The following is a 54525-nucleotide window of genomic DNA, read 5'->3' on the forward strand; positions in this document are numbered from 1 at the left end:
ACCGCCATGAAGACCCAGCAGGACTCCTACTTCCTGCGCGGCATGCACGGCGACCGCAAGAACAAGACCGGCGGCACCAAGAGTGTCTCCATCGCACTCCCGGCCGGTGAGGGCAGCGCGATCACCGACCATGAGGCCGCGGCCGGCTTCGAATACAGAACCGTCACCTTCGACAAGCCCGGCGGGAAGACCGTCGGCAAGTCGGTCAGCCGCCCCTGGCACCACGAGACGGCGAAGAAGGTCCGGGACTGGGGAACCGTCACCGCCAACCTCACCGGCACCTCCAGCACGAAGAGCTGGGTCTCCCTCGACAACGGCGCGGGCAGCGCATGGCGCACCACGTCGACCGCCCTCAAGCACGACACCGTCGCCGGCCGGGTGATCGAGGCCGATGACTTCGGTGACGACAGCACGTCGGCCGACGACCAGTGCACCCGTACGACGTACCCGGCCAACACCACCGGCATCATCACCCTGCCCTCCCGCGTGGAGACCGTCACCAAGGCCTGCGCCGCCACGGTGGACCGCTCCAAGGACGTCCTGAGCGACACCCGTTCCGCCTTCGACGGCGGTGCTTACGGTGCGGCGCCGACCAAGGGCGACGTCACCGCCACCGCCACCCTGAAGAGCCACGACGGCTCCAAGGCCACCTACCTGGAGTCGAGCGCCACCTACGACACGTACGGCCGGCCGCTGACCACCACCGACCTCACGGCCGACGTCACGGTCACCGGCAGCGCCGCACCCATACGCACCGCACGGACCGACGGCCGCACGAACACCACGGTCCACACCCCGGCCACAGGCTTCGCGACCCAGGTCAAGGTCACGACTCCCCAGGCAAGGACCGGGGACGCCGCCAGTGCCCAGACCGCCACGACGCTCATCGACCCACGCCGTGGTGTGCCGACGAAGCAGACCGACACCAACGGCAACGTCACCGACTTCACGTACGACGCCCTGGGCCGCACCGCGAAGGTGTGGCTGGCGGACCGGCGGACCAGCCAGACGCCGAGCCGGCAGTTCGACTACACCATCGCCGAGAACGCACCGGTGTCGGTGGCCACGAGGACGCTCAACAACTCCGGCGGCCAGATCACGTCGTACGCGTTGTACGACGGGTTCCTCCGCGGTCGTCAGACCCAGAGCCCCGGGCCCGGGGGCGGCACCCTGGTCGACGACGTCTTCTACGACGAACGTGGCCTGGAGGCGAGGACGTTCGCGCCCTACTACGTGACGGGCAAGCCCTCCGCGAAGCTGTTCAAACCCGTTGACGCCCTGTCCGTCGAGACCCAGACCCACACGACGTACGACGGCCTGAACCGGCCGGTCGAAACCCGCCAGATCGCCGGCAACGGTGACGGCGGTACCGTCCTGAACACCACCAGGAACATCTACGGCGGCGACCGCACCACCGTGATCCCGCCCGTGGGCGGCACAACGACCACGACCGTCACCGACGCCCGCGGCCAGATGACCGAACTGCGCCAGCACCACACCCGCGCGCCGGACGCGACGTACGACACCATCTCCTACCGGTACACACCCCGCGGGGAGCTGCTCAAGGTCACGGACCCCGCAGGCAACGACTGGACCTACTCCTACGACCAGCTCGGCCGCCAGACCAGCACCACGGACCCGGACAAGGGCACCACGGACCACACGTACGACGACCGGAACCAGCTGATCTTCAGCAAGGGCTCCCGGACCGACGTACCCGGGCTCGCCTACGTCTACGACGGGCTCGGCCGGCAGACCCAGGTCCGCGAGGGCTCGGCCACCGGAACCCTGCGCACCGAGCAGGTCTACGACACGGTCAGCGGGGCCAAGGGCCAACTCGCCGAGTCCATCCGCTACGTCGGCGGGCACGCGTACACGTCCAAGGTGACCGCTTACGACACGCTCTACCGCCCGCTCAGGACGTCCGTGGTCATCCCGGAGGCCGAGGGCAAGCTCGCGGGCACGTACCAGACCGGTAACTCGTACTTCCCGTCCGGACTGTCCGGCGGGGGCAGCTACTCCGCGGCGGGATCGCTGCCGGGCGGCTCGTTCGTCCAGGCCTACGAGGCCGAGACGCTCCGACCGGTCTCGGTGTACGGGCAGGGCATGACGTCCAGCACCGCCTACAGCTACACCGGCAAGCCCCTCCAGCACACCATGGGCCTGACCGGTGGCGGCAGGAAGACCCAGGTCACCAACGTCTACGAGTGGGGCACGCAGAGACTGGCCACCTCACGGGTGGACCGCGAGGAGCAGCCCGGCGTCGACCGGCACGCCACCTACCGGTACGACGAGGCGGGCAACATCCGCTCCGTCGCCGACGTCTCGCGGACCGGCACGGACAACCAGTGCTTCACCTACGACTTCCTCGGCCGGCTCACCAAGGCGTGGACCCAGCCCACCACGGCCTGCGCATCGGCCCCCGCGGCCGGCGGGGTCGGCGGACCGGCCCCGTACTGGCACTCCTACAGCTACGACAAGACCGGCAACCGCACCTCCGAGACCCGGCACGACGTGACGGGTGACGCGTCCAAGGACGAGAAGCGCGCCTACACCTACCCGGCCCCGGGATCGCCGCAAGCCCACAGCCTCACCTCGCGCACCACGACCGGCCCCACGGGCAGCGTCACCGAGGCCTTCGACTACGACGAGGTCGGGAACACCACCGAACGTCCGGGCCAGGACCTGACCTGGGACGCCGAGGGCCACCTCGCCACGGTCACCGAGGACGGCAGGACCACCAGCTACCTCTACGACACCTCCGGCAACCGGCTCATCGGCCGCACGCCCACGGAGACGACGCTCTACCTCGGCCACACCGAGGTCACCGTCGCGGCCGGAGCCGACAAGGCGAAGGCGACCCGGTACGTCGACCTCGGCGGCGGCCACACCGCCGTCCTCAGCGACGACGGCACCTTCAGCTTCACCATCGCCGACCACCAGGGCACCGGCCAGCTCGCCGTCCAGGCCGACACCCTCGCCATCGCCCAGCGCCGAGCCCTCCCCTTCGGCGGGACACGCGGCACCACACCGACGTCATGGCCCGGCACCAAGGGCTTCGTCGGCGGCACCGACGACACCGAATCCACCGGCCTCACCCACCTCGGCGCCCGTGAATACGATCCGGAACTGGGTCGCTTCATCTCCGTCGACCCGCTCATGGACCTCACGGACTCCCAGCAGATGCACGGCTACTCCTACGGCAACAACAATCCGCTGAGATTCGCCGACCCGAGTGGCGAAGCATTCGAGGAATGCGTCAACGGCATGTACGTGTGCAAGGGCGGAACGAAGCCCGTGAAGCAGGGCAAGGACTACAAGAAGATCGTCGCCCGCAACATGGAGACCCAGCGGCTGCACGGGCAGAACCGGAAGAAGTGGCAGAAGTCGCAACAGGTGGCGCCCCGCGCGACCGCGGCGTACCGCTCCGGGCTTCCCGTGGCGAAACTGAATCCGATGAACCCCGATGCCGCTCAGATCTTCGCTCTCTGGGCCATCGGCGCCAACCCCGTGAAGTGGGACTTCGGCCAGGACGACCGGTTCACCGAGCAGGTGCGCCAGCAGCTCTGGATCTCGAAGGTGAAGAGACTGATCTCGCAGTGCAAGGAGTGCAAGGTGGGTGAGACTTACGGAGGTCTCGGCTACCAGACGCGCTTCGGCGCCCAGGATCTCGGACTGGAGATGAAGGATCTCGCCGTGATCGACGGGGCGAACCTGATGATGTCGATCCTGGGGAGCAAGTCGGCGGACGGAGCCGCCTCGACCGCCGTACTGGGGTCTTATACCCTGGAGGCCTCCATCGCGAGTCATGACGCGGCCAGCGGCAGAGGGGTCGTGAACTTCAAGCTGACCAATGAGATGACGGTCGAATCCTTCACTCGCTCCGCATCTCCGGCCGGTTACGGGAAGGAAGGGAAGTCCGACGCCGGGCTGACCCAGGTCTCCAATGCCATACGCGGCACGTTCCCGCAAGGCCAGCAACCGACATCGATGACCGTTCAGTGGAGCGAGAACATCACCATGATGCATGTCAAGAGGTGAGGCCTTGATTCCCGACCGGCGTCCCCGACGCCTGCCCGGACGCCCTTGGGGTGCCCTGGTTCTCACCTTGGCGGTATTTCTCGGTGGGACTTCGTGTGCGGCGGACCGTCGATACGATCCGGTGCCCGAGTCGGTGCCTGTCCTCGAAAAGGATCTCGTCGGTACCTGGCAGGGTTGGGAAGGAAGCCGGGTGCGGCTGGATGACGGTGGTACGGCGACCGTCATGAACCTTGACGGCCAGGACTGGTCATTCGACGAGAACTGGCGCATGTCGGGGAAGGGCACCTGGAAACTGCTCGGATCGGGCGAATACCGAGGCCCACGCCTGGCGAGTGACGGCCAGACCGTGAGACTCGATGTGAAATCCGGGAAGACTCCCTCCCGGACGAACGATCCGGCAGCGGAGGGACGGGAGGCCACTCCCCCCGCCGAGTCCTACTGGATCATCAGCATCGCCGCAGAGAAGAGTCAGGCCAAGCTCTACTTCTTCACGGGAGATCCGGACGCCCGTTCCACTCTGGAATTCTCGAAAGAATGAAGAATGGTGAATGGTGAATGGTGAATGGTGAATAGAGGATAGCGGGACGGAAGAATAAGGTCTGGCTCGATCGCGGGTCCAGCGGAATCACCGATCCGAAGGAGGCGCACCCGGTCATCCGGGTGCGCCTCCTTGCGTTACCCGCACGTGCGAGGGCTGCCGGTCAGTGAAGTGGAGTCAGGGCGGTGGTGGAGTCAGCGTGTTGGGGACGGTGTCGCCTCATGCGGGTGCGTGTGTGAGGAGGGGGCGAGGGGGGCGAGGGAGGCGAGGCCGAAAGGGGAGGGCAGGGCCGTCGAGCGGACCGTGCGGTGGATGTGGCCGGTGGGGCCCAGGCCGTCCAGGATCCGGGGCACGTCCCGGATGCTGCCGCCGCCGCCTTCCCGTCGGCCGGGGGCGCTCCGGGTGCCCTCCGGACAGCTAGGGAGGCTCCGGCTGTCCTCCTGCTCCGGCGTCGCCGTGTGCAGGACGGTGATCGTCGCGCCGTCGATGTCCTCGGGGCGGAGCCGGTCCAGGCTCGTGACCTCGCGGGTCCGGATGCCGGACCGGGCGGCCCGAGCCAGTGCGGTGCGTACCAGCGGGCTGTCGCCGCCGCCGGTGACCAGGAGCGCGTCGGACTGGCCGAGGACGGAGCCGACTGCCGTGTCCAGGTCGTCCGTCGTGTAGCACCACTCCCAGGGGTGTTGGCCGCGCAGGCGCGGGAAGCGGCGGCGGAGCACCCGCAGGATGCCGGACGACCTGGACACCACGGCACCGGGGGCGATCACGAAGGCGAGGCGTTCCGGGTCCTTGACCGTGAGTGTCTCGGCCTGCGCCTCGGTCGCCGCCCGTTTCACGGTTCCGGCGGGCGCCCGGCTCGGCCAGCCTCCGCCGGTCCCGGCCGCCGGTGCGCCGACGACCACCACCTCGTCCCCCCGGGCCACGGACCGGTGCAGCGAGCGTTCGGCCGAGGCGGCGGCCGGGCACGCGGAGGCGGCGGGGCACCCGCAGGGCAACCAGGCCCCGACCGCGCCGCCCCGCGCCTGGGGCGGGGCGGGGGCGTGCGGTGCGGGGGTGTGCGGTGCGGGAGTGTGCAGGCCTGAGGTGTGCGGTTCCGGGGTGTGCAGGCCTGGGTTGGGCAGGCCTGGGGTGTGCGGTCCGGGGGTGGGCAGCACTGAGGTGGTGGGCGTCGGGTGGGCGGGTGGGGCCGTCTCCTCGTTCACGTACAGCACCCGCCGGGTCCGTAACACCGCCTGCCAGGACGCGATCTGCCGGTGCGCGAAGGCGACCGCCGCGCTGTCCTCGCTGCGGGCCGCGAGCGCGATGCCGCGGTGTCCGCCCTCCGGCCGCTCGTAGGAGACCGCGACGACGGTCGTCCCCGCCGGGCCCCGGTCGTCGCCGTTCACGGCCGCCTCCTCCCACGGGCGGGCGTCGACGGCGAACCCGGCCTGCCGGGCGTGCGCGGTGAGCAGCGGGTGGGCGGGGCAGTCCATCGGGCCGCGCAGGGGGTGCCACCACGCCGTGGCGACCGCGAGCGCGCCGGGCGCGACAGGGAGGGAGGTGGAGAGGAAGACATCGGAGCGCTTGCTGCGGTTCATTCGTACCTGCCGGTGGGTCCCGGCAGAAGAGCCGGGAGAGGTGAGAGGGGAGACGGGAGATCGTCGGGGCAGGCCTTACAACCGGTCGGCAGGTGCGGTTCTTCCGGTAGTGGCCCGCCCTCACTCCTCTGGCCCAACACCTCGGCGGCTCAGGTGCCGGACCTCCGTGACGTGGGCCGCCTCCTCTGCACTTCGCGTACGCGGCCGAGCAGCGCGGCCACCACCGGATTCCCGCTGTGCGGGCGGGCCTTGGCGATCAGCAGGCGCATCCGGTCGTCCGCGCGGGCGCTGTCGACGCTCGGGTAGACGTCGAGGAACGTGTGCCAGGTGCGGCACGCCTGTTCCAGGTGGCCGATGGCCAGTTGGGTCTCCGCGAGTTCCGCGAGGGAGAGGGCGCGGGAGCGGCGCTCGTCGGCGGGGCGGTGGCGCAGGGAGAGGTCCAGCGCCCGGACGGCGGCGTGCCGGTCGCCCCCGCTCGCGGCGACGGCCGCGCCCTGGAGGGCGAGAGAGCCGGCGTGGAAAGCACCCACAGGCGTGTCCCCGCTCGCCGACCGCTCCAGGCAGCGGTCGGCCGCCGCGAGGTGGCGGGCGTGCCGGGCATCGCCCCGGCCGGCCAGAGCAACCGCCAACTGGCCGTGGAAGAAGGCCTGCTGGTGGGGCGGCGCGTGGCGCAGGGCCGTTTCCGCGGCCTGTTCCGCGAGGTGCTGCGCCTCGGCGAAGTGCCGCAGCGCGTGGGCCTGGACGCTCAGCCCGCGCAGGGCGAGCCCGCATCCGATCCGGTCCCCCGCCTCGCGGGCGAGGTCGATGCTCGTGAGGTAGAGGCGCTGGGCCGCGGCGTGCCGGTTCATGTCGAAGTGGGTGAAGGCGCAGAGATAGGTGAGCCGGGAGGCGACCGTGAGCAGTTCGCGCCGGACGGCGGGTTTCATCTCGCGCCGCAGCCAGGGGAGGACCGTGGCGGCCAGGTACTGCCGCAGGGGCTCGTACACCGGTCCGGCGCCGAGAACCGCGTCTCCCCGGGAGAAGAGGGCGAGCAGTTCGTGCGCGGAGGCCACATGGGCCATGCCGACGCGTCCCTCCGGAAAGGGTGGGGCGGGCAGGGCGGCTGGGGCGGGTGAGGCCTGCGGGGCCTGCGAGTTCCCCTTGGACTCCGGTGGGCCGCGCCGTATCGCCGGTGGCCCGTACGGTGCGGCGAGCGACCCGTACGGGATGGCCAGCGCGGCCAGTGAGTAGGCGCCGGCGAGGGCGACCCTGCGCCGGCCGGTGGTACGCAGCACCTCGTCGAGGCTCTCCACCGCACCCCGTTCACCGGCCGGCGCCCCGAGACCGTCGGCCGCGCCGCCGGTGGGCCCCAGCCCGGTGTCCTGTTCCCGCACCGGGCGGCCCAGACGCCGGGAGAGGGCCTCCGCGACCAGGGAGGGCACGGGCCGCCGGGGGCGGCTGCCGGCCAGCCAGTGCGCCACCGCCGTGCGGTCGTAGTGCAGGGCCGTCCCCTGCGCGGCGCCGAGCGCGTTGACCTCACGGGCCAGCCGGGCGCCGCTCCACCCGGCCTCGGCCAGGAGGAGGCGCAGGGCCTGGTTCGGCGTACGACGTGCGCGTCCGCCCCTCACCGGGCCTCCTCCGCGCCTCTTCGTCTGCTCCTTCTGCTGGCTCTGCTGGCTCCGTCTCTTTCGGTTCCTCTTCCTCCTCCGCTTCCTCTGTCTTCTCCGCCTTCTCCGCCTTCTCCGCTTCCTCTGCCCCACCCTGCGTCCCGTTGGTCCACCCTCGCCTCCCCTTCCCCGCCCGTGAGCGGCGGCGTTCAACACTCCTGCGTGTTCAACGTGTCTGGAACCCGCCCACGGCGGTACGGGCCCCTCCTCTCACACAGACTCAGCGTGAAGGTCCTCCCCTGGCCCCACACAGTGCGCATTGCGTAGCGCGTCACCCACATGACCTGCGCCCGTGCGCTCCCCCCACTGTCGTGGTCGCGCCGAAACAAGCCCCCCTCCCGAGCCGACGGAGGAACACCATGCCTACCGGTCCTGCCCCCTTCCCCGACACACCCGCACCCTCCCCCTCAGCCCGCCCAGCCCGCTGGCAGCGGCCCGTCCATCTCTTCCCGGGCCAGGGCGACTTCTCCGTCAGCTCCCTGGTCCACGCGGCCCGCGCCACGCCCGGCCTGCGCACAGCCGTCCGGGAGGTCTTCGAGGAGGTCGACGCCGTGGCGGCCGAACGCGGGCTGTCGCAGCTCGGCCCGTGGCTGCTGGGGCCGAAGCCGCCCAGCGGGCGCGACCTGGCGCTCGCGGCCACGGGGACGGCCCAACTCGCCCTGTTCGGCGCGTCGATGGCCGTGCACCGGGCGCTGAACGAGGCGTACGGGACGCCCACGGCGGCCGTCGGGGTGAGCTTCGGTGAGATCGCCGCACTCACGGCCGCCGGAGTGTTCGGCGTGGGCGACGGCGCACGCGCGGCACACGATCTCGCCGTCGTCCTCGCCTCCTGCCCCGGCGGGCTGACCGCGCTCACCTGCTCCGAACGGTCGGCGCACGACCTGCTGGAGGAGGCAGGAGCGGTGGAAGCCGTGGTGGCCGTGGTCAACGACGAGCGGTCGGTGGTCGTCGCCGGGCCGGTGGCGGCGCTGGGCCTGGTCGAGAAGGCGGCCATGGACCGGCAGGTGGCGACGGTGCGGCTGCGGCTGCCGTTCTCCTCCCACCACCCCGCCCTGGGCCGCGCGGCCGAGGAGTTCGCCGCCGCCGTACGGGCCTACCCGCGCTCCGGCGCCCGGTTCCCGGTCCACTCGGCCGTGGCGGGCCGCCGCTATGGGCCCACCGACGACCTGGCCGCGCGTCTGGCCGACTGCCTGGTGCGGCCGGCCGCCGTGCCACCCGTATTCCGCCAGGTGATGGCGTACCGGCCCGGCGTCCTCTTCGAGGCCGGTACGGGCGGCGCCCTGGCGTCCAGCGCCCGCGGCGTTCTCGCCGCCGCCCTCGATCCGGCGCCTCCGGTACGCGCCCCGCTCACGGAGCCCGGCTTCCCGTGGTGACGCTGCCCGCCTGCCGATTCCCTTTCCGACCACCCTTCCGATTCCCCTCCCCCTCCCCATCTCCATCTCCATCTCCATCCCTCTCCCGATCCCGATTCCCCTCCCGATCCCGGTTCCCCTCCCGATCCCGGTTCCTCTTCCGCTCTCGGTTCCGCTTCCGCTCCCGATTCCGACCGGAGAACACATGACGCTCCTCTCCTCCTCCCTCCCTGAAAGCGCCCACGACGAGATACGCCGCCTCCTCCACGGCCCCTGCGACCCCTCCGCCCTGTCCGCCCTGACCACCCTGCGCAAGGCGCTCGCCGACGACCCCGGACCGGTGTACGGCCCCGGCCGAGGCGCACTCCTGCTGCGCCGGCTGCGTGCGCTGGCCGAGGCGCTGCCGCCCGGGGCCGGGCTTCTCGACGACCCGGCCCGGCTCGCCGCCGTCCACGCCTGTGCCGCCGTCGCCGACCCGTCCCTCTGTCTGGCGGGGCTGGTCCACCACCTGCTCTGTCTGGGCTCCCTCACCGAACTCTCCGACGCCCCCGGGACTTTGGAACCCCGGCTGTCGGCGCTGCGGGAAGGCCGGGCCAAGGGCGTCTACCTGATCACCGAGGCAGGCCAGGCCAACAGCCACCTCGCCACCGGGACCCGCGCCGACTTCGACCCGGCCGACGGCTCGTTCGTGCTGCACACGCCGGAGCCGGGGGCCGCCAAGTTCGGGAGCGCCGGTACGTGGGGGGTGGAGCAGACGGGCGTGGTCCTGGCCCGGCTCTTCGTCCAGGGCGCCGACCGCGGGGTCTTCGCGTTCATGGTCGGCCTCACCGACGAGCAAGGCCCGCTCCCCGGCGTCGAGTTGTCGTCGCCGATCGCCCTGGACGCCCTGCCGCTCGACTACGTGCAGGTACGGTTCCACCGCGTCCGGGTGGAGGCCGCGCACTGGCTCTCCGACGGGGCCCGGATCGGCCGCGACGGTACGGCGTTCCACGATCCCGCCGGGTCCCCGGAGCAGCGCCTCCAGCGCACCCTGCGGGTGGGGCAGGGGCTCTGGGCGGCGATGCCTGCGGTCGCCGCCGCCACCTCCCGCCGCACCGCCGTACAGGCCGTCGACTACGCCCGGCGGCGGCCTACCCAAAGCCGGCTGGCCCCCGGGGCACCGCTGCTCTCGTACCGCAGCCAGCAGACCGTGGTCCTCGGCGCCCTCGCCGACGCGTTCGCCCTGACCTGCGCCGCCGACGGGGCCTTGGCCGTACGGGCCGGGGGCTGGCCGGCCGCCCCGCCCGGACGGGACGGCAAGGAGGCGATGGGCGAGGAGGCGACGGGCAAGGAGGCGACGGGCAGGGAGGCGATGGGGTTCACGCCGTGGGCGGCCGTCAGCCGGCCGCTCGCCGCCTACAAGGCCGTCACCGTCCGGACCGCCGCCCGTCTCACCGCCGAGTGCCAGCACCGGTGCGGCTTCTCCGGCCACCTGAGCGTGAACCGCCTCGCCGCCTATCAGGGCTTCCACCACGCCTTCGACACGGCGGGCGGGGACAGCCAGCTGATCTTCTACGACATAGGCCGCTCCCTCGTCGAGCAGGAGCCGGAGCCCCGCCCGCCGCAGGAGGAGCAACAGGCACCGGATGCCGGCTCACCCCACTGGTGGCCCGCCCTCCTGCGCCGCCATCAGGACGATCTCGTACGGGAGTTGCGGCGGCGCGGCGGGGCGGACGCGTCCCTGGACCCCTTCGAGCGGTGGAACCCGTTGCTGGAGCGGGCCGGGCTGCTGGGCGAGGCGCGGGCGGCCCTGCTGATGGCCGACGACGTCACCCGCGTACTGGGGCGCATCCGCGACCACGACCTCGTACGGGCCCTGACTCCCCTGGCCGCGCTGCACGGTGTCCTCTCCGCCCGCCGCTGGTCCGGTTCGCTGCTCACCCTCGGGACGCTGGACCCGGCGGAGGCGGAGGCGCTGTCCGGGGTCACCGACCGGCTGTGCGACGCGGTGATGGAACAACTGCCGCTGCTGATCGAGGTGTTCGACGACTACGGTGACATCGGCACCGCCCCCGCCCCACCGGCCGCCTCCGATGCCGGCACCGCCCTGGCCGCCACGCTCACCTGGACGCGCGGGGGCACCTCGTGACCGGCGAGCGGGACCGGCGGACGACCGGCACGCGCTCCGTGGGCGTCCTCGGCATGGGCACCCACCTCCCGCCCGGCACCCGCACCAACGAGGAGGTGGCGCGCGACACCGGGGTGACCGCGCAGTGGATCGGGGAGCGTACCGGCGTCCTGACCCGTCATGTCGCCGGACCCGACGAGGCGGCCTCCGACCTGGCGGCCCACGCGGTCCGGTCGGCGATCGAGGCCGCGGGGATCGACCTCGCGGACGTCGGCCTGCTGGTCTGCGCGACCTCCACCCCCGACGAGCTGGGCCCCTCCACCGCGTGCCGCGTCCAGGCCCTCGTGGGCGCCCACCGGGCCGTCGCGCTGGACGTCGGCGCGGCCTGCTCCGGCTGGCTGTTCGCGGCCAAGGTGGCGTACGACTGGCTGCGCGGCGCCGAACAGGACGGGTACGCGGTGGTGGTCGGCGTGGAGGCGTACTCCAAGTTCCTGGACCCCGCCGACCGGGGCACCTCGGTCCTCTTCGCCGACGGGGCGGCGGCCGCGGTGCTGGGGCCGGTGGACGGCCCGTACGGGTTCGCGGACTTCCGGCTCGGCTCCGACGGTACGCAGGCCGGACTCGTCCTGATCCCCGGTGGCGGCAGCCGGCTGCCCGCCGCCCCGGCCACGCTCGCCGCCGGGAGCCACCGCATCCGCATGGACGGGCGGGGGGTGAGCCGGTTCATCGTCGATGTGCTGCCCCGGCTGATCACCGAGGCCCTGGGCCGCGCCGGGCTCGAAGTGAAGGACATCGCGTGCTTCGTCTGCCACCAGCCCAACCCCGTACTGCTGCGGCGGCTCGGCGGCGAGCTGGGCATCCCGCCGGAGCGCCTGGTCGTCGTCGGTGACGAGGTCGGCAACATCGGGGCCGCCAGCGCCGCCTACGCGCTCGCCGCCGCCGCTGCCCGCCACGGGCTGCGCCCCGGGGACCGCGTGCTGCTGACCGTGTTCGGCGCCGGCATGACCTGGGGCAGCGCGCTCCTCACCTGGAGCGGGGGCCGCGCGCTGATGCCCGCACCGCCCGTACCACCCGTCCCGCCCGCACCGCCCGTCCCGAAGTCCGGCCCACCCACGACCGACACGTCAGAAAGGAACCTGCCATGAACGCTCTGGACCTCTTCCGCCTGGACGGTGCCCGCGCCCTGGTGACCGGTGCCTCCCGGGGCATCGGCCGGGCCGTCGCCGAAGGCCTCGCCGACGCCGGGTGCGACCTGGTCGTGACCGCCCGGACCCTGCCCGCGCTCGATGCCACCGTACGGGCGGTGGAGGAGCGGGGCCGTAAGGCCGTGGCGCTCGACGGGGACCTCGCCGAGCCGGGGGTGGCGGCGGCGCTGGTCGACCGGGCCGCCGCCGCGCTCGGCGGGCTCGACGTCGTCGTGCACAACGCGGGCACCCTGCCCACCGCCGAGGACGGCAGTCCGCTGCTGGTACCGCTCCAGCACGCCGAGCAGCGGGACTGGGAGACCGTCATCTCCATCAACCTCAACGCCACGGCCGCCGTCTGCCGGGCCTCCCACCCGTATCTGCTGGAGTCGGAGCGGGCCAGTCTGGTGCTGATGTCGTCGATCGCCGGGATCGTCGGCACCCCGACGATGGAGGCGTACGCGGCCACGAAGGCGGCCCAGTTGTCGCTAGCGCGGAGCCTGGCGGTCGGCTGGGCCCGGCAGGGCATCCGGGTCAACGCGCTCTGTCCGGGGTGGACGCGTACGGACATGACCGCGTTCGCCAGCGAGGCCGACGCCCTCTCGGAGTGGATCACCAGCCATGTGCCGATGGGTCGTTGGGCCACGGTGGACGAGGTGGTCGGGGCGACGCTCTTCCTCGCCTCGCCCGCCGCGTCGTTCGTCACCGGCCACGCGCTGGTCGTCGACGGAGGGCTGGCCGTGCCGGACGGCGGGCTGGCCGGGCACCCCAAACCGCCCTCCCCCTTCGCCGCGGCCTGACCGTGCGGACCGACGACTCCACCGCCGTCATCACCGGCATCGGCTCCTGTCTGCCGCCCCGCGTGGTCGACAACGACGCCGTCATCGCGCGCGGTGCCCTGTCGACCGACGCCGGGTGGATCCGGGACCGTACCGGGATCGAGCGCCGCCGCCACGCCTCCCCCGGTACGAGCACCGGTGACCTGGCGGTCGGGGCGGGCCGGGCGGCGCTCGCCTCCGCCGGGGGCGCCCGCCCGGATCTGGTGCTGCTGGCCACCTCCACCCCCGACCACCCCTGCCCGGCGACCGCCCCGGAGGTCGCCCACCGGCTCGGCCTCGGGACGGTCGCCGCGTTCGACGTGTCGGCGGTGTGCTCGGGGTTCCTGTACGCGCTGGCCGTGGCGACCGGTCTGGTGCGCGGCGGTGCGTGCACCGCGCCCCTGGTGATCGCGGCGGAGACGTACACCTCCATCGTCGACCCCGCCGACCGGGGCACCGCCCCGATCTTCGGCGACGGGGCCGGGGCCGTACTCCTGCGCCCCGGCGTACGGGACGAGCCCGGGGCCGTCGTCGCCACGGACCTCGGCGCGGACGGCGGTGGGCGGGCCGCGATCACGGTCCCGGGCGGCGGGGCCCGCCACCCCCGCCACCTGCCGCCGCCCGCCCCGGACGCGCACTACTTCCACATGGAGGGCCGTGCCGTCTACGCCCACGCCGTACGCCGCATGACCTGGTCCTCCGACGCCGTGCTGCGGCGGGCGGGATGGCCGGCCGACTCCGTACGGGCGTTCATCGGCCACCAGGCCAACCAGCGGATCCTCGACTCCGTCGGCGACCGGCTGGGGATCGCGCCCGCGCACCGGTACGGCAACATCCGCGAGCTGGGCAACACCGCCGCCGCCTCGGTCCCCCTGGTCCTGGCCGACCCGTCCGTGCACCGGGCGGTGGTACCCGGCGAACGCACCCTGCTCACCGCCTTCGGCGGCGGATTCACCTGGGCGTCCACCGCCCTGACCTGGCCGGGCGTCAAACCTCTGGCCGAGCCGCCGGACGCCGCCCCCGCCTCCCGTACGGCCGCCCTCCCCTCCCGCCCCTTCGCCCCCATTCCGCCCCTGTGAGGAGACCTCAGTGGAACGCGTCTACACCCATCTCGTGACCCTGCTCGGCGACAAGTTCGAGGTCGCCCCGGAGCAGATACGCCCGGACGCCACGCTCGGCGAACTGGACCTGGACTCCCTCGCCGTGGTGGAGCTCTACGTCACCCTTCAGGAGGAGTGGAGCGTCCCGCTCGACGACTCCGCGGCCACCGCCGAACTGACGGTGGACGAAGTGGCCCGCTCGGTGGCGGGACTTCTCGACGCGAACGGGACACCTGGAGCTTCCGGGGACGCGTACGGGACACCCAGAGCCTCCGGGGACGCGCACAGACCCCTCAGAGCCTCCGGGGACCCGCACGGACCCCTCCGAGCCTCCGGGGACCCGCACGGACCCCTCCGAGCCTCCGGGGACGCGGCGCCGTGACCGACGACATCGCCGTCACCGGCATCGGCCTGGTGACCTCGGGCGGTACCGGCGCCGAGGCCACCTGGGAGGCGGTGTGCGCCGGGCGGTCGACCGCGCGCACCGACCCCGTCCTGGCGGAGGCGGGCGCGCCGGTGCGCCTGGCCTGCCGGGTGGAGCCGCAGGAATCGCCCCAGCAACCGCAGCAACCTCACGAACAGCAGCCACCCCATCAACCACACCAACCACAGTCACCACACCGACCGCAGCCACCGCACCAACCGCCGAAGCAGGTACGGGTACGGGGGCGGCTCTGGCGGTTCGACCCGGCCACCCGGTTCCTGCTCACCGCCGCCCGCGAGGCCCTCGCGTCGGCCGGGCTGGACCCGGCGCGGTGGGACCCCGGGCGGGTCGCGGTGGTGGTGGGCACGGCGGCGGGCGGGATCGGCACCCTGGAGGCGCAGCACCGCAAGCTGCTCGCCTCCGGTCCCGGCGCGCTCTCCCCGATGACGCTCCCCGCCTTCCTCCCGAACATGGCGGCCGGCCAGCTCGCCCTCGAACTCGGCGCCACCGGGCCCTCGTTGCAGACCTCCACGGCCTGCGCGTCGGGCGCGACGGCGATCATCACGGCCGCTCTGCTGCTGCGGGCGGGGATGTGCGACATCGCGGTGGCCGGCGGTACGGATGCCATGGTCACGCCCCTGTGCGCCTCGGCGTTCGCCAAGCTGGGCGCGCTGTCCCGGCGGGAGGACGACCCCGGCGGCGCCTCGCGTCCGTTCGACCGGGACCGCGACGGGTTCGTACTGGGCGAGGGCTGCGGGGTGCTCGTCCTGGAACGTACGGCCCACGCCGTCGCCCGTACGGCCCGGCCCCTGGCGTTCCTCGCCGGGTTCGGGGCCACCGGCGACGCCCACCACGCCACCGCCCCGCACCCCGGGGGCGCCGGGCTGCGGGCGGCGACCAGGGAGGCGCTGGCCCGAGCGGGCCGCTCCCCGGACGAGGTCGACCACATCAACGCGCACGGCACGAGCACCGCGCTCAACGACGCGGTGGAGGCCACGGCGATCCGGGAGCTGTACGCGGGCGGGACCTCCACCGGGACCGGGCCCGGGGTCGAGACACGGTCCAAGTGCGTGCCCGGGTCCGGGTCCGGGTCCAGGTCCGGCGCCCCCTCCGTCACTTCGGCCAAGGGCGTCCTGGGGCACACCATGGGGGCGGCCGGGGCGATCGAGGCGGCCCTGACCGTGCTGTCCGTCGCCCGCGGGACCGTACCGCCCACGGCCAACTTCACGGCCCCCGACGCCACCACGGCGGGCATCGACATCGTCCACGCGGCGGCCCGGCGGCAGCGGGTCGGCCTCGCCCTCAGCCACTCCCTGGGCTTCGGCGGGCACAACACGGTCCTGGCCTTCACGGCCGTCTGACAGCGGCGGCGCAACCACCCGGGACGGCCCACCCCTTCGCGCGCGTGTCGCTCCCGTTCCGCTCCCGCCCCCTTGACCGAAAGTTACTTTCCCTATATCCGTATCACCTTGGAAGTTTCTTTCACCCCGGGAAGGAGCTCACGTGCCCCACCGCACCTCACGACGCACCCTCCTCACCGCCACCGCCGCCGCCACGGCCGCCGCGGCCACCGGCGCCCTGTCCGTCACCGGCACCGCATCCGCGCACCCCGCGAACGCCTCCACCGACCACCGGCTGCGGCGGATCATCGCCGGGATGAGCCTGGAGGAGAAGGTCGGCCAGCTCTTCGTGATGCGGGTGTACGGGCACTCCGCCACCGACCCCGACCAGGCCGACATCGACGCGAACCTCAAGGAGATCGGGGTCCGCACCGCCGCCGAGCTGGTCTCCTCCTACCACGTCGGCGGGATCATCTACTTCGCCTGGGCCAACAACACCCGCGACCCGCACCAGATCGCCGGTCTCTCCAACGGCATCCAGCGAGCCGCCCTCGCCGCCCGCTCCCGCGTACCGCTGCTCATCTCCACCGACCAGGAACACGGCATCGTCTGCCGGGTCGGCGAACCCGCCACGCTGCTTCCGGGCGCGATGGCGCTCGGCGCGGGCGGCTCGCACTCCGACACCCGGCGGGCGGCCTGGATCGCGGGCGCCGAACTGGCCGCGCTCGGCATCAACCAGAACTACGCGCCCGACGCCGACGTCAACGTCAACCCGGCCAACCCCGTCATCGGCGTCCGCTCCTTCGGCTCCGACCCGGCGTCGGTGGCCGACCTGGTCGCGGCGCAGGTGAAGGGGTACCAGGGCGCCGGGGTCGCGGCGACCGCCAAGCACTTCCCCGGCCACGGTGACACCAGCACCGACAGCCACACCGGGCTGCCCGTCATCGAGCACACCCGCCGGGAGTGGGAGGAGCTGGACGCGCCGCCGTTCCGGGCCGCGATCCGGGCCCGTATCGACTCGGTCATGACCGCGCACATCGTGGTCCCGGCGCTCGACCCGTCCGAGGACCCGGCCACCCTCTCCCGGCCGATCCTCACCGGCATCCTCCGCGAGGAGCTGGGCTACGACGGGGTGGTGGTCACGGACTCGCTCGGCATGGAGGGCGTACGGACGAAGTACGGCGACGACCGCGTGCCGGTCCTCGCGCTGCTGGCGGGCGTGGACCAGTTGCTCAACCCACCGGACCTGTCGGTCGCGTGGAACGCGGTACGGGAGGCGGTCAAGGACGGCGAGATCAGCGAGGCGCGGATTGATGAATCGATCCTGCGCATCCTGCGGCTCAAGACGAAACTGGGTCTGTTCCGCGACCCGTTCGTCAGCGGCCGGGGGGTCGACCGCACGGTCGGCATCCGCGAGCACCGCCTCGACGCCGACCGGATCGCCGAGCGCACGACGACCCTGCTCGCCGACCCCGGCGCCCTGCTCCCGCTCTCCCGCCGCACCCACCGCCGACTGCTGGTGGTAGGTGCCGACCCGGCGTCCCCGTCCGGCACGACGGGCCCGCCGACCACCACCCTGACCGGCGCCTTCAGCGAACTGGGCTTCTCCGCAACGGCGTTGTCGACCGGTACGGCCCCGGACCAGGCAAAGATCGCCGAAGCCGTCGCCGCCGTGCAGGGCCGGGACGCGGTGGTCGTGGCGACGTACAACATCACGGCGGGGAGCACCCAGCGCACCCTCGTCGACGCCCTCGTGGCGACCGGCGTCCCGGTGGTCGCCGTCGCGATCCGCAACCCGTACGACGCCGCCCACCTCACCGGCCGGGGGGTCGCCGCGATCCTGGCGTCCTACTCCTGGACGGACGTCGAACTCCGCGCCGCCGCCCGGGTGATCGCGGGCCGCGCCGGACCGCGGGGCAGGCTCCCGGTCCCGGTCCAGCGGGCGGACGACCCGACGCGGGTGCTGTACCCGGTGGGCCACGGACTGTCGTACTAGCGCGGGCCGCACCAGCAGCGCTCGCTGTGCCCGCCGCCTCCGTGACGTACGGAGACGGCGGGCACAGCCCTTCATGACGGCAGCTACGCCTACAGCTGCGGCGCGGCTACGCCTACAGCTGCGGCGCGCCTACGACTACGGCTACGGCTACGGCTACGGCTACGGCTACGGCCGCAGGATGCCCTCGCCGCGCTCTACCTCACCGTTGAGCTGGTCCAGCCTCGCGTCGAACGTCGCCAGCGGCTTCGCCTTCGCCGGGTCCGCCTGGACGGCCGCCGGTGCGACCCCGGCCCAGCGCTGGATCGCGGCGGTGGCCCTGGCCCGCTGGTCGTCGGTCAGACCCGAGACCCGGGCGCCGTGGTTGCCGCCCGGCACGGTGTAGACGTAACTGTCCTTGGCACCGCGCCCGAGCCGGAAGGGCTCCGCACCCCACGGGTCGTTCTCCCCGTAGACGTACAGCATCTGGCGGGCGTTGTTCCGGACCCAGCTGTCCACGTCCCGCATCGCGCCCCGGTCGAACTTCATGGGGATGGAGCGGGGTACGAAGTTGCGCGGGGGCTGGTAGCCGTAGCGGCTCAGGTTGCCGAGCCAGGGCTGCTTGATGTCCGGCGAGCCGAGCTGGGTGCCCGCCTGGTAGTAGTACGGGGTGTACGTCTCCAGGTCCTGGTCGGAGTAGAAGGAGAAGCCGGAGATCCCGTCGACGGCGTCCCAGATCGTCTCGTCGGTGGCGTTCTCGGCGTCGGCCGGGATCTCGGCGCAGTCCGCGAGCAGGCTGTACTGCCAGAACGCCCAGATGTAGTCCATGACCGCGGCCTCGTAGGCCCGGTCGAGGGAGCCGAGGGTGGTGAAGGTGAGGCCGTTGGCGTCGGCGTACTCCTTGAACTTCTTCTGGAGCGGCGCCCGGCGGATCAGCGCCTCGCGCTGCACCGCCTGGAGCTTGTCGCGGCACTCCTTGGTTCCGACGTTCCGGAAGAACCGGTCGTAGGCGGAGTCCTCGTGGTCGACCACGTCGTTGGGCGCGACGTACGCGACGACGCCGTCCATGTCCTTGGGGTAGAACCGCTCGAAGTACGTGGCGGTCATGCCGCCCTTCGAGCCGCCGGTGGCCAGCCACTTCTTCGCGTAGACCTTCTTGAGCGCCGTGAACACCCGGTGCTGGTCACTGGCCGCCTGCCAGATGTCGAGCTTGGTCCAGTCGGCGGGGGCCGGGCGGGACGGGGTGAAGAACCGGTACTCCAAGGAGACCTGGTTCCCGTCGATGATCTGCGTGGGCTCGCTGCGGCTGGGGTTGGTGGAGACGTTGTAGCCGCTGGTGGCGAAGACCGTGGGACGGTCGGTGCCCTTGTGCAGCACGGTGATGCGCTGCTGGAACGTGCCCTTGGACGGGCGCCGGTGGTCGACCGGCTGGGTGTAGTTGAGGACGAAGTAGCGGTAGCCGGCGTACGGCTTCTCCTCGATCAGGCTCATCCCCGGGATCGCCAGGATGCGGTCCTTGATGTCCTTGTCGCGCGCTTCGCCGCCGCGTACGGCGGCGGCACTGCTCTGCTTCGTGTCCGGTTCCGCGGCGGTGGCCGCACCGGCCGAGGCCCCCGCCGCTCCCACTGTGCCGATGAGCACCGCGAGCGAGAGAACCCCTGTGAGCGCCTTGCGCATGCACCCTCCCCTTGATTCACAACAGTCGCCGTGAACTTAGCGAGGGCAACGCCCTGAGCGCCAGACCCAGTTGGGCGTGTCCCGATTCCTCACGCCGTTGCCCGCACCGCGCCGGCACCGTTGGCCGCACCGCGCCGGCACTGTTGCCCGCACCGCGCCCGGCAACCGGTCAGCACAGGATCCAGCCGGTGGAGGCCGACTTCCCGGCGACCGCTCCGGTGGCGCGGACGCAGCGGTTGAGGGCGTTCACCGTCACCGGACCGGCCAACTTGGTGAACGAACCGCTGTCCTTGACCACATGTCCGCCGCGCGGCTGGAGCGTGACGCTCATCGCCCGCCGCGCGCCTGGCTTCTTCGCGACGGTGACGGCACACGCATGGGCGCGGCTCTTGTAGACGCGCAGCTCGCCCGTCGCGAACGCGACGGTCTTCGCGGGGCGCCCGGAGCAACCGGACGCGGCCTGGGCCTCGGTGGCCGGGGCGCCGAGGAGGAGGACGAGCCCCGCCAGCAGCGGCAGCACGAGGAGCCGCGCCAGCACCCCTTCGGACCGGGACCGCCCCTGTGGTCCCCGGTATCCCGCCGCCCTGTCGAACACTTTCGCCCCCACCTGACATCCGTACGCACCTGTGCGTCCCTGGCTACGACGCAGCAGCCCCCAGGAAGGTTGCGTGGGCGAGGCGAGGTGGAAGGGGCGGGGCGGGCCGGAGCGGAGAGCGCGGGGCCGGGGGCGGGTCAGACGCCTGCCGGCTCGTCCTCCCCTATGAACGTGCGCCACAGCCGGGCGTACAGCCCGTCCCGGGCCAGCAGCTCGTCGTGCGTGCCGTCCTCGGCGACGCGCCCCTGGTCCATCACCACGACCCGGTCGGCGCGGGCGGCGGTGGTCAGGCGGTGCGCGACCACCAGCGTGGTGCGGCGGCCGGTGAGCCGGTCCGTGGCCTGGTTGACCAGGGCCTCGGTGGCGAGGTCCAGGGCGGCGGTGGCCTCGTCGAGGAGCAGGATGTCCGGGTCGACGAGTTCGGCGCGGGCGAGCGCGATGAGCTGGCGCTGCCCGGCGGAGAGGTTACGTCCGCGCTCGGCGACCTCGTGGAGGTAGCCGTCCTCCAGGGTGGCGATCATGTCGTGCGCGCCGACCGCGCGGGCGGCGGCCTCCACCCGGGCGTCGGTGGCGTCGGGCAGCCCGTAGGCGATGGCGTCGCGGACCGTACCGGCGAAGAGGTACGCCTCCTGGGGGACGACGCCCAGGCGGTGGCGGTAGGCGGTCATGTCGAGCCGGCGCAGGTCCGTGCCGTCGGCGGTGACGCGCCCGCTGGTGGGGTCGTAGAACCGGGCGACGAGCTTCACCAGGGTCGACTTGCCCGCGCCCGTCTCGCCGACGAAGGCGACGGTCTGGCCGGCCGGGATGCGCAGGTCGATCCCGGTGAGGGCCTCTTCCTTGGCCCCCTCGCTCCCCGTCCCCTTCGCACCGCCTTCCGCGTCCCCGGCGCCGTACGCGAAGGAGACGCCCTCGAACGCGATCTCGCCGCGCAGCGACAGCACGTCCAGCGGTTCGTCCGGGTCGGCGGTGGAGGTGGGTTCGCGCAGCAGCTCCTGGATGCGGCCGAGGGAGACGGTGGCCTGCTGGTAGCCGTCGAAGACCTGGGAGAGCTGCTGGACGGGGGCGAAGAACAGCTCGATGTAGAGGAGGTAGGCGACCAGGGCGCCGGTGGTCAGGGTGCCGTTGTCGACCCGGCCCGCGCCGACGATGATCACGGCGGCCGCGGCGACGGAGGCCAGCAGCTGGACGAAGGGGAAGTAGATGGAGATCAGCCACTGGCCGCGGACCCGGGCCTGGCGGTAGTGGTCGCTGCGCTCGGCGAAGCGGGCGGCTCCGGAGCGCTCCCGGCCGAAGGCCTGGACGATACGGAGCCCGGCGACGGACTCCTGGAGGTCGGCGTTGACGCCGCTGATGCGCTCACGGGCCAGTTCGTACGCCTTGACGCTGCTGCGGCGGAAGAAGAACGTCCCGATGATCAGCACGGGCAGCGTCGCGAAGACGACCAGGGCGAGCTGGATGTCCAGGACGAGCAGGGCGACCATGATGCCGAAGAAGGTGACGACGGAGACGAACGCGGTGACCAGTCCGGTCTGGAGGAACGAGGAGAGCGCGTCGACGTCCGTGGTCATCCGGGTCATGATCCGGCCGGTCAGCTCGCGCTCGTAGTAGTCGAGGCCGAGGCGCTGGAGCTGGGCGAAGATCTTCAGGCGGAGCGAGTAGAGCACCCGTTCGCCGGTCCGGCCGGTCATCCGGATCTCGCCCGTCTGGGCCACCCACTGGACCAGGACGACGGCCAGGGCGACCGCGGAGGCCGCCCACACCGCGCCGATCGACACCTGGGTGACGCCCTCGTCGATGCCGTACCGGATCAGGACCGGCAGCAGCAGGCCCATGCCGGCGTCGACGGCGACGAGCCCGAGGCTGACGAGCAGGACGGAGCCGAAGCCGCGCAGCAGCCGGCGCAGCCCGTAGGAGTCCTCGGACCGCACGGCACGCGCCTCGTCGACCTGCGGGGTGTCCGTGGCGGGCGGCAGCGCCTCGACCTGGGCGAGCAGCTCGGGGGTGGCGGGCATCCCGTCGACCGTGGTGTCCCGCTCCTCCTCCTTGCGGATCCACAGCTCGGGGGTGACCCCGCGCTCGGCGTCGAACTCGGCGTCCAGCTCCTCCTGGACGGCCCGGTCGCCGTCGGGGTCCGCCTCGCCGCGCGGCGGCCGGTGGCCCGGGGACGTACCGCCGAGCTCGTCGGGGTCGGTGAGCAGGCGGCGGTAGAGCGCGGAGGTGCGCTCCAGCTCCTCGTGGGTGCCGAGGGCGGCGAGCTTCCCGCCGTCCAGGACGGCGATGCGGTCGGCGAGCTGGAGGGTGGAGCGGCGGTGGGCGATGAGGAGCGTCGTACGGCCCTCCATCACCTGCCGCAGCGCCTCGTGGATCTCGTGCTCGACGCGGGCGTCGACGGCGGAGGTCGCGTCGTCCAGGAGGAGGAGGCGGGGGTCGGTGAGGATGGCGCGGGCGAGGGCGACGCGCTGGCGCTGGCCGCCGGAGAGGGTGAGGCCGTGCTCGCCGACGGTGGTGTCGTACCCGTCGGGCAGCTCGGAGACGAACCGGTGGGCCTGGGCGGCGCGGGCGGCCTGCTCGATCTGCTCCTGGGTGGCGTCCGGGACGCCGTAGGCGATGTTGGAGCGGACGGTGTCGGAGAAGAGGAAGCTGTCCTCGGGGACCAGCCCGATGGCGGAGCGCAGGGACGTCTGGGTGAGCTCGCGGACGTCGTGGCCGCCGATCAGGACGGCGCCGTGGGAGACGTCGTAGAAGCGGGGCACCAGGAGCGAGAGCGTGGACTTGCCGCTGCCGGAGGCGCCGACGATCGCGACGGTCTCGCCGGGTTCGACGGTGAGCGAGAAGCCGTCGAGGACCGGGCGGTCTTCGTCGTACCCGAAGCGGACGTCGTCGAACTCGATGCCGGCGGGGGCGCCGGCGGGCAGCTCCTTGGTGCCGTCCTTCATGGAGGGCTCGGTGTCGATCAGCTCCAGGACGCGTTCCACGCCGGCGCGGGCCTGCTGGCCGACGGTGAGGACCATGGCGAGCATCCGGACCGGGCCGACGAGCTGGGCGAGGTAGGTGGAGAAGGCGACGAACGTGCCGAGGGTGATCTCGCCCCGGGTGGCCAGCCAGCCGCCGAGGGCGAGCATGCCGACCTGGCCGAGGGCGGGCACGGCCTGGAGGGCGGGGGTGTAGCGGGAGTTCAGCCGGATGGTGCGCAGCCGCCCGGCGAAGAGCCGGCGGCTGACGTCGCGGAGCTTGCCGGTCTCCTGGTCCTCCTGGCCGAACCCCTTGACGACCCGGACCCCGGAGACGGCCCCGTCGACGACCCCGGCGACGGCGGCGGCCTGGCCCTGGGCGTACCAGGTGGCGGGGAAGAGCCGCTTACGGGAGCGGCGGGCGATGAACCAGAGGGCGGGGGCGACGGCGAGGGCGACGAGGGTGAGCGGCAGGGAGAGCCACGCCATGATCACCAGGGAGAGGAGGAAGAGCAGGATGTTCCCGATGGTCATCGGGAGCATGAACAGCAGCCCCTGGATGAGCTGGAGGTCGCTGGTGGCGCGGCCGACGACCTGCCCGGTGGAGAGTTCGTCCTGCCGCTTGCCGTCGAGCCTGGTGATCGTCGCGTACATGTCCGTACGCAGGTCGTGCTGGACGTCCAGGGCGAGCCGGCCGCCGTAGTAGCGGCGGATGTAGGTGGCGATGTAGACGAGGACGGCGGCGCCGACGAGGAGGCCGGTCCAGACGGCGAGCGAGCGCGTGTGGTCGGTGACGACGTCGTCGATGATCACCTTGGTGATCAGCGGGACGAGGGCCATGACGGCCATCCCGGCGAGCGAGGAGCCGAGCGCGAGCACGACGTTGCGCCGGTACCGCCACGCGTACCCGGTCAGCCGCCGGCCCCACCCCTGTCGCTCTGCGCCCGTCACGCGTTGCCTCCCTCTCACCCCGTGTGTCCGTGTGCCGTGTCCGGTTACCCGGATACGGGCCTGATCTTCCGGAAGGCACCAACACGGCGGGGGGCGGATTTCATCCCTCCGCAACAAAGGGAGGCGAGGGAGGGACGGCCGGAGGCCGGCCGCGGGTCGCCCCGGAGAGCCGGGTCAACGAACCACGCTCCCGTCACTCGTCCGGCGGACTTCCCCACCCGCCTCGCACCGCCATACACTGCTGGATATATACGCTCCTCCATATGAAAGAACCCTTCATCATCGAGATCGAGCCGGAGGTCCGACTGTGGCTGACGAACCTGTCGGCGAGTGACTACGAACGGGCGGCCCACGCGGCGGGCAGGCTGGCACGGAGCGCGACCACACTGGAGCACGAGCCCGCCCACGACACATTCATCCGCGATGTCTAGACGCGACGTCTGGAAAGGAAGAGCCACATGGTGAGTCACGCACAGTGGAAGCTTGCCCGGGACCGGAAGGTCGCCCAGAGCATCTCGGAGGGCGATGACAGCGCCGAGAGCGCGGAGCGTGTGCGGCGGCGCCGGGAGCTCGATCTGGCCTGGGATCTCGGGCAGGCGGTCTACGACCGCCGTACGGCACTGGGGCTGGCCCAGACCGAGCTGGCGCGACGCGCGAACATGACCCAGCCGCAGGTCTCGAAGCTTGAGCTCGGCGGCTCCATGCCCACCGTGCCTCTGCTGGTCCGGCTCGCCCGCGCGATGGACGCGGATTTCAGCCTGCGGCCCGACGCGGAGGACGTGGTCCGGGTCTCCTTCATCCCCCACGACCCCGCCCACGCGGAGATCGGCGCGGAGCCGCCCTCCACGGAACCCGCGTCCGCCGCCGAAGCGGAGGCGGAGGCGGACGCGGGCACGGAGAGGGCGGCGGCCACGGGCTGAGGGATCCGGGTCTGCGGGACCCGGTCTGCGGGACCCCGGTCTGCGGGACCCCGGTCTGCGGGACCCCGGTCTGCGGGGCCCGGGTCTGCGGGACCCGGGATCCGCAGCCGCGCGGCCTACAGGTGCGTCGGCTCGAACATCCGCAGCAGCGCCGGGAGCACCACGACCGAGGGCCCCGGGGCCGCCAGGGCCTTGCCCAGGTCGGCGGCGAGAGACTCCGGGGTCGTACGGACGGCCGGTACGCCGAAGGACTCGGCGAGGGCGACGAAGTCCGGGCGGGACAGCTCGGTGGCCTCGGTGGCCCTGGAGGCGTCCGTGGCCCCGGTGACGTCGAGGGGCCCGCCCGCGCCGGCAGCCCCGGTACCGCCGGTGGCCTCGGCGGCCCCGCTGGCCCCTCTGGCCCCGCTGGCCTCGGTGGCTGAAGCCTCGCCGAAGGTGCCCGTCATGTACTCGCGCAGGATGCCGTAGCCCCCGTCGTCGACGATCAGCCACGTCAGCGGCAGATCGTACTGACGCGCGGTGGCCAGCTCCGCGATGGAGTACATCGCCCCGCCGTCGCCGGAGACCGCCAGCACCGGGGTCGTCGGGTCGGCGACGGCAGCCCCGACGGCCGCCGGGAAGGCGTAGCCGAGGCCACCCGCGCCCTGGGCGGAGTGCATGGTGTTGGGGCGCCGCGCGTCGAACGCGGACCAGGCCCAGTAGGCCAGGATCGTCATGTCCCAGAAGCTGGGCGAGGCGTCGGGCAGCGCCTGGCGGACGGCGGCGAGGACCTGCTGCTCCAGGGTGAGTTCCTGGGCGTCGATCCGGACCCGTACCTTCTCCAGCACCGTACGCACCCGCTCGGCCGCACCCGCGTCCTCGCGCCGCTCCACGGCCTCCAGCAGGTCGGCCAGCGCCTCGCGGGCGTCGGAGTGGATGCCGAGGGCGGGGTGGTTGGACTCCAGCTTCCCGGCGTCCGCCTCGATCTGGATGACCCGGCCGCGCGGGCGGAAGGTGTGGTAGTTCGAGGAGAGTTCGCCGAGCCCCGAGCCGACGACCAGCAGGACGTCCGCGTCCTCCAGGAAGTCGGTGGTGTGCCGGTCCTCCAGCCAGGAGCGCAGCGAGAGCGGGTGCTCCCAGGGGAAGGCGCCCTTGCCGCCGAAGGTGGTGACGACGGGGGCGCTGATCCTCTCGGCCAGCGCGCGCAGCTTGCCGGAGGCGTCGGACCGTACGACTCCCCCGCCCGCGATGATCACCGGCCGCTCGGCATGGGCCAGCAGGTGGGCCGCGGCGATCGTCAGCTCGGGGCGCGGGTAGAGCTCGCGCGGGGTGGCGTCCATGGCGCTGACGACCGGCAGGGTCGTCCGGGCCGCCAGTACGTCCTGCGGGATCTCCACCCAGACCGGCCCGTGCGGGGCGGTCAGCGCGGACTCCCAGGCGGCGGCGATGGCGGACGGGATCTGCGAGGCGGAACGCACGGTGTGCACGGACTTGACGATGTCGCGGACGGAGGCCTGCTGGTCGCGCAGCTCGTGCAGATAGCCGTGGCGCCCGCCGCCGAGCCCCGCCGTGGGGACCTGGCTGGAGATCGCGAGGACCGGCGCGGAGGCGGCGGCCGCCTCCTGGAGCGCGGCGAGCGAGGTGAGCGCGCCGGGCCCGGTGGAGAGCAGCAGGGGCGCCACCTCGCCGGTGATCCGGCCGTACGCGTCGGCGGCGAAGCCCGCGTTGTTCTCGACGCGGAGCCCGACGTAACGGAGGGAGGAGCGGCGCAGCGCGTCGAACACGCCCAGCGCGTGCTGGCCGGGCAGGCCGAAGACGGTGGTCGCGCCGAGCCCCTGGAGGGACTCGACGACGAGGTCACCGCCGATGCGGCCGGGCGGCGGGGTCAGTACGGCGGCGGCCTGGGCGGCGGTGAGCTGCGGCCGGTCGTCGTGGTCGTGGCTCACTTGGCGTCCCCGGCGCCCTTGGCGTCCCGCTCCGCGGCGATCTGCCGGGACATGATCGTCGTCAGCTCGTACGCGGTGTGGGAGGCGGCCACGGAGGTGATCTCGGCGTGGTCGTAGGCGGGCGCCACCTCGACCAGGTCGGCGGAGACCAGGTGGCAGGAGGCCAGGCCGCGCAGGATCTCCAGCAGCTCGCGGGAGGTGAGGCCGCCGGCCTCGGGGGTGCCGGTGCCGGGGGCGTGCGCCGGGTCCAGGACGTCGATGTCGATGGAGATGTAGAGGGGCCGGTCGCCGATGCGCCGGCGGAGCTGGTCGGCGATCTCGTCGACGCCGCGCCGCATGACGTCGGCGGAGGTGACGATGCCGAAGCCCATCTTCTCGTCGTCGGTCAGGTCCTGCTTGCCGTAGAGCGGGCCGCGGGTGCCGACGTGGGAGAGGGCGGAGGTGTCGAGGATGCCTTCCTCGACGGCCCGGCGGAAGGGGGTGCCGTGGGTGTACTCGGCGCCGAAGTAGGTGTCCCAGGTGTCCAGGTGCGCGTCGAAGTGGAGCAGGGCGACAGGCCCGTGCTTCTTGGCGACGGAGCGCAGCAGCGGCAGGGCGATGGTGTGGTCGCCGCCGAGGGTCATGAGGCGTGCGCCGGTGTTCAGCAGGTCGTCGGCGGCGGCCTCGACGGTCTCGACGGCCTCGTTGATGTTGAAGGGGTTCGCCGCGATGTCCCCGGCGTCCGCGACCTGCGCGAGGGCGAACGGGGAGGCGTCCTGGGCCGGGTTGTACGGGCGCAGCAGCCGGGAGGCCTCACGGATGGCGTTGCCGCCGAAGCGGGCGCCGGGCCGGTAGGAGACCCCGCTGTCGAAGGGCACGCCGACGACGGCGACATCGGCCCGGCCGACCTCGTCGAGCCGGGGCAGCCGGGCGAACGTCGCGGGCCCGGCGTACCGCGGGACGCGGGAGGAGTCGACGGGGCCGCGCGGCGAGTCGGTGCTGCTCATGGGGTGGCGTGCCTTTCCTTCGGGTTTCGTACGGTGTCCAGTGTGCGGGGTACTCCGCCACGTCCGGCAGACGCGGATGCGGACGTGGCCCCGGTCGCATACACGGTTACGGGCGCGGACGCGGATGCGGACGCGAGGAAGACGGTAGGCCCCCGAGGGGCGACGATGAAGTGTACGTTTCCTCCACTGTCAGCCCACTGAATGGATGAACCATCCATGACGGAGTCCCCACCCCCCACCGACTTTCCGCCCTCTCCACCTTCTCCGCCTTCTCCACCCCCTCCGGCCCCGCCGATCCGGCTCGCGTCGCTGCTGGCCCTCGAGGAGCTGGGTCTGCGCCGGATCGCCGGCCCGCCCGACGCCGACCTGCTCTGGGTGCACACGTCGGAGATGGCGGACCCCTACCCGTACCTTCTCGGCGGTGAGCTGCTGCTGAGCGCCGGGGTGCTGCTCACGGACCCGGACCACTACGTGGCGCGGCTGGTGCAGGCGGGGGCGGCGGCGCTGGGGTTCGGGGTGCGGCCGGTGCACGAGAGCGTCCCGGAGGCGCTGATCGAGACGTGCGACCGGTACGGGCTGCCGCTGCTGGAGGTGCCGCCGCAAACCCCGTTCACGACGATCGCGCGGGCGGTGTGGCGGCTGATGGCTCAGGCCCGCCACCGGGAACTGCGCCGGGTGACCCGGTCCCAGCAGGCGCTGGCGACGGCGGCGGCGCGCCCCGACCCCGTACCGGCGGTGCTGCACCAGCTCGCGGCGCAGCTGAGCGGCCGGGCGGTGCTGCTGACGGCGCGGGGCGAGGAGGTCCACGCGGCGGGCCGCCGCCCGCCCCCGGAGACGGCGGCAGCGCTGGCGCGCCTGGCCCGCGTGGTGGCCCGCGAACGCCCCGGCTCCCCGGCATCGGCCACCGACACCCACGACGGCACGCACCTGGCGGCGTACGCGCTCGGCGGCGGCGAGGGCCTCGCCCTGGCCCTGGCGACCCGGCAGCGGGAGCCGGGCGACCACACGGTGGCGGGGATCGCGGTGGTCCTGCTCTCCCTCCTGGCCGCCCCGCACCAGGGCGCGGACGCGGCGGACCGCTCGGCGGCACTGGTACGGCTGCTGCTCGGCGCCACGCCAGAGGAGGTGGCCCCGCTGCTGGGCGGGGGCGGGCCCTGGACCGTGGTGCACGCCCGCCGCACGGACGGCACGACGGCGGACGCCCTGACGGCAGGGGCGCTCGGGGCGTCGCTGGGCTCGGCGCTGGTGGACGCGGGCCGGGAGAACGACGACACGGTACGGGTCCTGATCCCGGCGGCCGACAGGGAAGCGGCTCCGCAGGTGGGCGGCGGCGAGGCGACCCGGGAGCCCCGGGATCAGGCCGGCCCCGGGCCGATCCGGGATCGGGCGACCGACGAGGAGCACCCGACCCCGCACACCCCCGCCATCCCCCCGCAACCGGGCTGGACGCTCGGCGTCTCCGCCCCCGCCCCGCTCTCCGCCCTCGGCCCCGCCGACCTGCGGGCGGCCCGCGCCCTGGCCCACGCGGAGGCGACCCGCACCCCGCTCACGGTGGACACCCCCATCACCGGCCTGGCCGCCCTGATCCCACCCGACCGGGCCGCCGCCCACGCCCGCACCCTCCTGGCCCCGCTCACTCCGCCCCTCACCGACACCCTGCGCTGCTGGCTCTCCCTCCACGGCAGCTGGGACCGTACGGCGGTGGCGCTGTCCGTCCACCGCAACACCGTCCGCCAACGCATCGGGCGGTGCGCGGTGTTGCTGGGCATGGACCTCCACGACATGGACGTACGTACGGAGTTGTGGTTCGCACTGCGGCAGGAATAGCGGCCGGGTGCGAGGAACGGGCCGGAGGAACGGGCCCCTTGAGGTGTACGGCCCACTCACAGCCATACCGACAAGATGTCCTGCGGAATCGAACAGATCCGCCTGGCCAACAGACTCCACGAGGGCGGCGTTCAGGATATTTCGTTCGAGGTCAAGGGCAACGTAGAGATCAAGCCGGGTGTCAGGACTGAGGGCTGTACCGCAAATGATCTCCGGGTCGCCTCGGGCATGGCCGGCCGTCGTGCGCCGCTCGTCTATCCGGCGAGTGTGAGGTTGTGCATCCGGGCGATGCCGAGCATGGCGTGGTGGACGCCGTCGCCTTTGAGGCGGCAGTCGCGGAGGATCTTCCAGGTCTTCATCCGGGCGAAGACGTGCTCAACGCGGGCACGGACCTGCTTGTGGGACTTGTTGTGCGTCTCCTTCCACTCGGGCAGCTCTTCGCCCTGTCGCCGACGGTGAGACATGACAAGTCCGGTGCCCGGGTAGCCGCCGTCGGCGATCGTCATGGTCCTGCCGACGGCGGCCTTGGCGCCAGATTCCTCCCACGCCTTGCAGTCGTTGCGGTTCCCGGCGAGCGGCCGACCGACCACGACCACCAGGCGGGTGTCGGCGTCGATCACGACCTGGTGATTCGTCGAGTACCGATAGTTCTTGGACTGCTCCGCCACCGTGTGGTCCCGGGTGGGCACCAGGGTGCCGTCCACGATGAGCACAGTGTTCCTGTGGAACCGCTTGCGCGGCCGGAGCGCGAGTAGGGGGCCGATGTCTCTGATGACGCGGTCGGCCGCGGACTTCGATACCCCGAAGAGCGGGGCAAGCTGGCGCAGAGTCAAGTTGGTGCGCCAGTACGCCGTGACCAGCAGCACCCGGTCCTCCAGCGGCAGCCCCCACGGCCGGCCCCGCCGCACCTCGTCGGCTCCCTCGCGGCGCAGCGCGGTCACCAGCTTGCCGAAGCAGCGCGGGCTCAGCCCGGTGAACGGGGCTATCCAGGACGAGGCCGACGCCGTGATCACTCCAGTCACAGCAAGATCATGGCGCCAGCCGGTGGCCTGTTGCACCACCCGGTCACAGGTCGCCTGGCCAGGGCCTCACCCACAGCTGCACCATGTTCAAGGCACCGCCGGGGCCGGCACGGGGATCTGATGAGGAGCAGGGCGTGGGAAGTCTGTTGAGGAGTCTCTCCGGGGTCCGCTGGGGAGAACTGCGCGACGCGACGGGCGCCGCAGCCTGCGGTATCCCCCCTCTGCTGTCCCGGATCGCATACGGGGACGAGGACACGGCCCGCATCGCCATTGATGACCTGGGCGATGCCATCTGCGCGCTGGGGTTCGTTGTCGGTGAGGCGACAGCTCCCACGGTCCCGTTCCTTCTCGAACTGGCCGGGTCCCCGCATGTGGCTTGCAAGGCCGAATTGCTAGACCTGCTGGGAAGCATCTACCGGACCGACCAGTGGCACTCCGCCGCTGCGACGACCCAGGACCGCAAGCACGATGCGAGCTACCGGCAGCAAACCGGCTGGGAGACGGCCTCAAGGACAGCCGTGTGCGCAGGCCGGTCAGTCATCGAGGGCGTCGCCTCCTCCGTACGGCCAGAGGAAGCGACACCTGCTCGGAAGTTGTTGCAGGTGATGGACGACACCCTGCCGTTCCCGGAGCTGTGAGGGGTCTTTGCGGGACAGCCCTTGGAGCTCGTAACACGATCTTGCTGAATCGCCCTGGTAGGCCGTGACCGGTGTGATGATTCGGCCGTTCGTGAGGGTGTGGGTACTCGACCGTGGATCGTGGACGATGAGTTGTGGGCGTTGATCGCCCCGTTGTTGCCTCCGTGGCCGGAGCGGTCGCCGGGACCGCGGCCGGTGCCGGACCGGCTGTGTCTCCAGGGGATCCTGTTCGTCCTCTACAACGACATAGCCTGGCAACTCCTGCCGTTGGAGCTGGGGTTCGGCTCGGGGCAGACATGCTGGCGGCGGCTGGACCGGTGGCAGAAGGCCGGTGTCTTCGAGCGGCTGCACCAAATTCTGCTCTCGGAGCTGAACGCGGCCGGCGAGCTCGACTGGTCACGTGCGTGTGTGGATGGTTCCCACATCCGCGCGAAAAGGGGGGTGCCGACACCGGTCCGTCGCCGGTCGACCGGCGGAAGACGGGCAGCAAACACCACCTGATCTGCGACGGACGTGGCACCCCGCTCAAGGTCATCACGACTGCGGCGAACGTCAACGACGTCACCCAGACCCTCGCCCTGGTCGACGGCATCCCGCCCGTCGCCGGCCGCCCGGGCCGGCCCCGCCGCAGACCTGAAGCCCTGCTCGGCGACAAGGGCTACGACTCCAACCCCAACCGCGACGAGCTTCGTCGCCGGCGGATCCTGCCCGTCATCTCCCGCAAGGGATCACCGAACATCAAGGGCATCGGCAAGCTCCGCTACGTCGTCGAGCAGACCTTCGCCCTCCTCCACCACTTCAAACGCCTTGCCGTCCGCTGGGAACGACGCACCGAACTCCACAACGCCTTCATCTCCCTCGCCTGCAGCCTCATCTGCTACAGACGCCTCAAGACAGCCCGATCATGATCGTGTTACGAGCTCTTGGGGAACTGACCGACCCGGACGTCATGGCTCGAGATAGCAGCGGAAATATTCACGGCTATCAGTTCAAGGACATTCAGAACCCCAAGAAAGTCGTCGGCAAAATATTCGCCAACATGAAGCAGCTGGACAAATCCGGCGCAGATTTCAAAACTTTCGTAATCGACACGAAGGGAACATTGGCCGATCACGTGTCCCTTCGAACACAGCAACGCCTCGCCGACGTGTACGGTGAGACCCAAATTCAGTTCATCATCCGCGTGGAAGACGGGGTTCTCACCATCCCGCCCGGCGGTATGTTCATGCCGGAGGCAGCACTGTGATTTCCAGTACTCCCGTTGCGCGCTGGACATGGGGGCGGGACGTCGCACCTGAACACAAGATCATCGCATGCCTCCATGACCTGATGGCTGCCTGGTCTGTCTTGGCGAATTATCGACTCGTAGTTGGTACCCCAAGGATCTCTGTATCTGTCCACGAAGCCGGCAAGTCGAACAGTCACCTCTTCGAAGGGCACCTTGAACCGGACGCGGCAACTCCCACCTCGTACGTTGCAGACCAGCTGGCCCAACAAATTGAAGCCGCACTCAGCCCAGGTGAGATCGGGGCAGTGCACGCGGACGCGGAAGGTATCGGCGTCGTCATCACTGGTGATCGTGCCACTCGCGAGGAGCGGTTGTTCCTGGTCGGGGCTTCAGCAGTTCTCGCTTACGTGAGCACCGAGCTCGTGACCTTCTCCGATGCATGGATGCCATATGACCTAAAGGGCCAAGCACAAGCGGAAATCCATGCAGCGAACGCCGGAAGGCTGTCCGCAGCTCTCCACAGCCTGTCCGAAGCGCTTCACTCAGAGATCGACCCCGATGAGCCAACTTACTTCGCCAGGCCGACCGAATCCGGGGTCGGCAACTACCTGGAGGGGGACGGAACAGCGTCCGACGTATGGTCCAGTTTCGAAGTACCCTATCGCTACGGCAAGTTCACGCACGCTCCCGGATTCGGGCGCATCGGATACAAGCGTTCGGCACAGGGCCCAGTCCTTCACGTTCCCGTGCTCGGACCACGTGGGGTACTCGGCTATCTCTGGGCCTCCGATGCAGAGGGGGCGGCAAGCTTCGAACCTCGAAACGTCTCGGATGATGAGTCGTACGAGGCGGGCCTGATGTGGCTGGAGCGTCTGCGTTCCGCACATGATCGAGGCCTTTCCCCGACCGAAGCGCTAGCCGAGTTGACTGGTCCACTGGATCAGACCAGGCCCAGCACCGTTGGCTTGGCCTCGCTGCGAGAAATGGCGCACAAGAACTGAGCGAACTGCCCTCGCAGACCCTGCCACCCGCTGGAAAAAGTGCAGCATGTGGGTGCCGGATAGCCGCGGCGGTGCCAGGTATGGCGGCGAGTACACCGCTGCACGGCCCGGTTTGCACCGGGACAGGCGCCGTTGTCATAGGCGGCGACGGGCCAGGTGGCGGCCGCTCTGGGCAGTACACGCAGGGGCACGATCAAGGGCCTGGGCACCCTGGTCGGCACCGACGGCTGGGATGCCATGAAGCAGGCCTGGACGGGCCTGGCCAAGCTGGGTACGGGCATCCTGATCTCCAGCACCCCTCTGGCAGGGGCGTTCTGGCTGACACCCGAGGACAAGCTCCCCTCCTGGCTGCGGGACTCGCGCACCGCGATGAAGGAGACCGGCAAGGCGCTGCTGGCCTGGGACCAGTGGAGCGAGAACCCCGCACGCGCGGCGGGCGCGGTCACCTTCAACGTGGTGACCACCGTCTTCACCGGCGGCACCGGCGGCGCTGTCGCGGGCGGCGGCAAGGCCGCGCTCGCGGCAAAGGCCCTCTCCTTCGCAGGCAAGGCAGGCCGGGGCATCGACCCGATGACGTACCTCTTCAAGGGCGCGGGCGCGGGCCTGGCGAAGATCAGCGATGTGATGGCCGGCCTCAAGGGCATGCGCAACATCGAGATCCCCGCCCTCCCTCCGGGAACGGTCACGCTCCCGGACGGCAGGTTCAAGCTGGCCGACGGCACACTGCACCTTCCCGAGGGCGCGGCGATCCCGGACGGCGCGTTCGAGGTCCCGAAGGGCGCGGTCAAGCTTCCCGACGGCATGGACATCCCCGCCGGAGCGGTCGACCTCGGCGACGGCATGGTCCGCCTACCCGAGGGCATGGCCCCGCCGTCTCTTGGCGGCCATGCTGACGATCTCGCACATCAGCCGCCACGACAGTCCCGCTGGCAGCGAGCCCCTCGGCTCGCCGCACCAGGACAGTCACAGGTGATCGGACCACCCCGTGGGTCCGATCACCCTGGGCAACCGGAGGGGACAGAGCTTCGAGCGGTGGCACGCCCGCGGACGGGCCGAATGTTGAGGATCAAGGTCCCGCACATGTGACGGGCGACCGGATCGCCCAGCAGCCGAGTGGCAAAATGGCACAGGAACAGGAAGCAGAGGTCTCTGCTGCGCTGACCGGAGCGACGGTCCCCCGGTGGACCAGGCACGTATGTTGGCCCAACTCGAGAGCCACCGTACGGGGCAGCTGTTGCCGAACACATCGCAAGCGGTAGGTTCGCCAGCCTTCCTGGATACAAAGACCTCATATTCCAGGTAAAGCAGAACGGCATGGTACCCGCCGGTCACCAAGCATTGGAGCACGCAACTGAACTACAGGCAAAAATATGGACAATCTCGAATTCGAATTGAAACTGTCGGAAGCAAAACTTGATCTGGACGTCCTGGTCAGATCCGAAAATGGGATTGAGCACGGGGCGCAACTCAAGGACGCCGAGGGCGAGATGACGTACTTCGCGAAGATCAGCGACGGCTATCCCGGCACAGTCCACGCAGCATCGTCCAGCGATGCGTCGACGACGACGGCCGGACGCACAACGAGTCGTTCCCCTGCAACCTGTGCTGGGAACCCACCGAGTACCTCAGGCTGTACGGCCTGGGGCACAACGACATCGACCACGTCCGCCTCACTGACATCGAGGCGGCCGCATTCATCGAGGAGACCCTTCCGTGAACGAGGTCATCACCCGCCACGAGCTATCACCCGGAGCCGGTGCCGAGCAGTTCGCGGAACGGTTGAGTGAGCGCGTCGCCCGACGCATCGATAGGCTCGAAGACTCCGCAGAAATGATCGATTATGCGTTCAGCACTGCCAACTTGGCCATGCGGGCCCATTGCGTGGCCGACCCCCGGGCGGCAGCGGTGGAGACATGGGAATCGACAGTCAATTCGATGCAACTGGGGTCGGCGATCTTCGCTCTGCTAAGTTCGGGAGAGGAGGCCGTCGAATGCAGGATCAACCGAAAGCTGCGGACCATCCCGGCGACCGGACCGATGTCCGCTGCTGACGCCGGCACTTGGCTCTCCGCCTTCTGGCTGGCCGTCATCTGCCGTGACCAGGACCGTATGACGCAGCTCAGCGAGATCCCACTGGAGCGGCTGCGCTCACCGGAGGGCTCCTACGACGAATACATCTACCACTGGGTGGACACCCTTCAGAGCTGGTGGCTCCGGCGACCGGACCTCGCGGACAAGCTCATCGCCACGATCGAAGCCTCCGACCCCACCGTGGCACGCATCGCACCACAAGACCTCCTCCAGGCCGTGCTCTACCCGCCGATCAACCTCTTCTACCATTACGTCCGCAACGACCGAGACGGGTTCACCCCCGCCCTCGTCGACGCTCTCAAACTCCACAAGACGTACTGGACCCTGGCCGAGGACCGCGCCGAAGACATCGACGGCAGCATCGCCCTCGGCCCCCTCGCCATCGCCTGCCTCGCCTACGACGCAGATTTCCCTCTCGACATCGAATCCGACTACCTCCCCAAACACCTCCTCCAGCGCACCTGGATCGGCGAATTCCCCACCTGATCCCACCCGCGGGGGGGTAGTCCCAAACTATCTCTGCCCTTCGGGCCGTTCGTTCAGGACTACTCCGGAAGCAAGGTCAGCGATCATCTCGGCGCGGCTCACAACTCCGGGCAGCGACCCCGACGGCTCCGGAGCCGCGAACCCGGTGACCAACGCGTGCGGGAGGTAGTCGGTGTCGACAGCCGGCAGCCAGCCCTCACGGCGACAGGCGAGTGCGGCCAGGGCAAGCGGGAGACCTCGCAGCGAGCCGGGCTGCCCAACTCCCTGCGAGGTCTCCCGGTGCCGGAGCAGCAGCGCCGTCAAGGCCTCCTCGAAGCGTGCCCGGTTGCCGGCGGCCAGGGCCCGTACGGCAAGGAGCGCGGTGAAGTCTCCACGGGCCGGCCGGCTCCGCCCCGTTTCGTCAGCTGAGGCGTGGACACGAACCACAGCGGCGTCAATCGCGGCGAGCTTCTGTTCGGTAGAGAGCGGATAGTCCGCGTCGCCATCCCCCAGGTCACCGAGAACGTACGCCATCAGGCCGTTGATGAGCTCCGCAGTGGGACAGCCCGCCTGGTCGGCCTGCGGTGGCTGCCGAGCAAAGTCCAAGGCTTCGCGGTGCCGTTCAGTGGCTCCGGTGAGGACCATCAGGCAAAAGGCGCCGAGCCATTCGTCCGCGCCGATGTGCTCTCGCTTACCGGACGCCCCGGCTTCGTAACTCATCCCGAAGTTTGCGTAGTTCAGAAAAATGCTGAAGGACTCGTACGGGTAATAGGCGGCGTACGACACGGCACCGGCGGCGGCCTCGGCCGCGTTGTCGAGGACGAACTTCGCTTCCTGAGTTTCCATCCCGGGATATTCCACCGACAACGCGCCCAGGTATCTGAGGAATTCCTCGGACAGCTCCCACCACTCGCGGTTCGTCATCCGATCTGCCTTGGACATGGTCCGCACCCGCGCACCGATGTGGCGTGGAAAGGCGGCACGGGCCTCGGATACCGCAGCATCGCCAACCCTGTGGCGCTCCACTCGCACGATGCCGTCTCCAGTTTCGTGTACACACATTCACATCACCTCGGGCCATTCATCGTCCCACTCCTTGGTGCGGAAGATCCGTCTCCCGTACAGGACCATGATCGTGGCGTCCTGCTCGGCCACATGTCGTCCGGGACGTTCGGACCGATAGCGATCGTCGCCAGGTTCGGCAGGATCTCGTCGCACCCGCCAGGTGCGCCGATTCGAGCCTGCACCGTTCCAGGGCAGACAGGTACTCCATCGCCACGCGGCAGGCACGCGGGACGCCGTCGCCGGAACGGCTGACCAGGCTCTGGCCGACCACTCATCTCAGTCTGTACGACTTCGGGCACAATGAGATCGACCGTGCACCGATCATCGAGATCCTGGGTCTCGGGGGGACCGGCGTTCCGCTCCCCCATGAGCAGAAAATAGCGCGCCCCCTCCGCCGAGCCTTGGGGTACGCGACGGTGAAGGCTGCCAGTAGCCAAGGCGCGCCGAGCGGTCATCGAGCATTTCGACGTCTGCTGAGGAGGCCGTCTGTGGTCACGAGTGTGCCGCGTCCGGAGTACCCGGTCGCCGCGATGTCCGCGGTGGTCGGCGTGATGGAAGGGTCTTTGAACGATTCGCTGAAGGCGATCGAGACCTCTGACAAGGCAAGGGCATCGGCACTCCGCACCTCACTGAACGTCGCACGTATCAGGTGCATTTTGGACCCTACGGCCGTAAAGCTGGAGACCTGGGAGTCCTGGCTGTTGGCCATGCAGGTCCATTCAGCAGTTTTCGCCGCCGCAGCGACGGACGACGAGTCCGCCACCTGTTGGATCCGCCAGGAGGAGCGTCAACTTGCAGCGACCGGTCCGAATTTCCATGTGAACGCCGGCACCTGGATCACGGCTTTCCATCTGGCTGTCATCTGCCGGGAGACAGCTCGTCTCGACATGCTTGCCCGTGTACCGGTATCCCTCCTCCGCGAATGCGGCGGCAAGATGGACGAGTACATATATGCCTGGGTGGAGACACTACAGAGTTTCTGGCTCCACCGTGACGACGTCAGCAACCATCTTGTCCGGGCGGTCGATCTCAGTGCTCCCGAAGCCGCGCGCATCGTGGACGCCGAAACGATGGGCAAGCTACTCTATCCGCCGATCATGCTCTTCTACCGCTATCTGCGCCGTGACACGGAAGGCTTCAACACGGCACTGGCTGACGCCCTGCGGTGGCACAAGGAGTACTGGACGGCGGACACAGACCGCCTCGAGAGCATCGAGGGCGCAGTCTCCATAGCTCCTCTGGCTATCTCCTGCCTTGCCCGGGTGGGGGGCATTCAGATCGACGTCGAGTCTCCCTATCTGCCGGAAGCACTACTGGAATTCTCCTGGCGGGGAGAGTTCGACGCGTAGACCGTGAGAGCACCGCGGGTAATGCCGGACATCCCGAACCGGCCGTCCGCGCGCAGCTCCAACCGTGCACCGCTGCTCCCGGGGACAACCCGGTCGACGGTGCCCCCATCAAGACCGACGCGGACCAGCTGCTCCGCACACCCTGCCGAGGAGTCGGCCCTGGTCGGTGCGGGCGCCCACGCCGGCGGCGACAGCATCCGCCTGGTCCCGGACTTCGGCGATACGGGACGGCTGGGCGACGATAGGGGGCGGATGGGCGACGACGTCACGGGCCCTGATCAGGACACGCGGCGAAACCGCGAACAATCTTCCAGGCGGTTCGGCCCCGGACAATCTACCGACCACCCACCTCCCAAGCCGGACATGTCGGCACGCCTCGCAAGGACATAGGCCATACCTCATGCACCGGACGCTCAGCCCGCTCTAGTTCAAGCCGAGGAAACCTTGGCAAGTATGCTGGAACCCAGATGAAACACTTCAAGATTTTCGGGGGAGAAGCACGTTGACGGTCATCATTTCCCGCCACTCCTTTCCAACAGAAAACGCAGCGGCGGGACTCTCCGTGCTCGAGAAAAGCACGGAATCATTGGTCGATGGGCTTGAGGCGGGATCCACCCGACTGGGTGACGCTTTTCAACTGTCGCTCACCCTCGCGAAGTCACACTGCCTCCTGGACACCGAGGCGTCCCACCTGCACACCTGGAAGTCGTGGGTCAACGCCATGCAGGTCGGATCGGCAACATTCGCCACGGCGGCGGCGACTGAGGGCGAAGTCAGCTGCCGCATCGCGGAGAAGGACCGGACGCTACAAGCCACGGGGCCTCAAGCTTACGCACGAGCAGGCACCTGGCTGACGGCCTTCTACCTTGCGGTGGTCTGCAGGGAGAAGGAGCGGCTGACTGCGCTGTGCCAAATTCCGGTGTCCCTGCTCAGGAAGTCGGGGGCGTCCCACGACGAATTCCTCTACTCCTGGGTGGAAACGCTGCAGACCTACTGGCTCGGGGGCCCTGACCTGGGTACCAAGTTGGTGGCAGCGATCGATGGCACAGGCCCCCAAAGGAACCACATCGGCGACCCTGAGACGACAGCGAAACTCCTCTATCCACCTATGGAAATGTTCCACCGTCTTATACATGAAGATCATGTCGGCTTCAACAGGGCCCTGGCCGATGCCGTCCACTGGCACAAAGAGTACTGGAGCACAGAGGACAACGCTCTCCAGGCCACCGGTCTGGTCGCCCTACCGCCTCTGGCTGTGGCATGTCTGGCGTACGACGCCCCCTTGCCCATCGAGGTGGAGTCCGAATACCTTCCGATCGCTCTCCTGGAGCGTGATTGGCCGGGCGAATTTCCTACCTGACCGAACTGCCGGCGAAGCAGAGCAGGGCACCTTCTCCAAGGCGAAACCGAGCAGCGGCTAATGCAAGGAATTGACCTATCGGTGGGCGCGGGCGGGCCCGGACCTGGATCAACTACTCCGGAGCCTTGCCCCAGCCTCCCTCCGCACCACCTGCCGTGGAGCCGCGCGCTGGCCGGCGCTGCTGGCCGCCCACCGTGGCCTGCCGACAGACCTGCCCGACCCGTACGAACCGCTGCTCCTCCTGTAGAGCGTGGCGGCGGCTACCACCCCGGGGAGTGCCTCGACCTCCACGGCGTGATGTTCCCGCTGCGGGACGCGGCATCGTCCGGCGACGCGTCGACGACGACGGCCGGACGTACGACGAGGCGTTCACCCGCGACCTGCGCTGGGAACCGACCGATCACCTCAAGCTTTCCGGCCTCGGGCACAGCGACATCGACCACGTGCACATCACCGAGATCGAGGCGGCCGCATTGATCGAGTCCCTGGCGGAGAAGCTCACCGGCGTCCCCTGAGCCCGGTCCGACGATCAGGGCTCAGGGGACACCCCACGACCGAGGCTCGCGGCGCCTTCTTCCCGACGGCGGTCGCCGACCCCACACGGTTACGCGACACGAGCTCCGGCCACCGCGTCGCGCGAGGTGACGGAATCGCCGCGCCGCCGAAAGGTCCGGAGCGCCACGACAGCGGGCCACTGACCGAGACGCCACTTATGTGGCTTTCAAGGGACATGAGCTTGTCAGTGAGTGTTCCAGCATGGTCCACTCTGGCGATATCGCGATGTACTGACAATTGTCATGGATCGCAGGCCGGGTCGAAGCCAGCTTCGATCGACCGGCCCCGGAGGCGGTCATCGGCGCCACCGGGTGTGCCTCATGAACAAGGAGATCCGCACGGTGCCCGTCCGTCGCCTCACGCATGCCCCGCGGCCCACGTCAGACGACGTCCCGCCCCAGGCCGGCCCCCGGGACGGGACTCCCGGCGAACACGGGAAGGGGTCCGCCGGGCCGGCGGGGGGCGCGAGTCTCCGGCTCGACATCCAGGGTCTGCGGGCGGTGGCCGTCACCCTCGTAGTGCTGGGGCACTCGGGGGTGACCTCCGTGGCCGGCGGATACGTCGGCGTGGACGTGTTCTTCGTCATATCCGGCTTCCTGATCACCTCGCTGCTGATCCGGGAGTGGAACCGCGACGGCAAGATCTCCCTGGGCCGCTTCTACTCCCGCCGGGCGCTGCGCCTGCTGCCCGCCTCCACCCTGGTCGTGCTGGCGACGCTGGCGGGCTCCTGGCTCTTCCTCGGGCCGCTGCGCTTCGCGGATTACGCCAAGGACGCCGTCGCGTCCGCCTGGTACGTCGTCAACTTCCGACTCGCCGAGGCCGGGACCGACTACTTCAACACGGATGTGCCGCCCTCACCGTTCCAGCACTTCTGGTCGCTGGCGGTCGAGGAGCAGTTCTATCTGATCTGGCCGATCGTGATGATCGTCGCCCTCAAGCTGTTCCGGCGACGGGCCCTGCTCGCGATTCCGCTGATCATCCTGGCCGGCGCCTCCTTCGCGCTGAACCTCCACCTCACCGAGACTGCTCCCTCCTGGGCCTACTTCGGCTCGCAGGGCCGGATCTGGGAGCTGGCGGTCGGCGCACTGCTGGCTCTGGCGGCGCACCGCCTGAACGACATCCCGCGCCCGGTCGCCGCGGTCCTGAGCTGGGCCGGCCTGGCCGCCATCGCCTACGCCGCCGTGTCCTTCGACGAGGGCACTCCCTTCCCCGGCCATCACGCCGTGATCCCGGTCGCAGGCGCCGCGGCCGTTCTCGCCGGAGGCGCGGCGGCCGGCCGCTACGGCGCGGGCGCCGTCCTCTCGCTGCGGCCCGCCGTCTGGATCGGCGGGCTCTCCTACGCCTGGTACCTGTGGCACTGGCCGCTGATCGTCATCGTGCCGGCCGCCGCCGGCTTCGGTACGCACGACGGCCCCCTGCGGCTGATCGCCGCGCTGGGCGGCATCCTGCTCGCCTGGGGAACGCTCCACCTGGTCGAGGACCCGATGCGCTTCCATCGCGCGTTCAAGGCCCACGCCGTCCGAGGGCTCACGCTGGGTCTCGGCCTGTCGGCCGCCACAGCCCTGGTCGCGGTGTTCACCCTCCAGTACCCGCCGACCCTGGACCAGGGCGCCGCGCGGCAGAACACCAAGAAGACGCTCGCCACCGCCCCCTACCCCGGTGCCGCCCTCACCGAGTTGCTGGCACAGCCGGTGGAGAAGCTCCCGGCCAACCTCGAACCGAGCCTGCGCGAGACCGCGGACGCACGGTCCGCGGTCTACACCGACAACTGCGCCCTCACCATGACCGGCACGAAACAGACCAAGCCCTGTCTGTACGGTGACAAGGACGCCGACCGCAGTGTGGTCCTGTTCGGCGACTCGCATGCCGCGCAGTGGTTCCCGGCGCTCGACGCCATCGCCCGCAAGCACAACTGGCGGCTCTACTCCTTCACCAAGAACGCCTGCAAGGTCTCCCAGGTCACCATCGAGTGGCAGAACGGCCCGTACTCCACCTGCGACAACTGGCGGGCGGAGACCATCAAGAAGATCCAGAAGCTGCAACCCGACCTCGTCATCACGTCGAACTCCAACTCCGCCACGCTGTACGGCGAGGGCGACCTGGGCAAGGAATGGGGCAAGGGGCAGGCCGAGACGTACCGGATGCTCCAGCGCGGACGCACCCAGGTGCTCACTGTGCTGGACAACCCCTGGCCGAAGAACAACGCGGTGGACTGCGTGGCGCTCAACCCCGCCGACCTGGCGTCCTGCGCGCGCCCCCGTTCGGAGGCCGACCCCGAGCCCGAGGTCACCCGGGCGATCCGGGACGCCGCCGCCGCCGAGGACGTCGCGCTCATCGACCCGTACAAGTGGGGCTGCGCCCCGTCGGGCACCTGCCCGGTCGTGGTCGGGAACACCCTGGTCTACCGGGACTACGGCCACCTGGCGGACGACTACGTCGAGGCCCTCACCCCGGTGGTGGAGCACGAACTGCTGCGCCTGTTCGGCAAGGACTTGAGCAAGCGCCCGGGGAACTGACGCCCGCGCCACGCCCCCGGAGCCTCCGCCCGCCCGCCTGACACGACCCTCGCCCGGTGTGCCACCGACAACGAAACTCGGTGGCACACCGGGCGCGCTCGCCCGCCGCCCCGACCGGCGCCGCCCGCTTCTGTCGACCGTGCCCACGCGGAGTTCCTGAAGCTGGGCGCGGCGTGGAGGCCCTCCAACCGGATTCCCTCCGCGCCCAGTCGGCGGCCGTTCATGATCCGGCGGCTCTGTACGAGCCTGCTGTCCGCAGGCTCAGACCTCGATGATCAGTTGCCCGACGAGTCCGTTGTCGCCGAGCGAAAACTGGAACCGCAGGTCGACGACCCCGCCCGGGAAGTCGCCTTCGAGCCGCTGCGTGACCGTCCAGTGGTCCGCGTCGGTCCGCTGCGCCCCGAGGAGTTCGGTCGTGTACGTGTACTCGCTCGCGGCGCCCGTGAGCCACTGCTCGATCTCGGCGTGGCCCCGGTGGGTCCTGCCCTCGTCGGTCACGGCGGCGTCGGCCGCCAGGGTGGCGAGTGCGGCGGTGGCGTCACGGGCCGTATGCGCCGCGAGGTAGCGGCTGATCACGGTGGGGAGGCCGGCAAGGTCGGTGGCCATGGCTGTGCTCCTTCGGTGGCTACCAGTCACTGCTGGATACGTCCTACTGCTAAAATAGAAGTCAGTAACTTTCACTTTAGCAGTAACCAGGAGGAGTGCCATGGCGAGCCGCATCAGGCTGGAGGACCGCGAGTGTCCCCTGTCCACGACGGTGCAGCACGTCGGTGAGTGGTGGACGCTGCTGCTGCTCCACGACGCGTTCGACGGTTACACGCGCTTCGACCAGTTCCAGCAGAACCTCGGCATCTCCTCCAGCATGCTCACCACCCGCCTGAAGACCCTCGTGGACGACGGCCTCCTGGAGCGCCGCCCCTACCGGACCCATCCCGTCCGGCACGAGTACGTCCTCACCGACCTGGGGCGCTCCCTCCGCCCGGTGATCGTCGCCCTGGCCGCCTGGGGCAACTCCCACCTCGACCCCGACCAGCGCAGCATGATCCTCGTGGACGCCGAATCCGGCGATGAGGTCGAGCCCGTGGTCGTCGACGCCACCAGCGGTCGGCGCCTGGACGACAGCGACGCCTACGTCTTCACCGCCGGGCCCGCCGCGAGCCCGGCCATGCGCGGCCGGTACGCACCCGTCCGTGAATGAGCCGCCCCCGGCCCGGCCCCGCAACGGGCCTCGCCGGCCGGGGACGCCCGGCCGGCGAGGGAATGGAGGTGCGGGGCGCCTCAGCAGCTCGCGGACCAGGAGATCTTGATGCCCGTGATCTTGGTGGAGGCCCGCGAGATTCCGACGTTCTGCTTCGGCTTGATACAGCGCACGTACCCGTCGCTGTACCGGATGTGGGCGACGTCGTCGTTGCGTGTGTTGTAGACCCGAGCGGCCCCCGAACTCGATCCGACGGACTGGTAGCCGCTGGTGACGTCCTGGAACTGGCCGGTCTTGGCCCCCTTGGAGTCGTAGAAGCAGACGTACGGGTACGGGCAGGCGGGCACCGCTGCCTCGGCGTCCGTCGCCGAGGCCGTGACCAGCCCGGCGGCCAGAGCCAGGGCCCCGGCGGCGGCCGCGTACGTGCGGGTGAGAGTGAATGCGGACATGGGAGTGCTCCCTCAGGTGTTCGGTGTGTCGACTTGTTGAACTGGTGAACTGGTGAACTGGTGAACTGGTGAACTGGCGGATGGAACAGGTGGAAGAGATGGACCGAGGGGGGCGAGTGGGATAGGTGGAGTGGGTGGGTTCCGGGGGGCTCAAGAGCCCCCGGCTCCCCTACCGACTCCCCCAGGCGCCGGTGGCTCGGGGCGCTCAGGTGGCCTCGCGGTGGACTGCCACCGTGGCCGAGCGGGGGCGGCCGGTCGGGGTGTGGTCGGGCCAGTTGCTGACCGCGCGCGGAGACTTCGCGTCCGGGGCGCCCCAGCGGGCCGTCCGCTCTCCGGGATGCTGGATGTTGACGAAGAGCGTCTGTCCGTCGGGGGTGCCGGTCACCCCGGCGACCTCGGCACCGCGCGGCGCGGTGAGGAAGCGGCGTACCTCCCCGGTCGCCGGGTCGGCGGCCAGCAGCGCGTTGTTCCCGGCCGCCCGGTGGAGGGGCGCGGGGCCGTTGAGCTCGTGGCCGGACACCCCGGTGGAGATCCACAGCGTGCCGTCGGCGGAGAACCACAGGCCCTTGGGGGCGGCGAAGGTCCCGTCGGCGGAACGGTCCGGGTCGTCGGCGGCGAGGAACTCCTCCCAGCGGAAGCCGAGTTGCCGGTCCCCCCTGCTGTCCGCTGCCGCCTCGCGCCAGCGGATGACCCGTCCGTACGGGTCGGTTCCACCGCACACGGCCCCGTCGTCGTCCGGACCGGTCGCGCCCGCCTTTCCGGTCGTACGGGTCCCGCCCGCCGCTCCGGTCCCGCCGGCCCCGTCCACCGCTCCGGTCCCGCCGGCCTCGTCCGCCGCTCCGGCCCTGCCGGTCCCGCCCGTCGCGCAACTCGTGCCGCCGCCAGGGCTGTTGGCCAGGGCCAGGTACGCCTCCCCGTCGACAGGGTTCACCGCGACACGTTCGGGCCGAGTGAGCGGGGTGGCGCCCAGGGCGTCGGCGGCCAGCCGGGTCCGGACGAGGACGTCGGCCTGGTCGCGCCAGCCCTTGTCCCGGGTGAGCGGGCCGTGTCCGTGGGTCAGCGGAAGCCACCGGCCGGTGCCGTCGGCGTCGAACCGGGCGACGTACAACGTCCCGTGGTCCAGCGGGCTCCGGCCCTTCGCGCGGGTCTCCCGCCAGTCGCCCGCGCTGACGTATTTGTAGAGGTACTCGGCGTCCTCGGCGTCCGTGCTGTAGACCACGAGGCGTCCGGCCGCCTCGGTCACGGTGGCGCCGCCGTGGGCGAAGCGGCCGAGTGCGGTCCGCTTGACCGGCAGCGCCGAGGGGTCGCGCGGGTCGAACTCCACGACCCAGCCGAACTGCTCGGGGCGCGCCTTGGCGGAGGCCAGGTCGAAGCGCTCGTCGGCCTCGTGCCAGGGGTGGCCGTGGCCGGCGGCGGACAGCCCGTACCGGACGTGCTTCTCACCGCGCTGCCAGTCGGCGTCGTCGGTGCCGAAGAAGGCGTTGGCGTTCTCCTCGGCGACCAGGCAGGTGCCCCAGGGGGTGAGGCCCTGGCCGCTGGGGGCCAGTACGCCGCGCGCCCGGCCGTGGACGGGCACCGGCCCGGAGAACCGTACCGGCGAGTCGGCGGTGATCCTGCGGTTGTACGCGGAGTCCGCCACCGCCTGCCAGGTGCCGTGGGACTCCCGGACCTCCAGCACGGTGAGGCCCTGTGCGGACATCGCCTTACGGGCGTCGCCGCCCAGCAGGGCGGGGTCGGTGGCCTCGTGGCTGATGACCAGGAGGCCGTGCCGGTTCCCCTCGGGCCCGTCGCCGAGCGGGAGGAACTGGACGCCGTGGTGGTGGCTGCCGATCTGCCGGGCCTGTTCGGCGGCCGTGGCGCTCGCGTCCTCCCGCCAGTCCGGTCCGGAGGTGTGGACGGGCCCGCCCCAGGGGGCGAGGACGTCGGTCCGGAACCCGGCGGGCACGGTCACGGTGTCCGCCTCGCTCGCCGCGACGGCGGTGAATCGGGCCAGGCTCCGGCGTGTCGCCCCGGCCGGTACCGGCGGTGGCCCGGCGGCGGGGGTGGGGGCGGCCGGGGCCAGTGCGGCGGCCGCCGGGGTCCCGAGGGCGAGCAGCCCGGCCGCAGCCAGTGCTCCGCCGGCGACCACACCGCGCCTGGACGGACCGGTGGGCGGGAGGGTGGACAGCAAGGTGGACGGTCCGGCCGCCGGGCGGAGGGTGGCGGTGGTCTGCCTGTCGTCGTCCACCGCCGGGCAGCGGGCGGCGATGGCCTGCGCATCGGCGCCCACCGCCGGGTAGCGGACGGCAGTGGTCTCCGTGTCCTCGTCCGCCGCCGGGCAGCGGGCGGCGATGGCCTGCGCGTCGTCGCCCACCGCCGAACGACGAACGGCAGCGGCCTGCGTGTCCTCGTCCACCGCCGGACGGCGGACGGCAGTGGTCTCCGTGTCCTCGTCCGCCGCCGCCGCCGGACAGCGGGCGGCGGCGGTCTGCATCTCGTCCTCGCGCATCAAAGCCTCCCCTGGTTCAGCGCGTTCTGGAGGGCCTTGGTGGTGGTCACGCCCCAGACGCCGTCGATCGTCAGCTTGGCGCCGGTCATCAGCATGAGGTGGCGTTGCAGCGCCTTCACGGTGTCCGGGCCGGTGTCGCCGTCCACGGTCAGCCCGGCGCCGGACCAGGTGTTGAGGTGGCGTTGCAGGGCGCGCTTGGACTCCACGCCCCAGACGCCGTCCGCGGTGACGCCGATGGCCCGCTGGGTGAAGGCGATCGTCCGCGGCCCGAAGTCCCCGTCCACGTCCAGGCGCGGGCCGTCGGAGAACCGGGTGAACGCGATCTCCGTGTCCGGGCCCCACAGCCCGTCCGCCGCGACCCCGACCCTGGCCTGGAGCCATGTCACCCCGGCCTCCGTCCGCGGCCCGAAGATCCCGTCCTCCGCCAGCCGGGGGCTGTGTCCCAGGCTGTTCACGGCCTTCTGCTGGCGCAGGGCGGACCGGATCGTCGTCAGGCCGCCGTCGGACCAGGTGGCGTCCCCGCTGGCAAGGTCGCGGTACACGGCCTCCGTCGCCGGGCCCCACATCCCGTCCGCGGTGATCCCGGCCCTGGTCTGGAGCCACTTGACCCCGGCCTCGGTCCCGGGGCCGTACACACCGTCCACGGTCAGCAGCGGGGTGTAGCCCAGACTGTTGACGGCCTTCTGCTGCGAGGCGATGGACCGGACCGAGCTCATCCCCTTGCCGGGGCCGCCGCTGCTGGTGTACGCGCGGTACGCGGCTTCCGTCGCCGGGCCCCATATCCCGTCCGCCGCGACGCCGACCTTGGCCTGGAGCCACTTGATGCCGGCCACCGTCTTCGGTCCCGTGATGCCGTCGACGTCCAACGGCGGTGTGTAGCCGAGGCTGTTGACGGCCTTCTGCTGGGAGGCCACCGACCGTACGCCTCCGTCGTCGCCGCCTCCGTCCCCGTCCCCGATGTCCTCCCAGCCGTCCACGGGCATCCCTGAACGCACCCATGCCCGCAGGTCGTTGCCGGGGCAGGAGGTGGAGCCCAGGGCGCTGTGGTAGGTGGTGGAGAGCGTCCGGCCGAAGACGGAGTTCGCCTTCTCGTAGAGGCTGCGGATCGAGACCTTGGCCGCCTTGGTCGCGTCCCCGTCGAGGCCGATGAAGCACACGGCGACGTGCGAACGGTTGTAACCGGTCGTGTGTGCCCCCTCGTTGTTCCAGCCGCGACCCTCGTAGATACGGCCGCCGGTGTCGACGAGGAAGTTGTAGCCGATGTCCGACCAGCCGTTGGAGTCCATGTGGTAGTTCTGGATCTGCCGTACGGTCTGCGAGGCCGGGCCGGCCGAGTAGTGCACCACGAAGCCCGTACGCTCCGAGGCGGGCACCTTGACGACGGCCTTCGGGGGCCGGGCCCCCCAGGAGGCCCGGGAGACGATGTTCAGAGCCGTGGCCCCCGAGCCCTGCTTGGCGGGCGGTTCGGGGTCGATGGACGAGCCGGTCTTCGCGTACGGGAGCAGTTGCGCACCCGGGCACTCGGTGTCCCAGCCGCCCGCCTTGTGCGGGAGCAGCTCCCCTCCCGCCTTCCGCTCGCGCGGGAGTTCGTACCGCAGGTGGTGGATCAGCTTCTTCATCGACGCGAGCATCGGGGCGGTCGGCTTGTCAGGGACGCCGATCATGCCCTGGATCGAGAAGAAGGCGGTGTTGCGGCCGAGTTCGCGCCCGCCGCCCAGGGCGATGGTGGCGCCGCCGTTCGCCTCGCCCCGCTGGTAGCCCCGGCCTTCGTAGACCGTGCCGTGCGGGCAGACGAGGAAGTTGTACTTGATGTCCCCGGAGTCCGGGTAGTGGTCGGCGAACATGCTCGCGACCTTCTTGCGGCAGTCCGTCTCCGAAGCCGGCGCGAAGGAGGTCCGGCTCCCGATGTAGTGGATGAAGACGCCGCCCCGCCATGGTTCCCAGGTGAGTTCGGACAGCCGCGGTCGCCTGCCGTAGGTGTTGATGTACCACTCGTTGTCGCGGCCCTCCAGGACGCGCGTCGTCAACGGCATGCTGATGTACGGGGCCCATACGGACCGCTTCTGGATGGTGACGGACGCCATGGTCCTCTGATCACCGCTTTCTTGGCTCTGGGCTCTCGGCTCTCGGCTCTGGACTCTCGGCTCTGGGCACTGGGCACTGGGCACTGGGCACTGGGCTCTGGGCGCTCGGCTGTCAGCTCTTGCTGTTCCGCTGGGCGTACGGGAGAGGGGAGGCGGGGAGGGGTGGTACGGGCGCGAGCAGGCACACCCCTGCCGGGCCCGCCCCCGTGGCGGGCCCGGCGACTCCCCGCGGGTCAGGAGCGAACGTTCCAGTCGAGCTTGCCGCTCCACGTCCGGGAGCCCTGTCCGATGTCGCCCGAGGCGGCCAGGCAGAAGTTCGTGCCGGAGACGAAGTTGGAGCCGATGAGCTTCCGGCCGGATTCGTGGGACCAGAAGTTGACGGCCGTGCCGCGCACACTGCGGTCGCCGCACTTGTACCAGAAGACCTTGATGTCGACCGTGCGCGGATTGACCTTCAGGTAGATGTTCGTTCCGCCGGTCGTGATCGTGCGGGCCGTCGTGTAGTACGTGGTGCTCGATGTCACCGAGCCCTGCACGGAGGCCGTAGCCGCCTGGGCAGGTCCGGCGAAACCGATCACGGCGGCCATGGCGGCGGCGGTGACGATGATTCTTCGCTTCATGTGTCTTCCTGGAGTCCGGGACGTCGTCAGTAGCTGAGCGTGCAGTCGGTGCCACGTGAACGGTGCCGCAGGCCCACGCCGTGGCCCCGCCGTGCTCCCCTGGGAGCGCCCCCACGCCGGTGGGGTGCGGGGAGGACGGGTGGTGGTGGTGCCTGGAGCGTTGCCGTCCCGGGTGCGCAACAGCCAGGAATCCTGCGGACTGTGGGAAATCCTGGGACGGCCACCTTCGTGACCTGCGGATTCCCTCCGTCACGTGGGCCGGGCGGGACGGCCGGGACGCCTCGGCGGGTACGGGGACGTCGGCGCGGGGGCTCCCGGCCGCCGGCTCCGTGTCCCGTTCTCCGTCCCGGCCGCCGACGCACCTCGGTCAGGTCGGCGCAGGTCAACGGCGTCCCAGGGCGTGGGGCGTCCCAGCCTGTCCCCGCTTCGCCCCGGAACCGGGGGTTCAGGGGCGCGGCCGGTCAAGACTGTTGCGGGTCAGTCCAGTTCGCCGAAGGAATCGAAGGACACATCCGCATGAGACGTCTTCCCGCTCTGCTCGCCACGGTCATGGCCGCGGTGCTCGCGACCCTCCTGAGCGCCCCCGCCGCCCAGGCCGCGAGCTGGCCGCTGGTGAGCAGCGGCAACACCGGCGCCAACGTCACCACCGTCCAGCACCTCCTCACCGCCCGGAACCACGCCACCGCGGCGGACGGGATCTTCGGAAGCGGCACCGCCGACAAGGTGAAGAGCTTCCAGCGCTCCCAGAGCCTCGCCGCCGACGGCATCGTCGGCGCCAACACCTGGTCCAAGCTGATCGTCACGGTCTCCTCCGGCTCGAACGGCAGCGCGGTGAAGGCGGCCCAGGTCCAGCTCAACCGGTACGGCCACGGCCTGGCCGTGGACGGCGCCTTCGGTTCCGGCACCGCATCCGCCGCGAAGAAGTTCCAGCAGAGCAAGGGGCTGAGCGCGGACGGGATCGTCGGCCCCGACACCTGGCGGGCGCTGGTCACCGGCTCGGGCGGCGGCGGGGGCGGCGGAGGCACCAAGCTGACGCACTCCCAGGCGGCTTCGCAGTTCCAGAGCGCCGGCATCACCTGGACCTCGTCCGGCAACTGCTCGAACCGCAACGTCAGCACCTGCACGTCCTTCGACCAGATGCGCCGGACCACCGTCGAGGGCACCGTCACGCTGAAGCGCGCCAGCGGCTGTCCGATCCTGGTCACCGGCGGTACGGAGACGGGTCACGCCTCGGGCACGTACAGCCACTGGAACGGCTACAAGATCGACTTCAGCCCGCAGTCCTGCATCAGCAACTACATCACCCGCACCTTCACCTTCATCGGCAACCGCGGTGACGGTGCCGCCCAGTACAAGTCCGCCTCGGGCAACATCTACGCGCGCGAGGGCAACCACTGGGACGCGACGTTCCACAACTGAGGTCGCTGAAGGCACATCGAGTGGTCCCGGTGGCGGCGACGGCCACCGGGACGCACTCCATCAGCGTCGCTCGCCCTCGTCAGCCCAGGGCCTCGTTCTCGTCCCGTCAGCCCCGGGCGTCGCTCCCATCGCATCAGCCCGGGGCGTCGCTACCGTCCCGTCGGCCCCGGGCGTCGCTACCGCCCCATCAGCCCTGGGCGTCGCTTCCCTCTCGTCAGCCCCGGGCGTCGCTCCCATCCCATCAGCCCGGGGCGTCGTTCCCGGCTCCTCAACCCCGTTCGTTCTCGTCGGTGACGGCTTCGCGCAGGGGTCTGGCGCCGCCCTCGGCCGTGCAGAAGCTCTGCCCGTCGAGCAGCTTCGCGCACGCCCGTACGGCGGCCGGATAGGGCGCCTCGACCATCGGGGAGTACGTGTCCCCGTCGTAGCTGATCGCCCGTTCCTGGGTCACGCCCCGCTCGGTCACAACCCGCGCGACGTCCCCCACCCCCGCCTCGGTGATCCGCGCCCAGGCCGAGCGGCACCCTGGGCTGTAGCGCAACTCCAGGTAGGTGTCGCCGCGTTGGACGGCAGCCGCCGTCCAGACGCCGAGATGGCAGTTCAGCCGCTGCGGGTCCTTCTCCCGGCACTCGGACCCGATGCAGCCGGGGCCACCGGCCACCACCTCCGAACTCACGGGGGTACCGGCCAGGGCTCCGCCCTCGTCACGGTCCCCCCGCTCCGTACCCATCGGGATGCCCACCGCCAGGCCCACCGCCGCCCCCAGGCTCGCGATGCCCGCGAGGACGAGGCCCTTGCGCCACGGCCAGCTCGCCGCCTTCCGGGGGCCCGACGGTTCAGAGCCAGAAGCCACGAGCGCGGCGTCCGGCGCAGGGGCCGACGCCCCGGCGGGAGAACCCCCGGCCGCCCACCGCGCCTCCGCCCCCGCCGCCCCTGGCCCTGCGCCCGCCCCTGGCCCTGCCGCCCCGCCGGCTTCGCCGTCCGCCGTACGGCCCGGAGCTGCGACGGCCCCCTCCTGGGCGGGCGTACGGGGGCCGGAGGCACCGGGCACAGGAACACCAGGCGCGGAGGCACCGGGCCCGGGGGCGCCGGACACATCGCTCCCGGGCCCGGTCCGTTCGGCCCGCTCGGCCCGGTTCCTGAGCATCAACAGCTCGTCGGGGCGGGCGCCCACCGTACGCGCGAAGGCCAGCACGGCGGACTCCGGCGGAATCACCTTGCCGTTGAGATACCGCTCCCAGGAAGACTTGCTGTAGTTGGTGCGTTTGGCCAGCGCGGCCAGGGTCAGCCTGTTGAGTTCACGCAGTCTGCGCAGTTCCTCCGACAGTTCCGGGGCCGCCGCTTCGAGTCTTCGACGCTCCGACGTCATGCTGTGCCTTCCTGCCACGCACTCACGGTCCAAGTAAAGGCACCCTAAAGCTTGAAGGTGTACGGGGCGGTTGGGGTCGTCGTAACGATGCCCGCACCCGAGCCCCGTGGGTCGGACCCGGGTCGGCTCAGGTGAGGCCGGGGCTGCCGTGAAAAACGCGGAGGGCGGCTCGGAAGAGCCGCCCCCAGCAAGGTACTTGAGCGATGCCAGTCATGAACTTGTCTGCTGTCGAACCTCATTGGCGAAGGACCCGTTGGAGCCGACCCCGGATCCATCGTCCGAGTGACGCCGCAGACCCACACGTCCGCCTCACCTCCTCCCCCCGTAAGGAGGTGAGGCGGACGGGTGCGGATCAGCCGAGGACGATCAGCCGATGTAGTTGGCCCAGTTCGACCACGCGGCCCTGGTGCCCGGCCCGGCGATGCCGTCGATCGCGCCCGTGTAGCCGGCGTGCTTCTTCAGGAGCCGCTGAAGCGCCTTGATCGTGTTGGGGCCGACGACCCCGTCGATCGAGTCCTTGTAGCCGTACTGCGCTGCCAGGCAGCGCTGGATCGCCTTCCAGCTGTTGGTGCCGAGCTGTCCGTCGACGGCTCCGCTGTAGCCCCAACCCGGCAGCCACGAACGCTGGATGCCCTTGGCCTGGTTGGTGCTCAGGCCCAGGTTGTTCGTCGCGAGGATGCCGAAGGAGTCGGCGCTCGCTGCCGGCTGGGCGGCCGGCGCGGGGGCCGCGAAGCTGGTACCGGCAGTCGCAAGAGTCCCGATCGCCAGCCCGGCCACGGCGGCGGCGCTGACGATCGACCTCGTCATGACGCTCGGTCGCATGTTTCTTCCCCTTCGTTCGTTCGTTCCTGGTGACGGGAGCGACGCTGCCACGGGCCCGGAACGCCCACAAGGCAACGCGGGACGCGTGGGACGGCGGGACGGGTGCCACCCGTGTGACCTGGGCGTCTCTCCGCGCGCCGGGACAGGACGGGACGGGGGACGGCGCACAGGGGGCGTTGTCAGAGGCCCCCGATATCGTTCGGTGCGATGGGCCGGACGGAGATCGTGAGGGACTCGCGGCCATGGGGGGTGGGTCGCACAGGCCCCGGCAGCCGGCTCGGGACTGGAGACATTGTGCCGTGTTCCCGCCCCCCACCTCCGGCCTGGGACCAGTGGCTTCCAGCCTGCGTCCCCGGCCAGGACGACGAGGGGCGGCGGCTGCTCTTGCTCCTGCTCCTGCTCCTGCTGCCTCATCCGGTCCCGCCGTGGGCGGAACGAGGATGACGAACAAGCACCAGGCCGCACACCGCGGCCCCGGCGACGGTGACAGGCGGACTCCTGCGGCTTCCGATCATCGGCAAGGCGACTGGCGATCACTGCCTGGACACACTGTCCGCTGCTCATCGTCGCGGAATCTGTCTCGGAGGTCCGTCAGAGTCACGGCCGGACGGTTCCAACCGCGTTCACCAGTAAAGCCAGTGAGGTTGAGCATGCCGTCGTTCATCGTGTGTGCAGCCGTCAGGCGGCGGCCTGTTGATGCTGGTGTTGCTGGTTCTGGTGTTGTTGGTGGTGTTGGTGTGTGGTTCGGCAGTCGCGGCAGTGGCCGGGGGTGGGTGAGCGGAAGGCGCGTTCGCAGCCGTCGCAGGTTTGGAAGGGGGTGGTGGTGGTGCGTGGGTGGGTGGGGGCGGTGAGTTCTTGTGG

General features: G+C 70.9%; 38 protein-coding genes and 5 pseudogenes. 26 read left to right on the forward strand and 17 right to left on the reverse strand.

The genetic code is table 11. The features are described 5' to 3' along the window. Both AB0917_RS10415 and AB0917_RS10420 read left to right on the forward strand, forming a co-directional pair. Nucleotides 1-4041 (forward strand): RHS repeat-associated core domain-containing protein (locus AB0917_RS10415; protein ID WP_366819098.1); only part of this gene is annotated, 4041 nt, incomplete at its 5' end. A 190-nt stretch (nt 4042-4231) separates the two neighbouring features. Then, nucleotides 4232-4579 (forward strand): hypothetical protein, encoded by a 348-nt coding sequence (locus tag AB0917_RS10420; protein WP_366819099.1) that lies wholly within the window; start codon nt 4232-4234, stop codon nt 4577-4579. 194 nt (nt 4580-4773) lie between these two features. Here AB0917_RS10420 and AB0917_RS10425 read toward each other — a convergent pair whose 3' ends face one another. Together AB0917_RS10425 and AB0917_RS10430 are read right to left on the reverse strand one after the other, a co-directional pair. Beyond that, a complete protein-coding gene (locus AB0917_RS10425) occupies nt 4774-6153 on the reverse strand; it encodes a 4-hydroxy-3-methylbut-2-enyl diphosphate reductase (protein ID WP_366819100.1) in 1380 nt (459 codons plus the stop codon). A gap of 149 nt (nt 6154-6302) precedes the next feature. Then, entirely contained in the window at nt 6303-7760 is a 1458-nt protein-coding gene (locus AB0917_RS10430; protein WP_366819101.1) for a hypothetical protein, read from the reverse strand. 398 nt (nt 7761-8158) lie between these two features. Here AB0917_RS10430 and AB0917_RS10435 point away from each other — a divergent pair, with 398 nt between their 5' ends. From AB0917_RS10435 to AB0917_RS10470, 8 genes and pseudogenes are all read left to right on the forward strand, one after another. Continuing rightward, on the forward strand, nt 8159-9172 hold the full coding sequence (locus tag AB0917_RS10435; RefSeq protein WP_366819102.1) for an acyltransferase domain-containing protein: 1014 nt from the start codon (nt 8159-8161) through the stop codon (nt 9170-9172). 184 nt (nt 9173-9356) lie between these two features. Beyond that, on the forward strand, nt 9357-11279 hold the full coding sequence (locus AB0917_RS10440) for an acyl-CoA oxidase (protein WP_366819103.1): 1923 nt from the start codon (nt 9357-9359) through the stop codon (nt 11277-11279). Then, complete coding sequence (locus AB0917_RS10445; protein ID WP_366819104.1) at nt 11276-12403, forward strand: ketoacyl-ACP synthase III; 1128 nt, start codon at nt 11276-11278, stop codon at nt 12401-12403. The genes AB0917_RS10440 and AB0917_RS10445 overlap by 4 nt, the downstream gene beginning before the upstream one ends. Beyond that, the gene (locus AB0917_RS10450; protein WP_366819105.1) at nt 12400-13242 is read left to right on the forward strand and encodes an SDR family oxidoreductase; all 843 of its coding nucleotides are present in this window, start codon (nt 12400-12402) and stop codon (nt 13240-13242) included. The genes AB0917_RS10445 and AB0917_RS10450 overlap by 4 nt, the downstream gene beginning before the upstream one ends. Before the next feature lie 2 nt (nt 13243-13244). After that, a complete protein-coding gene (locus AB0917_RS10455) occupies nt 13245-14339 on the forward strand; it encodes a beta-ketoacyl-ACP synthase III (protein WP_366819106.1) in 1095 nt (364 codons plus the stop codon). 10 nt (nt 14340-14349) lie between these two features. Beyond that, nucleotides 14350-14580, forward strand: a pseudogene (locus AB0917_RS10460) (phosphopantetheine-binding protein); the annotation flags it as partial. A 158-nt stretch (nt 14581-14738) separates the two neighbouring features. Next, nucleotides 14739-16145 (forward strand): beta-ketoacyl-[acyl-carrier-protein] synthase family protein, encoded by a 1407-nt coding sequence (locus tag AB0917_RS10465; protein WP_366819107.1) that lies wholly within the window; start codon nt 14739-14741, stop codon nt 16143-16145. Nucleotides 16146-16287: 142 nt separating this feature from the next. Then, a complete protein-coding gene (locus AB0917_RS10470; RefSeq protein ID WP_366819108.1) occupies nt 16288-18120 on the forward strand; it encodes a glycoside hydrolase family 3 protein in 1833 nt (610 codons plus the stop codon). Between the two features lie 165 nt (nt 18121-18285). Here AB0917_RS10470 and AB0917_RS10475 read toward each other — a convergent pair whose 3' ends face one another. The 3 genes from AB0917_RS10475 to AB0917_RS10485 all read right to left on the reverse strand — a co-directional run bounded on the left by AB0917_RS10475 (nt 18286) and on the right by AB0917_RS10485 (nt 24270). Beyond that, nucleotides 18286-19773, reverse strand: a complete 1488-nt coding sequence (locus tag AB0917_RS10475) for a S28 family serine protease (RefSeq protein WP_366819109.1) — start codon at nt 19771-19773, stop codon at nt 18286-18288. Nucleotides 19774-19942: 169 nt separating this feature from the next. Beyond that, on the reverse strand, nt 19943-20311 hold the full coding sequence (locus tag AB0917_RS10480; RefSeq protein ID WP_366819136.1) for a hypothetical protein: 369 nt from the start codon (nt 20309-20311) through the stop codon (nt 19943-19945). A gap of 194 nt (nt 20312-20505) precedes the next feature. Next, the gene (locus AB0917_RS10485) at nt 20506-24270 is read right to left on the reverse strand and encodes an ABC transporter ATP-binding protein (RefSeq protein ID WP_366819110.1); all 3765 of its coding nucleotides are present in this window, start codon (nt 24268-24270) and stop codon (nt 20506-20508) included. A gap of 263 nt (nt 24271-24533) precedes the next feature. On the opposite strand from AB0917_RS10485, the gene AB0917_RS10490 reads away from it, so the two are divergent. Further along, a complete protein-coding gene (locus tag AB0917_RS10490) occupies nt 24534-24701 on the forward strand; it encodes a hypothetical protein (RefSeq protein ID WP_366819112.1) in 168 nt (55 codons plus the stop codon). 27 nt (nt 24702-24728) lie between these two features. Then, a complete protein-coding gene (locus tag AB0917_RS10495) occupies nt 24729-25190 on the forward strand; it encodes a helix-turn-helix transcriptional regulator (protein ID WP_366819113.1) in 462 nt (153 codons plus the stop codon). A 116-nt stretch (nt 25191-25306) separates the two neighbouring features. Here AB0917_RS10495 and AB0917_RS10500 read toward each other — a convergent pair whose 3' ends face one another. Together AB0917_RS10500 and speB are read right to left on the reverse strand one after the other, a co-directional pair. Continuing rightward, complete coding sequence (locus tag AB0917_RS10500; protein WP_366819114.1) at nt 25307-27115, reverse strand: thiamine pyrophosphate-binding protein; 1809 nt, start codon at nt 27113-27115, stop codon at nt 25307-25309. Next, entirely contained in the window at nt 27112-28101 is a 990-nt protein-coding gene (speB, locus tag AB0917_RS10505; RefSeq protein ID WP_366819115.1) for an agmatinase, read from the reverse strand. Before speB ends, AB0917_RS10500 begins: the two co-directional genes overlap by 4 nt. 216 nt (nt 28102-28317) lie before the next feature. Here speB and AB0917_RS10510 point away from each other — a divergent pair, with 216 nt between their 5' ends. Next, nucleotides 28318-29928: a PucR family transcriptional regulator gene (locus AB0917_RS10510; protein WP_366819116.1), complete on the forward strand. Its 1611-nt coding sequence runs from the start codon at nt 28318-28320 to the stop codon at nt 29926-29928. A gap of 254 nt (nt 29929-30182) precedes the next feature. Here the strand turns inward: AB0917_RS10510 and AB0917_RS10515 are convergent, their stop codons facing one another. Then, the gene (locus tag AB0917_RS10515; RefSeq protein ID WP_366819117.1) at nt 30183-30950 is read right to left on the reverse strand and encodes a transposase; all 768 of its coding nucleotides are present in this window, start codon (nt 30948-30950) and stop codon (nt 30183-30185) included. Nucleotides 30951-31084: 134 nt separating this feature from the next. Between AB0917_RS10515 and AB0917_RS10520 the strand changes: the two genes are divergently transcribed. The 6 genes and pseudogenes from AB0917_RS10520 (at nt 31085) to AB0917_RS10545 (ending at nt 36394) form a co-directional block, all read left to right on the forward strand. Then, on the forward strand, nt 31085-31588 hold the full coding sequence (locus AB0917_RS10520; RefSeq protein WP_366819118.1) for a hypothetical protein: 504 nt from the start codon (nt 31085-31087) through the stop codon (nt 31586-31588). A gap of 99 nt (nt 31589-31687) precedes the next feature. Next, nucleotides 31688-32496, forward strand: a protein-coding gene (locus AB0917_RS10525; RefSeq protein ID WP_366819119.1) for an IS5 family transposase whose coding sequence is annotated in 2 segments (ribosomal slippage) — nt 31688-32005 and nt 32008-32496 — 807 coding nt in all. Because the reading frame shifts where the segments join, the coding sequence is not laid out codon by codon here. Further along, on the forward strand, nt 32493-32834 hold the full coding sequence (locus AB0917_RS10530) for a hypothetical protein (protein ID WP_366819120.1): 342 nt from the start codon (nt 32493-32495) through the stop codon (nt 32832-32834). Before AB0917_RS10525 ends, AB0917_RS10530 begins: the two co-directional genes overlap by 4 nt. Next, nucleotides 32831-33817, forward strand: a complete 987-nt coding sequence (locus AB0917_RS10535; RefSeq protein WP_366819121.1) for a hypothetical protein — start codon at nt 32831-32833, stop codon at nt 33815-33817. The genes AB0917_RS10530 and AB0917_RS10535 overlap by 4 nt, the downstream gene beginning before the upstream one ends. 186 nt (nt 33818-34003) lie before the next feature. Further along, nucleotides 34004-34690, forward strand: a pseudogene (locus AB0917_RS10540) (hypothetical protein); the annotation flags it as partial. Between the two features lie 840 nt (nt 34691-35530). Next, the gene (locus tag AB0917_RS10545) at nt 35531-36394 is read left to right on the forward strand and encodes an immunity 49 family protein (protein ID WP_366819122.1); all 864 of its coding nucleotides are present in this window, start codon (nt 35531-35533) and stop codon (nt 36392-36394) included. Between the two features lie 27 nt (nt 36395-36421). Here the strand turns inward: AB0917_RS10545 and AB0917_RS10550 are convergent, their stop codons facing one another. Then, nucleotides 36422-37315 carry an Imm49 family immunity protein gene (locus AB0917_RS10550; RefSeq protein WP_366819123.1) on the reverse strand — a complete coding sequence of 298 codons (894 nt, stop codon included), beginning with the start codon at nt 37313-37315 and terminating at the stop codon, nt 36422-36424. Between the two features lie 611 nt (nt 37316-37926). Here AB0917_RS10550 and AB0917_RS10555 point away from each other — a divergent pair. The 4 genes from AB0917_RS10555 to AB0917_RS10570 all read left to right on the forward strand — a co-directional run bounded on the left by AB0917_RS10555 (nt 37927) and on the right by AB0917_RS10570 (nt 43218). Next, the gene (locus AB0917_RS10555) at nt 37927-38787 is read left to right on the forward strand and encodes an immunity 49 family protein (RefSeq protein WP_366819124.1); all 861 of its coding nucleotides are present in this window, start codon (nt 37927-37929) and stop codon (nt 38785-38787) included. 502 nt (nt 38788-39289) lie between these two features. Next, complete coding sequence (locus tag AB0917_RS10560) at nt 39290-40147, forward strand: immunity 49 family protein (protein ID WP_366819125.1); 858 nt, start codon at nt 39290-39292, stop codon at nt 40145-40147. Between the two features lie 275 nt (nt 40148-40422). Then, complete coding sequence (locus AB0917_RS10565) at nt 40423-40662, forward strand: hypothetical protein (protein WP_366819126.1); 240 nt, start codon at nt 40423-40425, stop codon at nt 40660-40662. Nucleotides 40663-41022: 360 nt separating this feature from the next. Beyond that, entirely contained in the window at nt 41023-43218 is a 2196-nt protein-coding gene (locus AB0917_RS10570; RefSeq protein ID WP_366819127.1) for an acyltransferase family protein, read from the forward strand. Between the two features lie 261 nt (nt 43219-43479). Here the strand turns inward: AB0917_RS10570 and AB0917_RS10575 are convergent, their stop codons facing one another. Continuing rightward, nucleotides 43480-43824: a nuclear transport factor 2 family protein gene (locus tag AB0917_RS10575; RefSeq protein ID WP_366819128.1), complete on the reverse strand. Its 345-nt coding sequence runs from the start codon at nt 43822-43824 to the stop codon at nt 43480-43482. Nucleotides 43825-43924: 100 nt separating this feature from the next. Here AB0917_RS10575 and AB0917_RS10580 point away from each other — a divergent pair, with 100 nt between their 5' ends. Continuing rightward, nucleotides 43925-44416: a helix-turn-helix domain-containing protein gene (locus tag AB0917_RS10580; RefSeq protein ID WP_366819129.1), complete on the forward strand. Its 492-nt coding sequence runs from the start codon at nt 43925-43927 to the stop codon at nt 44414-44416. A gap of 80 nt (nt 44417-44496) precedes the next feature. On the opposite strand, the gene AB0917_RS10585 is transcribed toward AB0917_RS10580, so the two are convergent. The 4 genes from AB0917_RS10585 to AB0917_RS10600 all read right to left on the reverse strand — a co-directional run bounded on the left by AB0917_RS10585 (nt 44497) and on the right by AB0917_RS10600 (nt 50057). Further along, a complete protein-coding gene (locus AB0917_RS10585; protein ID WP_366819130.1) occupies nt 44497-44865 on the reverse strand; it encodes a hypothetical protein in 369 nt (122 codons plus the stop codon). Nucleotides 44866-45070: 205 nt separating this feature from the next. Beyond that, entirely contained in the window at nt 45071-47353 is a 2283-nt protein-coding gene (locus tag AB0917_RS10590; RefSeq protein WP_366819131.1) for an alkaline phosphatase PhoX, read from the reverse strand. Continuing rightward, entirely contained in the window at nt 47353-49437 is a 2085-nt protein-coding gene (locus AB0917_RS10595; RefSeq protein ID WP_366819132.1) for a peptidoglycan-binding protein, read from the reverse strand. The genes AB0917_RS10590 and AB0917_RS10595 overlap by 1 nt, the downstream gene beginning before the upstream one ends. Nucleotides 49438-49670: 233 nt before the next feature. Continuing rightward, nucleotides 49671-50057 carry a hypothetical protein gene (locus AB0917_RS10600; protein WP_366819133.1) on the reverse strand — a complete coding sequence of 129 codons (387 nt, stop codon included), beginning with the start codon at nt 50055-50057 and terminating at the stop codon, nt 49671-49673. A gap of 549 nt (nt 50058-50606) precedes the next feature. Here AB0917_RS10600 and AB0917_RS10605 point away from each other — a divergent pair. Continuing rightward, nucleotides 50607-50984 (forward strand): annotated as a pseudogene (locus AB0917_RS10605) (peptidoglycan-binding domain-containing protein); the annotation flags it as partial. 96 nt (nt 50985-51080) lie between these two features. Next, a pseudogene (locus AB0917_RS10610) lies at nt 51081-51476 on the forward strand (hypothetical protein); the annotation flags it as partial. A gap of 268 nt (nt 51477-51744) precedes the next feature. Here AB0917_RS10610 and AB0917_RS10615 read toward each other — a convergent pair. The 3 genes and pseudogenes from AB0917_RS10615 to AB0917_RS10625 all read right to left on the reverse strand — a co-directional run. After that, nucleotides 51745-52842 carry a helix-turn-helix domain-containing protein gene (locus tag AB0917_RS10615; RefSeq protein WP_366819134.1) on the reverse strand — a complete coding sequence of 366 codons (1098 nt, stop codon included), beginning with the start codon at nt 52840-52842 and terminating at the stop codon, nt 51745-51747. Nucleotides 52843-53208: 366 nt separating this feature from the next. Continuing rightward, nucleotides 53209-53664 (reverse strand): peptidoglycan-binding domain-containing protein, encoded by a 456-nt coding sequence (locus AB0917_RS10620; protein WP_366819135.1) that lies wholly within the window; start codon nt 53662-53664, stop codon nt 53209-53211. A 678-nt stretch (nt 53665-54342) separates the two neighbouring features. Beyond that, a pseudogene (locus tag AB0917_RS10625) lies at nt 54343-54525 on the reverse strand (hypothetical protein); the annotation flags it as partial.

This window comes from Streptomyces sp. NPDC007346, assembly GCF_040703535.1.
Lineage (GTDB): Bacteria > Actinomycetota > Actinomycetes > Streptomycetales > Streptomycetaceae > Streptomyces.

Excerpts from the sequence above, each read along its gene's own strand:
- AB0917_RS10450 (WP_366819105.1), top strand. The coding sequence starts at position 12,400 with ATGAACGCTCTGGACCTCTTCCGCCTGGACGGTGCCCGCGCCCTGGTG.
- AB0917_RS10435 (WP_366819102.1), top strand. The coding sequence starts at position 8,159 with ATGCCTACCGGTCCTGCCCCCTTCCCCGACACACCCGCACCCTCCCCC.
- AB0917_RS10440 (WP_366819103.1), top strand. The coding sequence starts at position 9,357 with ATGACGCTCCTCTCCTCCTCCCTCCCTGAAAGCGCCCACGACGAGATA.
- AB0917_RS10550 (WP_366819123.1), bottom strand. The coding sequence starts at position 37,315 with ATGTCCAAGGCAGATCGGATGACGAACCGCGAGTGGTGGGAGCTGTCC.
- AB0917_RS10510 (WP_366819116.1), top strand. The coding sequence starts at position 28,318 with ATGACGGAGTCCCCACCCCCCACCGACTTTCCGCCCTCTCCACCTTCT.
- AB0917_RS10475 (WP_366819109.1), bottom strand. The coding sequence starts at position 19,773 with ATGCGCAAGGCGCTCACAGGGGTTCTCTCGCTCGCGGTGCTCATCGGC.
- AB0917_RS10580 (WP_366819129.1), top strand. The coding sequence starts at position 43,925 with ATGGCGAGCCGCATCAGGCTGGAGGACCGCGAGTGTCCCCTGTCCACG.
- AB0917_RS10570 (WP_366819127.1), top strand. The coding sequence starts at position 41,023 with ATGAACAAGGAGATCCGCACGGTGCCCGTCCGTCGCCTCACGCATGCC.
- AB0917_RS10620 (WP_366819135.1), bottom strand. The coding sequence starts at position 53,664 with ATGCGACCGAGCGTCATGACGAGGTCGATCGTCAGCGCCGCCGCCGTG.
- AB0917_RS10585 (WP_366819130.1), bottom strand. The coding sequence starts at position 44,865 with ATGTCCGCATTCACTCTCACCCGCACGTACGCGGCCGCCGCCGGGGCC.
- AB0917_RS10590 (WP_366819131.1), bottom strand. The coding sequence starts at position 47,353 with ATGCGCGAGGACGAGATGCAGACCGCCGCCGCCCGCTGTCCGGCGGCG.
- AB0917_RS10425 (WP_366819100.1), bottom strand. The coding sequence starts at position 6,153 with ATGAACCGCAGCAAGCGCTCCGATGTCTTCCTCTCCACCTCCCTCCCT.
- AB0917_RS10495 (WP_366819113.1), top strand. The coding sequence starts at position 24,729 with ATGGTGAGTCACGCACAGTGGAAGCTTGCCCGGGACCGGAAGGTCGCC.
- AB0917_RS10530 (WP_366819120.1), top strand. The coding sequence starts at position 32,493 with ATGATCGTGTTACGAGCTCTTGGGGAACTGACCGACCCGGACGTCATG.
- AB0917_RS10595 (WP_366819132.1), bottom strand. The coding sequence starts at position 49,437 with ATGGCGTCCGTCACCATCCAGAAGCGGTCCGTATGGGCCCCGTACATC.
- AB0917_RS10600 (WP_366819133.1), bottom strand. The coding sequence starts at position 50,057 with ATGAAGCGAAGAATCATCGTCACCGCCGCCGCCATGGCCGCCGTGATC.
- AB0917_RS10490 (WP_366819112.1), top strand. The coding sequence starts at position 24,534 with ATGAAAGAACCCTTCATCATCGAGATCGAGCCGGAGGTCCGACTGTGG.
- speB (WP_366819115.1), bottom strand. The coding sequence starts at position 28,101 with ATGAGCAGCACCGACTCGCCGCGCGGCCCCGTCGACTCCTCCCGCGTC.
- AB0917_RS10615 (WP_366819134.1), bottom strand. The coding sequence starts at position 52,842 with ATGACGTCGGAGCGTCGAAGACTCGAAGCGGCGGCCCCGGAACTGTCG.
- AB0917_RS10575 (WP_366819128.1), bottom strand. The coding sequence starts at position 43,824 with ATGGCCACCGACCTTGCCGGCCTCCCCACCGTGATCAGCCGCTACCTC.